General features: G+C 62.8%; 63 protein-coding genes, 1 tRNA gene and 1 pseudogene (2 of these 65 only partly in view). 7 read left to right on the plus strand and 58 right to left on the minus strand.

Features of this window, described 5'->3' with window-relative positions; genetic code table 11:
- The 6 genes from rplC to rpsL all read right to left on the minus strand — a co-directional run.
- On the minus strand, positions 1-99 hold the beginning of the coding sequence (gene rplC, locus NKH16_RS01970; protein ID WP_352748790.1) for a 50S ribosomal protein L3. The gene continues 630 nt to the left of window position 1, outside the view; the window shows 99 of its 729 coding nt (coding positions 1-99); it begins with the start codon at positions 97-99; its stop codon lies beyond the left edge, outside the window.
- Positions 100-195: 96 nt separating this feature from the next.
- Positions 196-504 (minus strand): 30S ribosomal protein S10, encoded by a 309-nt coding sequence (gene rpsJ / locus NKH16_RS01975; protein ID WP_006205468.1) that lies wholly within the window; start codon positions 502-504, stop codon positions 196-198.
- Positions 505-567: 63 nt separating this feature from the next.
- Positions 568-1,743, minus strand: a complete 1,176-nt coding sequence (gene tuf / locus NKH16_RS01980) for an elongation factor Tu (protein WP_254817137.1) — start codon at positions 1,741-1,743, stop codon at positions 568-570.
- A gap of 67 nt (positions 1,744-1,810) precedes the next feature.
- Entirely contained in the window at positions 1,811-3,901 is a 2,091-nt protein-coding gene (gene fusA, locus NKH16_RS01985) for an elongation factor G (RefSeq protein WP_023680448.1), read from the minus strand.
- A 30-nt stretch (positions 3,902-3,931) separates the two neighbouring features.
- A complete protein-coding gene (gene rpsG / locus NKH16_RS01990) occupies positions 3,932-4,402 on the minus strand; it encodes a 30S ribosomal protein S7 (protein ID WP_008875664.1) in 471 nt (156 codons plus the stop codon).
- A gap of 85 nt (positions 4,403-4,487) precedes the next feature.
- Positions 4,488-4,859, minus strand: a complete 372-nt coding sequence (gene rpsL / locus NKH16_RS01995) for a 30S ribosomal protein S12 (RefSeq protein ID WP_006333356.1) — start codon at positions 4,857-4,859, stop codon at positions 4,488-4,490.
- A 462-nt stretch (positions 4,860-5,321) separates the two neighbouring features.
- Between rpsL and NKH16_RS02000 the strand changes: the two genes are divergently transcribed.
- Positions 5,322-5,603: a transcriptional regulator gene (locus NKH16_RS02000; RefSeq protein WP_352898075.1), complete on the plus strand. Its 282-nt coding sequence runs from the start codon at positions 5,322-5,324 to the stop codon at positions 5,601-5,603.
- Positions 5,604-5,737: 134 nt separating this feature from the next.
- Positions 5,738-6,667: a Gfo/Idh/MocA family protein gene (locus NKH16_RS02005; RefSeq protein WP_352749284.1), complete on the plus strand. Its 930-nt coding sequence runs from the start codon at positions 5,738-5,740 to the stop codon at positions 6,665-6,667.
- A 49-nt stretch (positions 6,668-6,716) separates the two neighbouring features.
- On the opposite strand, the gene NKH16_RS02010 is transcribed toward NKH16_RS02005, so the two are convergent.
- The 17 genes and pseudogenes from NKH16_RS02010 to tuf (NKH16_RS02090) form a co-directional block, all read right to left on the minus strand.
- A complete protein-coding gene (locus tag NKH16_RS02010) occupies positions 6,717-7,382 on the minus strand; it encodes an O-methyltransferase (RefSeq protein ID WP_352474774.1) in 666 nt (221 codons plus the stop codon).
- Between the two features lie 84 nt (positions 7,383-7,466).
- Positions 7,467-11,663: a DNA-directed RNA polymerase subunit beta' gene (gene rpoC, locus NKH16_RS02015; protein WP_352898078.1), complete on the minus strand. Its 4,197-nt coding sequence runs from the start codon at positions 11,661-11,663 to the stop codon at positions 7,467-7,469.
- A gap of 131 nt (positions 11,664-11,794) precedes the next feature.
- Entirely contained in the window at positions 11,795-15,931 is a 4,137-nt protein-coding gene (rpoB, locus tag NKH16_RS02020) for a DNA-directed RNA polymerase subunit beta (RefSeq protein WP_352451053.1), read from the minus strand.
- A gap of 283 nt (positions 15,932-16,214) precedes the next feature.
- On the minus strand, positions 16,215-16,592 hold the full coding sequence (rplL, locus tag NKH16_RS02025) for a 50S ribosomal protein L7/L12 (RefSeq protein ID WP_023680442.1): 378 nt from the start codon (positions 16,590-16,592) through the stop codon (positions 16,215-16,217).
- Positions 16,593-16,646: 54 nt separating this feature from the next.
- Positions 16,647-17,165, minus strand: coding sequence for a 50S ribosomal protein L10 (gene rplJ, locus NKH16_RS02030; protein ID WP_008875657.1), 519 nt, complete (start codon positions 17,163-17,165; stop codon positions 16,647-16,649).
- Between the two features lie 394 nt (positions 17,166-17,559).
- Positions 17,560-18,258: a 50S ribosomal protein L1 gene (gene rplA / locus NKH16_RS02035; protein ID WP_023680441.1), complete on the minus strand. Its 699-nt coding sequence runs from the start codon at positions 18,256-18,258 to the stop codon at positions 17,560-17,562.
- 4 nt (positions 18,259-18,262) lie between these two features.
- Complete coding sequence (rplK, locus tag NKH16_RS02040; protein ID WP_023680440.1) at positions 18,263-18,691, minus strand: 50S ribosomal protein L11; 429 nt, start codon at positions 18,689-18,691, stop codon at positions 18,263-18,265.
- A gap of 160 nt (positions 18,692-18,851) precedes the next feature.
- Positions 18,852-19,379: a transcription termination/antitermination protein NusG gene (nusG, locus tag NKH16_RS02045; protein ID WP_006333333.1), complete on the minus strand. Its 528-nt coding sequence runs from the start codon at positions 19,377-19,379 to the stop codon at positions 18,852-18,854.
- A 27-nt stretch (positions 19,380-19,406) separates the two neighbouring features.
- A complete protein-coding gene (gene secE / locus NKH16_RS02050; protein WP_023680439.1) occupies positions 19,407-19,610 on the minus strand; it encodes a preprotein translocase subunit SecE in 204 nt (67 codons plus the stop codon).
- Between the two features lie 364 nt (positions 19,611-19,974).
- Positions 19,975-20,050 (minus strand) — tRNA-Trp (locus NKH16_RS02055).
- A 77-nt stretch (positions 20,051-20,127) separates the two neighbouring features.
- Positions 20,128-20,571: a hypothetical protein gene (locus NKH16_RS02060; RefSeq protein ID WP_352749286.1), complete on the minus strand. Its 444-nt coding sequence runs from the start codon at positions 20,569-20,571 to the stop codon at positions 20,128-20,130.
- A 66-nt stretch (positions 20,572-20,637) separates the two neighbouring features.
- A complete protein-coding gene (locus tag NKH16_RS02065; RefSeq protein WP_352749288.1) occupies positions 20,638-21,120 on the minus strand; it encodes a group II truncated hemoglobin in 483 nt (160 codons plus the stop codon).
- A 96-nt stretch (positions 21,121-21,216) separates the two neighbouring features.
- A complete protein-coding gene (locus tag NKH16_RS02070) occupies positions 21,217-21,426 on the minus strand; it encodes a hypothetical protein (protein WP_352749291.1) in 210 nt (69 codons plus the stop codon).
- Positions 21,427-21,447: 21 nt separating this feature from the next.
- Entirely contained in the window at positions 21,448-22,497 is a 1,050-nt protein-coding gene (locus tag NKH16_RS02075) for a COG3904 family protein (protein ID WP_352898082.1), read from the minus strand.
- A gap of 363 nt (positions 22,498-22,860) precedes the next feature.
- A pseudogene (locus NKH16_RS02080) lies at positions 22,861-22,959 on the minus strand (EF-Tu C-terminal domain-related protein); the annotation flags it as partial.
- Positions 22,960-22,980: 21 nt separating this feature from the next.
- On the minus strand, positions 22,981-24,666 hold the full coding sequence (locus tag NKH16_RS02085; protein ID WP_352749297.1) for a COG3904 family protein: 1,686 nt from the start codon (positions 24,664-24,666) through the stop codon (positions 22,981-22,983).
- 160 nt (positions 24,667-24,826) lie between these two features.
- Positions 24,827-26,002, minus strand: coding sequence for an elongation factor Tu (tuf, locus tag NKH16_RS02090; protein ID WP_254817137.1), 1,176 nt, complete (start codon positions 26,000-26,002; stop codon positions 24,827-24,829).
- A 272-nt stretch (positions 26,003-26,274) separates the two neighbouring features.
- Here tuf (NKH16_RS02090) and NKH16_RS02095 point away from each other — a divergent pair, with 272 nt between their 5' ends.
- The 3 genes from NKH16_RS02095 (at position 26,275) to NKH16_RS02105 (ending at position 28,411) form a co-directional block, all read left to right on the plus strand.
- Entirely contained in the window at positions 26,275-27,162 is an 888-nt protein-coding gene (locus NKH16_RS02095) for a DMT family transporter (protein WP_352746811.1), read from the plus strand.
- Positions 27,163-27,195: 33 nt separating this feature from the next.
- Complete coding sequence (locus tag NKH16_RS02100) at positions 27,196-27,645, plus strand: GFA family protein (protein WP_352746808.1); 450 nt, start codon at positions 27,196-27,198, stop codon at positions 27,643-27,645.
- A gap of 394 nt (positions 27,646-28,039) precedes the next feature.
- Positions 28,040-28,411 (plus strand): peptidoglycan recognition protein family protein, encoded by a 372-nt coding sequence (locus NKH16_RS02105; RefSeq protein WP_352746806.1) that lies wholly within the window; start codon positions 28,040-28,042, stop codon positions 28,409-28,411.
- Between the two features lie 45 nt (positions 28,412-28,456).
- On the opposite strand, the gene NKH16_RS02110 is transcribed toward NKH16_RS02105, so the two are convergent.
- The gene (locus NKH16_RS02110) at positions 28,457-28,714 is read right to left on the minus strand and encodes a GlsB/YeaQ/YmgE family stress response membrane protein (RefSeq protein WP_023717513.1); all 258 of its coding nucleotides are present in this window, start codon (positions 28,712-28,714) and stop codon (positions 28,457-28,459) included.
- Between the two features lie 159 nt (positions 28,715-28,873).
- Here NKH16_RS02110 and NKH16_RS02115 point away from each other — a divergent pair, with 159 nt between their 5' ends.
- On the plus strand, positions 28,874-29,341 hold the full coding sequence (locus NKH16_RS02115) for a YidB family protein (RefSeq protein ID WP_352746804.1): 468 nt from the start codon (positions 28,874-28,876) through the stop codon (positions 29,339-29,341).
- 459 nt (positions 29,342-29,800) lie between these two features.
- Here NKH16_RS02115 and NKH16_RS02120 read toward each other — a convergent pair whose 3' ends face one another.
- A complete protein-coding gene (locus NKH16_RS02120; RefSeq protein ID WP_352704866.1) occupies positions 29,801-30,052 on the minus strand; it encodes a hypothetical protein in 252 nt (83 codons plus the stop codon).
- Positions 30,053-30,166: 114 nt separating this feature from the next.
- Between NKH16_RS02120 and NKH16_RS02125 the strand changes: the two genes are divergently transcribed.
- Positions 30,167-30,418: a DNA -binding domain-containing protein gene (locus NKH16_RS02125; protein ID WP_352898086.1), complete on the plus strand. Its 252-nt coding sequence runs from the start codon at positions 30,167-30,169 to the stop codon at positions 30,416-30,418.
- A gap of 3 nt (positions 30,419-30,421) precedes the next feature.
- Here the strand turns inward: NKH16_RS02125 and NKH16_RS02130 are convergent, their stop codons facing one another.
- The 33 genes from NKH16_RS02130 to NKH16_RS02290 form a co-directional block, all read right to left on the minus strand.
- Positions 30,422-31,252, minus strand: a complete 831-nt coding sequence (locus NKH16_RS02130; RefSeq protein WP_352898089.1) for an ATP-dependent DNA ligase — start codon at positions 31,250-31,252, stop codon at positions 30,422-30,424.
- Positions 31,253-31,421: 169 nt separating this feature from the next.
- On the minus strand, positions 31,422-31,607 hold the full coding sequence (locus NKH16_RS02135; protein WP_352898092.1) for a hypothetical protein: 186 nt from the start codon (positions 31,605-31,607) through the stop codon (positions 31,422-31,424).
- A 58-nt stretch (positions 31,608-31,665) separates the two neighbouring features.
- Entirely contained in the window at positions 31,666-32,178 is a 513-nt protein-coding gene (locus NKH16_RS02140) for a hypothetical protein (RefSeq protein ID WP_352898095.1), read from the minus strand.
- Between the two features lie 13 nt (positions 32,179-32,191).
- Entirely contained in the window at positions 32,192-32,521 is a 330-nt protein-coding gene (locus NKH16_RS02145; protein ID WP_352898097.1) for a hypothetical protein, read from the minus strand.
- A gap of 19 nt (positions 32,522-32,540) precedes the next feature.
- On the minus strand, positions 32,541-32,708 hold the full coding sequence (locus tag NKH16_RS02150) for a hypothetical protein (RefSeq protein ID WP_352898099.1): 168 nt from the start codon (positions 32,706-32,708) through the stop codon (positions 32,541-32,543).
- Positions 32,695-32,988, minus strand: a complete 294-nt coding sequence (locus tag NKH16_RS02155) for a hypothetical protein (protein ID WP_352898101.1) — start codon at positions 32,986-32,988, stop codon at positions 32,695-32,697. The genes NKH16_RS02150 and NKH16_RS02155 overlap by 14 nt, the downstream gene beginning before the upstream one ends.
- Positions 32,988-33,401, minus strand: coding sequence for a hypothetical protein (locus tag NKH16_RS02160; RefSeq protein ID WP_352898103.1), 414 nt, complete (start codon positions 33,399-33,401; stop codon positions 32,988-32,990). Before NKH16_RS02160 ends, NKH16_RS02155 begins: the two co-directional genes overlap by 1 nt.
- A complete protein-coding gene (locus NKH16_RS02165) occupies positions 33,398-34,624 on the minus strand; it encodes a peptidoglycan-binding protein (RefSeq protein ID WP_352898106.1) in 1,227 nt (408 codons plus the stop codon). The genes NKH16_RS02160 and NKH16_RS02165 overlap by 4 nt, the downstream gene beginning before the upstream one ends.
- A 301-nt stretch (positions 34,625-34,925) precedes the next feature.
- Positions 34,926-35,531, minus strand: coding sequence for an SGNH/GDSL hydrolase family protein (locus NKH16_RS02170; protein ID WP_352898108.1), 606 nt, complete (start codon positions 35,529-35,531; stop codon positions 34,926-34,928).
- Positions 35,532-35,597: 66 nt separating this feature from the next.
- Complete coding sequence (locus tag NKH16_RS02175; protein ID WP_352898111.1) at positions 35,598-36,356, minus strand: LamG-like jellyroll fold domain-containing protein; 759 nt, start codon at positions 36,354-36,356, stop codon at positions 35,598-35,600.
- Between the two features lie 6 nt (positions 36,357-36,362).
- Positions 36,363-38,447: an SGNH/GDSL hydrolase family protein gene (locus NKH16_RS02180; protein ID WP_352898113.1), complete on the minus strand. Its 2,085-nt coding sequence runs from the start codon at positions 38,445-38,447 to the stop codon at positions 36,363-36,365.
- A complete protein-coding gene (locus NKH16_RS02185) occupies positions 38,437-38,799 on the minus strand; it encodes a hypothetical protein (protein WP_352898115.1) in 363 nt (120 codons plus the stop codon). Before NKH16_RS02185 ends, NKH16_RS02180 begins: the two co-directional genes overlap by 11 nt.
- Before the next feature lie 4 nt (positions 38,800-38,803).
- Positions 38,804-39,184, minus strand: coding sequence for a hypothetical protein (locus NKH16_RS02190; RefSeq protein WP_352898117.1), 381 nt, complete (start codon positions 39,182-39,184; stop codon positions 38,804-38,806).
- Positions 39,185-40,600: a hypothetical protein gene (locus NKH16_RS02195; protein ID WP_352898119.1), complete on the minus strand. Its 1,416-nt coding sequence runs from the start codon at positions 40,598-40,600 to the stop codon at positions 39,185-39,187. It abuts the gene before it with no gap.
- Positions 40,601-40,662: 62 nt separating this feature from the next.
- Entirely contained in the window at positions 40,663-41,430 is a 768-nt protein-coding gene (locus NKH16_RS02200) for a phage tail protein (protein WP_352898122.1), read from the minus strand.
- Between the two features lie 12 nt (positions 41,431-41,442).
- A complete protein-coding gene (locus tag NKH16_RS02205; protein WP_352828728.1) occupies positions 41,443-42,171 on the minus strand; it encodes a putative phage tail protein in 729 nt (242 codons plus the stop codon).
- Positions 42,164-43,240, minus strand: coding sequence for a baseplate J/gp47 family protein (locus NKH16_RS02210; protein ID WP_352898126.1), 1,077 nt, complete (start codon positions 43,238-43,240; stop codon positions 42,164-42,166). The genes NKH16_RS02205 and NKH16_RS02210 overlap by 8 nt, the downstream gene beginning before the upstream one ends.
- On the minus strand, positions 43,212-43,751 hold the full coding sequence (locus NKH16_RS02215) for a phage GP46 family protein (protein WP_352898129.1): 540 nt from the start codon (positions 43,749-43,751) through the stop codon (positions 43,212-43,214). The genes NKH16_RS02210 and NKH16_RS02215 overlap by 29 nt, the downstream gene beginning before the upstream one ends.
- The gene (locus tag NKH16_RS02220; RefSeq protein ID WP_352898132.1) at positions 43,751-44,200 is read right to left on the minus strand and encodes a phage baseplate assembly protein domain-containing protein; all 450 of its coding nucleotides are present in this window, start codon (positions 44,198-44,200) and stop codon (positions 43,751-43,753) included. The genes NKH16_RS02215 and NKH16_RS02220 overlap by 1 nt, the downstream gene beginning before the upstream one ends.
- The gene (locus tag NKH16_RS02225; RefSeq protein WP_352898135.1) at positions 44,197-45,258 is read right to left on the minus strand and encodes a phage baseplate assembly protein; all 1,062 of its coding nucleotides are present in this window, start codon (positions 45,256-45,258) and stop codon (positions 44,197-44,199) included. Before NKH16_RS02225 ends, NKH16_RS02220 begins: the two co-directional genes overlap by 4 nt.
- A gap of 47 nt (positions 45,259-45,305) precedes the next feature.
- Positions 45,306-46,442 (minus strand): DNA circularization N-terminal domain-containing protein, encoded by a 1,137-nt coding sequence (locus NKH16_RS02230; protein ID WP_352898138.1) that lies wholly within the window; start codon positions 46,440-46,442, stop codon positions 45,306-45,308.
- Positions 46,442-48,241, minus strand: coding sequence for a phage tail tape measure protein (locus NKH16_RS02235; RefSeq protein ID WP_352898141.1), 1,800 nt, complete (start codon positions 48,239-48,241; stop codon positions 46,442-46,444). Before NKH16_RS02235 ends, NKH16_RS02230 begins: the two co-directional genes overlap by 1 nt.
- 139 nt (positions 48,242-48,380) lie before the next feature.
- On the minus strand, positions 48,381-48,686 hold the full coding sequence (locus tag NKH16_RS02240) for a hypothetical protein (protein WP_352898144.1): 306 nt from the start codon (positions 48,684-48,686) through the stop codon (positions 48,381-48,383).
- Positions 48,687-48,688: 2 nt separating this feature from the next.
- Positions 48,689-49,054 (minus strand): phage tail tube protein, encoded by a 366-nt coding sequence (locus tag NKH16_RS02245; RefSeq protein ID WP_352898146.1) that lies wholly within the window; start codon positions 49,052-49,054, stop codon positions 48,689-48,691.
- Positions 49,055-49,218: 164 nt separating this feature from the next.
- Positions 49,219-50,733 carry a phage tail sheath subtilisin-like domain-containing protein gene (locus NKH16_RS02250; RefSeq protein ID WP_352898149.1) on the minus strand — a complete coding sequence of 505 codons (1,515 nt, stop codon included), beginning with the start codon at positions 50,731-50,733 and terminating at the stop codon, positions 49,219-49,221.
- Between the two features lie 4 nt (positions 50,734-50,737).
- On the minus strand, positions 50,738-50,947 hold the full coding sequence (locus tag NKH16_RS02255; protein ID WP_352828750.1) for a hypothetical protein: 210 nt from the start codon (positions 50,945-50,947) through the stop codon (positions 50,738-50,740).
- A gap of 3 nt (positions 50,948-50,950) precedes the next feature.
- Positions 50,951-51,706, minus strand: a complete 756-nt coding sequence (locus NKH16_RS02260; RefSeq protein WP_352898151.1) for a hypothetical protein — start codon at positions 51,704-51,706, stop codon at positions 50,951-50,953.
- Entirely contained in the window at positions 51,703-52,134 is a 432-nt protein-coding gene (locus tag NKH16_RS02265; protein ID WP_352898153.1) for a hypothetical protein, read from the minus strand. Before NKH16_RS02265 ends, NKH16_RS02260 begins: the two co-directional genes overlap by 4 nt.
- Positions 52,135-52,186: 52 nt before the next feature.
- Positions 52,187-53,215 (minus strand): major capsid protein, encoded by a 1,029-nt coding sequence (locus NKH16_RS02270; RefSeq protein WP_352898155.1) that lies wholly within the window; start codon positions 53,213-53,215, stop codon positions 52,187-52,189.
- A gap of 95 nt (positions 53,216-53,310) precedes the next feature.
- A complete protein-coding gene (locus NKH16_RS02275; protein WP_352704925.1) occupies positions 53,311-53,979 on the minus strand; it encodes a head decoration protein in 669 nt (222 codons plus the stop codon).
- A gap of 46 nt (positions 53,980-54,025) precedes the next feature.
- Entirely contained in the window at positions 54,026-54,433 is a 408-nt protein-coding gene (locus NKH16_RS02280; RefSeq protein ID WP_352898158.1) for a hypothetical protein, read from the minus strand.
- Positions 54,434-54,574: 141 nt separating this feature from the next.
- Positions 54,575-55,498, minus strand: a complete 924-nt coding sequence (locus tag NKH16_RS02285; protein WP_352898161.1) for a S49 family peptidase — start codon at positions 55,496-55,498, stop codon at positions 54,575-54,577.
- Positions 55,489-55,572, minus strand: the 3' end of a protein-coding gene (locus NKH16_RS02290; protein ID WP_352828768.1) for a hypothetical protein. Its footprint extends 204 nt past the window's final position; 84 of the gene's 288 nt are visible here — the last part of the coding sequence; its start codon lies off the right edge, out of view; its stop codon occupies positions 55,489-55,491. The genes NKH16_RS02285 and NKH16_RS02290 overlap by 10 nt, the downstream gene beginning before the upstream one ends.

Genomic DNA, 55,572 nt, shown 5'->3' on the forward strand with positions numbered 1-55,572 from the left:
GCAGTTCTCCATCTGGAGAACAGTGACGGGAACATGTTCCCCCGCATCGTTGTAGATGCGGGTCATTCCCACCTTCTTTGCAATCACACCTGAACGCATCGGTTCAATTCCTTTAGAGTTCCCTGTCGGGGCTGTCGCCCCTCCACGCCTCTTGTTCCTTCAGAGTTCCGGGTCGCCCCGCTGACCTCTGGTTCCTTAGAGCTTGATCTCGACGTCGACACCGGCGGCCAGGTCGAGCTTCATCAAAGCATCGACCGTCTGCGGGGTCGGGTCGACGATGTCGAGCAGACGCTTGTGCGTGCGCATCTCGAACTGCTCGCGGCTCTTCTTGTCGACGTGAGGCGACCGGTTGACCGTGAACTTTTCGATCCGCGTCGGCAGCGGAATGGGGCCGCGGACGTTGGCGCCGGTGCGCTTGGCGGTCGACACGATTTCCCGTGTCGAGGCGTCGAGCACCCGGTGATCAAACGCCTTCAGGCGGATGCGGATATTCTGTCCGTTCATGCGTCACTTCCTTGTTCTGGCGCGGCGCGGGCAGCGCCCGCGACAGATCGGTTTAAGTCCAAATTACTCTTTGATGGTGACGACGATGCCGGCACCGACGGTGCGGCCGCCTTCACGGATGGCGAAGCGCAGCTTCTCTTCCATGGCGATCGGCACGATCAGCTCGACATCGACGGTGATGTTGTCGCCCGGCATCACCATCTCGGTGCCTTCCGGCAGCGACACGATGCCGGTCACGTCCGTCGTGCGGAAATAGAACTGCGGACGGTAGTTGGTGAAGAACGGCGTGTGGCGGCCGCCCTCGTCCTTGGTCAGGATGTAGGCTTCGGCAACGAACTTCTTGTGCGGCTTGACGGTGCCGGGCTTGGCCAGGACCTGGCCGCGCTCGACGCCTTCACGGTCGACACCGCGCAACAGCGCGCCGATGTTGTCGCCGGCCTGGCCCTGGTCGAGCAGCTTGCGGAACATCTCGACGCCCGTGCAGGTCGTCTTGGTGGTCGGACGGATGCCGACGATCTCCAGCTCCTCGCCGACCTTGACGACGCCGCGCTCGACGCGGCCGGTCACAACCGTGCCGCGGCCCGAGATCGAGAACACGTCCTCGATCGGCATCAGGAACGGCTTGTCGAGCGGACGAACCGGCGTCGGGATGTAGGCATCGACCGCAGCCATCAGTTCGCGGATGGCGTCCTCGCCGATCTTCTTGTCGCTGTCTTCAAGTGCGGCAAGCGCCGAACCCTTGACGATCGGAATGTCGTCGCCGGGGAACTCGTTCTTGGTCAAAAGCTCACGCACCTCGAGCTCGACCAGCTCGAGCAGCTCGGCGTCGTCGACCTGGTCGACCTTGTTCAAGAACACCACGATCGAGGGCACGCCGACCTGGCGGGCGAGCAGGATGTGCTCGCGGGTCTGCGGCATCGGGCCGTCGGCGGCCGACACCACCAGGATCGCGCCGTCCATCTGCGCGGCACCGGTGATCATGTTCTTGACGTAGTCGGCGTGGCCGGGGCAGTCGACATGGGCATAGTGGCGGTTGGCGGTCTCGTATTCGACGTGCGCCGTCGAAATGGTGATGCCGCGCGCCTTCTCTTCGGGCGCCGCATCGATCTGGTCGTAGCGCTTGTATTCGCCAAAATACTTGGTGATCGCCGCCGTCAGCGACGTCTTGCCATGATCGACGTGACCAATCGTGCCGATGTTCACATGAGGCTTAGTGCGCTCGAATTTACCTTTTGCCATGTGATCTCTCCATTCCTGCCAGCCCGTGCGGGCCTTGAATTAAGTTACTGATGCAACTCGTTTCGAGTTACGCGTATTTCTTCTGGACTTCCTGGGCGACCGCGGTCGGGACCGGCTCGTAGTGGTCGAACTGCATCGTGTAGGCCGCGCGGCCCTGGCTCATCGAGCGAAGGTTGTCCACGTATTTGAACATGTTGGCGAGCGGCACCATCGCGTTGATGACCACAGCCACGCCACGGGCTTCCTGGCCCTGGATCTGGCCGCGACGGCCGTTCAAGTCGCCGATAACGCTGCCGACGTAATCTTCCGGCGTCACCACTTCGACCTTCATGATCGGCTCGAGCAACTGCACGCCAAGCTTGGGCGCTGCTTCACGGAAGCAGGCGCGGCCGGCGATTTCGAAGGCCAGAACCGACGAGTCCACGTCGTGGTAGGCGCCATCGATCAGCGTCGCCTTGACGCCGATCATCGGGAAGCCGGCGAACGGGCCCGAGGTCATGACGCTGTTGATGCCCTTTTCGACACCGGGGATGTATTCCTTCGGCACAGCGCCGCCGACGATCTTGGTTTCGAACTCGAATTCGCTGCTTTCCGGATTCGGCTCGAACAGGATCTTGACGCGGGCGAACTGGCCGGTACCGCCGGTCTGCTTCTTGTGCGTGTAGTCCTGCTCGTGCTTGCGGGTGATCGTCTCGCGGTAGGCCACCTGCGGCGCGCCGACATTGGCCTCGACCTTGAACTCGCGGCGCATACGGTCGACGATGATGTCGAGGTGAAGCTCGCCCATGCCGGAAATGATCGTCTGGCCCGATTCCTCGTCGGTCTTGACGCGGAAGGACGGATCCTCGGCGGCCAGGCGGTGAAGGGCGAGACCCATCTTTTCCTGGTCGTTCTTGGTCTTCGGCTCGATGGCGATCTGGATGACCGGATCGGGGAATTCCATGCGCTCGAGGATGACCGGATGCAGCGGATCACTGAGCGTGTCGCCGGTGGTGGTGTCCTTGAGACCAGCGAGGGCGACGATGTCGCCGGCAAACGCCTCTTCGACGTCGGCGCGCGAATTCGCATGCATCTGCAGCATGCGGCCGATGCGCTCTTTCTTGCCCTTCACGGTGTTGTCGACCGAGATGCCCTTGGTGAGCTTGCCCGAATAGATGCGGGCAAAGGTGAGCGAACCGACGAACGGGTCGTTCATGATCTTGAAGGCGAGCATCGACAGCGGCTCGTTGTCGTCGGCATGACGCTCGATCTCGGCGTCGGTCTTGGCGTCGACGCCCTTGATGGCCGGGACATCGGCCGGCGACGGCAGATATTCGACGACGGCGTCGAGCAGCGGCTGCACGCCCTTGTTCTTGAAGGCCGAGCCGCAGAACATCGGATAGAACTTCACCGCAATCGTGCCCTTGCGGATGAGCGCACGGATCTCGTCGTTGCTCGGCATCTTGCCTTCGAGGTAATTCTCGAGCGCCGTCTCGTCCATTTCGACGGCGGCCTCGATCATCTTCTCGCGGTATTCTTCGGCACGAGCCTTGAGGTCGGCAGGGATCTCGACGATGTCCCAGGCAGCGCCCAGCGTCTCGTCGCGCCAGACCAGCGCGTTCATCTCGACGAGGTCGACGACACCCTTGAACTCCGTCTCGGCGCCGATCGGCAGCTGCATGACGACGGCATGTGCACCGAGGCGCGAACCGATCATCTCGACCGAGCGGTAGAAGTCGGCGCCGATCTTGTCCATCTTGTTGCAGAAGATCATGCGCGGCACGCGGTACTTGTCGGCCTGGCGCCAGACGGTTTCCGTCTGCGGCTCGACACCGGCATTGGCATCGAGCAGCGCGATGGCGCCGTCAAGCACGCGCAGCGAGCGCTCGACTTCAATGGTGAAGTCGACGTGGCCGGGGGTGTCGATGATGTTGAAGCGGTGCATCTTGCCGTCGCGACCCTTCCAGAAGGTCGTGGTCGCGGCGGACGTGATGGTAATGCCGCGCTCCTGCTCCTGCTCCATCCAATCCATGGTGGCAGCGCCGTCGTGGACTTCGCCGATCTTGTGCGACTTGCCCGTGTAATAGAGGACGCGCTCGGTGGTCGTCGTCTTGCCGGCGTCGATGTGCGCCATGATACCGAAATTGCGGTAGTCTTCGATTTTATATTCGCGGGCCATGGGAGGTGCCTCTTCAGTCTCGTTCGCGCTTTACCAGCGGTAGTGCGCGAAAGCGCGGTTGGCTTCTGCCATCTTGTGGGTGTCTTCACGCTTCTTGACGGCGGTGCCGCGGTTGTTGGCCGCGTCCATCAGCTCGCCGGAGAGGCGGTCGACCATAGTGGTCTCGTTGCGGTTGCGGGCGGCGGCAATCAGCCAGCGGATGGCCAATGCCTGACGGCGCTCGGGGCGCACGTCGACCGGAACCTGGTAGGTGGCGCCGCCGACGCGGCGCGAACGCACTTCCACATGCGGCGCGACATTGTCGAGCGCCTGATGGAAGACGGTGACCGGCTCCTGCTTGGTCTTGGACTGAACCTGGTCGAGCGCGCCGTAGACGATGGTCTCGGCAACCGACTTCTTGCCGTCATACATGACGGCGTTCATGAACTTGGTGACGATCAGATCGCCGAACTTCGGGTCCGGATTGATCTCACGCTTTTCTGCACTGTGACGACGGGACATTTTTTCTCTGCCTCAATTCTACGCGGTGGCCTGGATCCCGGATCGTCGCTTGACGCCGCCCGGAACGACCTTGGCTACGCTTCGGTCACTTCGGACGCTTGGCGCCGTATTTCGAACGGCGCTGCTTGCGGTTCTTCACGCCTTGCGTGTCGAGCACGCCGCGGATGATGTGGTAACGGACGCCCGGAAGATCCTTGACGCGACCGCCGCGGATCATCACCACCGAGTGCTCCTGAAGGTTGTGGCCTTCGCCGGGGATGTAACCGATCACTTCAAAACCATTGGTCAGGCGGATCTTGGCCACCTTGCGCAGCGCCGAGTTCGGCTTCTTCGGCGTCGTGGTGTAGACGCGCGTGCAGACGCCCCGCTTCTGCGGGTTCTGCTGCATGGCCGGGACCTTGTTGCGCTTCACCGGCGCAATGCGCGGCTTGCGGATCAGCTGGTTGACGGTAGGCATTAAACCCTCTTGTCTCTCAATTCCGTATCTCGCCCGGTCAGGGCCGCTCAAAGCGTCATTTCCATACGCAAATTCGGGCCACAAACCGCGCCTCGCGGTCTTGCCCGAACAAATGGCAGAGGAAGCGGAAGCCGCTTCATGCACGCCGGAAATGTCTTTTCGCTCGTAAAACGAACCCTGTTTGAGGCAAACTCCAAAGCGTGTCGCTTCGGAAGCAAGAGCCTCACATCGGTTCTGACTGGGCGGCTTCTACTCGTATGGCCACTGTCCGTCAACCCCGGAGCGGCAAATATTGCGCTGAACCCGAGGCGTGGCAGCCATGCGAAAAGCGCATGTAATTTTCTTGCGCCGTTTTTCAAGAGGAAGGCAGAAAGTGACCGGCTTGCCGCTGTTTCCAGGCCGTGCTTCGTGCGAAAAGGCGGCATGAGCAGCCCAAACCCCCTCGCCCGGAGGTACGAACCCGTGAATGACAATGAGGAGCGCCCGGTCACCATTATTACCGGGCGGGTGTGGAAGCGCAAAGGCGGCAGGCCGGAAGGCGTGCATGTGATGTTGGTCGCGCCGGACGACGATTCGGCGGTGCGCCGCGCTCTCGAATCGCTTGCCGCCGAAGGTTATGCCGAGGCCGAGCTCGACCAGATCGGCGACATGGACGGCGTGCCCGACGAGGAGCCGCATCTGTCCGCCTATCAGGGCGCGCTCGAAGGCGAAGTGTCGATCGTGACGTTCGATGTACCGATTTGAAGAGATTTGAAGAGATCTGAATCGCGGTCGATCTCGCAGGCCGGCGACACAAGCCCGGCGACTTGCCCGGCACAAGTTCTCTGCTAAGAAGCGACCTCTGGCAAAACCAAGCATACTCAACCTGCGGAGCTCCCATGTCCTCTAATCCCATCAAGCTCGGCATCGTCGGCGTGGGGAAGATCGTCCGCGACCAGCATCTGCCGGCGCTGGCGAAGGACCAGGATTATCGCCTGGTCGCCGCAGCGAGCCGGCATGGCAAAGTCGAAGACATCCCGAATTTCCCGACGATCGAGGCGATGCTCGACTCGGTGCCGGAGCTCGAGGCGGTGTCGCTGTGCATGCCGCCGCAGTTTCGTTACGACGCCGCGCGCTTGGCGCTCACGGCGAAAAAACATGTCTTCCTGGAGAAGCCGCCAGGCGCCACGGTCAGCGAGGTCGAAGACCTGAAGGCGATGGCGACAGCGAACGGCGTCTGCCTGTTCGCCAGCTGGCACTCGCGCTATGCGCCGGCTGTCGAAGCAGCGCGCACATTCCTCAGCTCGACTACGATCAGGTCGGCCGCCATCAACTGGAAGGAAGACGTGCGCCGCTGGCATCCGAACCAGGAGTGGATCTGGGCTCCCGGCGGCTTTGGCGTCTTCGATCCCGGCATCAACGCGCTGTCGATCGCTACCCACATCCTGCCGCCGATGTTCATCAGCTCGGCAGAGCTCGATTTCCCCGAGAACCGCGCGGCCCCGATCGCCGCCCATATCGCCTTCCGCACTTCGAACGGTCTGCCGGTGACGATGGAACTCGATTGGCGTCAGACCGGCCCGCAAAGCTGGGACATCCTGGCCGATACCGAGGCCGGATCGATGGTGCTTTCTGGCGGCGGCTCAAAGCTCGCCATCGATGGCCGCGTCGTTCACGAGGAGCCGGAAGCCGAATATCCGATGCTCTACAAGCGCTTCGCCGAGATCGTGCGCGCCGGCACCTCCGACGTCGATCTCGCGCCCCTGCAGCACGTCGCCGACGCCTTCATGCTGGGCAAGCGCAATGTGGTGCAAGCTTTTTTCGATTGACGAGTGGGCGCCGGCCGGATCGCAGGTCTGGTCGGCGCACCGCACAAAATCAATTGACGATCGCTATTGCAAAGCCGTCATAGCCCTTGGCGCCAACAGTCTGGATCGCGGTGCCTTCCAGACGTTTGTCGCTGCCGATGAACGAGAACGCCGCGCGTGCCCCTTCGACATTGGCGTCGCGACCATCTTCATTCACCACCGCGCCGTCACGGATGACATTGTCGCAGACGATGACGGTCCCCGGCCTCGAAAGACGCATGGCCCAGGACAGATAGTGCGGGTTGTTCGGCTTGTCGGCGTCGATGAAGATGAAGTCGAACGGCCCGGCATTCTCGGCGCCTAAGGCCGCAAGCGATTGAAGCGCCGGTCCGACCCGCAGTTCCACACGGTCAGACACCCCTGCCCGTTCAAAGTTCGACCGCGCGACACTGGCGTGGTGCGGATCAAGCTCGAGCGTCACGACCTTGCCGTCCATCGGCAATGCTCGCGCCATCCAGATTGTCGAATAACCGCCCAACGTGCCGATTTCGAGTACCTTCCTCGCTCCCTGCATTCGCGCAAGAAGTGAGAGCAGCTTGCCTTGTGCCGGGGAAACGTCGATAGGCGGCAGGCCCTGATCATGGTTGGCCGCCAGAACGGCATCAAGAGCGGGATCCGCCTCGAAAAGAGCTTCGACAATGTAGTCGTCGACAGAAGCCCAAATCTTCCTGCTCATCGTTTCCTCTCCGATCCGATTGAGGAACCACAATGCAAAAAGGGGCCACTTAGGCCCCTTTTCTATCTTCTCTTGCTTGCGCGCTTACTGCGCCGCGTTAACCATGTCGGTCAGCATCGGCTCGGCGACCTCGACGCCGGACGCCTTGCGGCGCTCGTCGATGATCAACTCGTCGCGCGAGGTGGCGATGCGCCGGATCTGGCTCATCGTACCGCCGGTACCGGCCGGGATCAGCCGGCCGACGATGACGTTTTCCTTCAGCCCCTGCAGCATGTCGGTCTTGCCGGCAACCGCAGCTTCGGTCAGCACCCTCGTCGTCTCCTGGAAGGAGGCGGCGGAGATGAAGGACGGCGTCTGCAGCGAGGCCTTGGTGATGCCGAGCAGCACCGGTTGGCCTTCGGCCGGCTTCTTGCCTTCCTCGACCAGGCGCTCATTGACCTCTTCCAACTCGATCACGTCGACGTGGTCGCCCGGAATGTAGGTCGAATCGCCTTGCGTGGTGATCTCGACCTTCTGCAGCATCTGGCGAACGATCACCTCGATGTGCTTGTCGTTGATCGACACGCCCTGCAGTCGGTAGACCTCCTGGATTTCGTTGACGAGGTAGGAGGCAAGCGCCTCCACGCCCTTGATCGCCAGGATGTCGTGCGGCGCCGGATTACCGTCGAGGATGTAGTCGCCCTTCTCGATGACGTCGCCGTCCTGGAGATGGAACGGCTTGCCCTTCGGGATCAGGTATTCGACCGGCTCAAGCGTCGAGTCATGCGGCTCGATGATGATGCGGCGCTTGTTCTTGTAGTCGCGGCCGAAGCGGATCGTGCCATCGATCTCGGCGATGATGGCGTGATCCTTCGGACGGCGTGCCTCGAACAGTTCGGCAACACGCGGCAGACCACCGGTGATGTCCTTGGTCTTGGCGCTTTCCATCGGGATACGCGCCAGCACGTCGCCGGGGCGAACCTGTGCACCCGGCTCGACCGAAAGAATGGCCTCGACCGAGAGCAGGAAGCGGGCGTCGCCACCCTTCGACAGCTTGCCGACCTTGCCCTTGGCGTCCTGGACGACGATCGCCGGCTTGAGGTCGTTGCCGCGTGGCGTCGAACGCCAGTCGATGACCTCGCGCTTGGTGATGCCGGTCGATTCGTCGGCGGTTTCCTGAACGGAAATGCCATCGACCAAATCCTCGAACGCTACCCTGCCCTCGATTTCGGTGAGGACCGGGCGGGTATAGGGATCCCACTCGGCAATGCGCTGGCCGCGCTTCACCTTGTCGCCATCGTCGACGAAGATACGCGAACCGTAGGTGACGCGGTGCGTGGCGCGTTCCTTGCCGGCCTCGTCGAGGATCAGCACCGCCATGTTGCGGCCCATGACCATCAGCTGGCCGTCGGAGTTGCGCACCACGTTGCGGTTGCGGATCTCGACTTTGCCCTCATAGGAGGCTTCAAGGAACGAGGAATCCACTACCTGCGCCGTGCCGCCCATGTGGAAGGTACGCATGGTGAGCTGGGTGCCCGGCTCGCCGATCGACTGCGCCGCGATGACGCCGACAGCCTCGCCCTGGTTGACGGGCGTGCCGCGGGCCAGATCGCGTCCGTAGCAGACCGCGCAGACGCCGACCCTGACCTCGCAGGTCAGCGCCGAACGGATGCGGACCGACTGCACGCCGGCCTTTTCGATCAGTTCCACGTCACGCTCGTCCATCAGCGTTCCGGCCTTGACCAGAACCTCGCCGGTGACCGGGTGGGTGATGTCGTCGAGCGAGGTGCGGCCGAGAACGCGCTGGCCAACCGAGGCGACGACCTGACCGGCATCGACGATCGGCTGCATGGTAAGGCCCTTGTCGGTGCCGCAGTCGAGCGAGTTGACGATGCAGTCCTGCGCCACGTCGACAAGACGACGCGTCAGGTAACCCGAGTTCGCCGTCTTCAAGGCGGTGTCGGCCAGACCCTTGCGGGCGCCGTGGGTCGAGTTGAAGTACTCGAGCACGGTTAGGCCTTCCTTGAAGTTCGAGATGATCGGCGTCTCGATGATTTCACCGCTAGGCTTGGCCATCAGGCCGCGCATGCCGGCGAGCTGGCGCATCTGGGTGGGCGAGCCGCGCGCACCGGAGTGCGACATCATGTAGATCGAGTTCATCGGCTTCTGACGGCCGTTGTCCTCGAACTCGACCGCCTTGATGCGGGCCATCATTTCGTCGGCGACCTTTTCCGAGCACTTGGCCCAGGCGTCGACGACCTTGTTGTACTTCTCGCCCTGGGTGATCAGGCCGTCATTGTACTGCTGCTCGTACTCCTTGGCCAAAGCCTCGGTGTCGGACACCAGCTTGATCTTGGCGTCCGGGATCAGCATGTCGTCCTTGCCGAACGAAATGCCGGCGCGGCAGGCATGGCTGAAGCCGAGAGCCATGATGCGATCGCAGAAAATGACCGTCTCCTTCTGACCGCAATGGCGATAGACGGTGTCGATCATCTTGGAGATGTTCTTCTTGGTCATCTCCTGGTTGGCGGTCTCGTAGGGCACGTTGTGGTTCTTCGGCAGCAGCTCGCCGATGATCATGCGGCCAGGCGTGGTATCGTAGATCTTCGACACGACCTTGCCGTCGGCGTCGACCGTGCGGAAACGCCCCTTGATCTTGGCATGCAGCGTCACCGCCTTGGTCTCGAGCGCGTGCTGGAGTTCGCCCATGTCGGCAAACACCATGCCCTCTCCCGGCTCGTTCTGGTTGACGATCGAGAGATAGTAGAGACCGAGAACCATGTCCTGCGACGGCACGATGATCGGCGCGCCGGAAGCCGGGTGCAGGATGTTGTTGGTCGACATCATCAGCACGCGGGCTTCAAGCTGCGCTTCCAGCGACAGCGGCACGTGAACGGCCATCTGATCGCCGTCGAAGTCGGCGTTGAAGGCCGTGCAGACCAGCGGGTGAAGCTGGATCGCCTTGCCTTCGATCAGGATCGGCTCGAACGCCTGGATACCGAGGCGGTGCAGCGTCGGTGCGCGGTTCAGCAGCACCGGATGCTCGCGGATGACCTCGTCGAGGATATCCCAGACCTCCGGACGCTCCTTCTCGACCAGCTTCTTCGCCTGCTTGACGGTCGAGGAGTAGCCCTTGGCGTCGAGACGGGCGTAGATGAAGGGCTTGAACAGTTCGAGCGCCATCTTCTTCGGCAGGCCGCACTGGTGGAGCTTGAGCTCCGGACCGGTGACGATGACCGAGCGGCCGGAATAGTCGACGCGCTTGCCGAGCAGGTTCTGGCGGAACCGGCCCTGCTTGCCCTTCAGCATGTCGGACAGCGACTTCAGCGGACGCTTGTTGGCGCCGGTGATGACGCGGCCGCGGCGGCCGTTGTCGAACAGCGCATCGACGGCTTCCTGCAGCATGCGCTTTTCATTGCGCACGATGATGCCGGGCGCGCGCAGCTCGATCAGCCGCTTCAGGCGGTTGTTGCGGTTGATGACGCGGCGATAGAGATCGTTCAGATCCGACGTGGCGAAACGGCCGCCGTCCAGCGGGACAAGCGGGCGCAGATCCGGCGGGATCACCGGAACCACCTTCATGATCATCCATTCCGGACGGTTGCCGGATTCCATGAAGTTCTCGACGACCTTGAGCCGCTTCAGGTACTTCTTCTGCCGGAGCTCGGCGGTGGTCGAAGCAAGCTCAGAAAGCTGTTCGCCGTCGATCTTCTCGAGGTCCATGCCGGCCAGAAGGTCGTGGATCGCCTCGGCGCCGATCATGGCGGTGAACGAATCCTCGCCATACTCGTCGACGGCCATCATGTACTCTTCCTCGCTGAGCAGCTGGTGCTCCTTCAGCGCGGTGAGGCCGGGTTCGGTAACGATGTAGTTCTCGAAGTAGAGGACCCGCTCGATGTCCTTCAGCGTCATGTCGAGCAGCGTGCCGATGCGCGACGGCAGCGACTTCAGGAACCAGATGTGGGCGACCGGTGCCGCCAGCTCGATATGGCCCATGCGCTCGCGGCGGACGCGCGACAGCGTGACTTCGACGCCGCACTTCTCGCAGATGACGCCCTTGTATTTCATGCGCTTGTACTTGCCGCACAGGCATTCATAGTCCTTGATCGGGCCAAAAATGCGCGCGCAGAACAGGCCGTCACGCTCCGGCTTGAAGGTGCGATAGTTGATGGTCTCCGGCTTCTTGATCTCGCCGAACGACCAGGACAGAATCTTCTCAGGGCTGGCAAGCGAGATCCGGATGGAATCGAACACCTGCGCAGGCGCCTGGGGATTGAAGAGATTCATGACCTCTTGGTTCATGCCGTTCTCCTTTTCGGGGTCCTCGAAAACCCCTTGCATCTAGCGCGGCCCAAACGCCCGCCGACTTGATCGGCCATCGGCCGAGAATTTGGTGCGTCCGGTCGCGGGAAGACCGCGGCCGGACGTCTTGCTTACTCGGCCGCGTCGGGCAGCCGGATCGGGTTGTCGTCGAGCTTGGTGTTCTCCAGCTCGACATTGAGGCCGAGAGACCGCATTTCCTTGACGAGAACGTTGAAGCTCTCGGGAATGCCGGCCTCGAAGGTGTCGTCGCCTCTGACGATCGCCTCGTAGACCTTGGTGCGGCCGGCGACGTCGTCCGACTTCACCGTCAGCATCTCCTGCAGCGTGTAGGCGGCGCCGTACGCTTCGAGCGCCCAGACCTCCATCTCGCCGAAGCGCTGGCCACCGAACTGCGCCTTGCCGCCCAGCGGCTGCTGGGTAACGAGCGAGTACGGCCCGATCGAACGCGCGTGGATCTTGTCGTCCACAAGGTGGTGAAGCTTGAGCATATATATGTAGCCCATCGTCACTTTGCGATCGAACGGCTCGCCGGTGCGCCCGTCATAGAGCTGCGACTGACCGCTGGTGTGCAGGCCCGCCTGCTCCAGCATGATGTTGATGTCGGCCTCGTGCGCGCCGTCGAACACCGGTGTCGCGATGGAGACGCCGCGGCGCATCTGCTCGCTGAGGCGAACGATGCTCTCGTCGTCATATTCGCGGACCGGCTCGTTGCGGTCGTTGGAAGGCATGAAGCTCTCGAGCGTCTTGCGCAGCGGCTTGATGTCGCCCGCCGTCTTGTACGCGTCGATCAGATCGCCGATCTTCTTGCCCATTCCGGCGCAGGCCCAGCCCAGGTGCGTTTCCAGGATCTGGCCGACATTCATGCGCGACGGCACACCCAGCGGGTTGAGCACGATATCGGCATGCGTGCCGTCCTCGAGGAAAGGCATGTCCTCGACCGGAACGATCCGCGACACGACACCCTTGTTGCCGTGCCGGCCGGCCATCTTGTCGCCGGGCTGCATCTTGCGCTTCACGGCCACGAAGACCTTGACCATCTTCATAACGCCCGGAGGCATCTCGTCGCCGCGCTGCACCTTCTCGACCTTGTCCATGAAGCGCTGCTCGAGCGCCTTCTTGGAATCGTCGTACTGGCCACGCAGGGCTTCCAGTTCGCTCTGGAGCTTTTCGTTCTCCACGGCAAACTGCCACCACTGCGAACGCGGATACTCGTCGAGCGTGTCCTTCGACAGCTTCGAGCCCTTCTTGAAGCCCTTCGGCCCGGCAATCGCTTCCTTGCCGACGAGAACGTCGGAAAGACGCGAATAGACGTTGCGGTCGAGGATCGCCTGCTCGTCGTCGCGGTCCTTGGCGAGGCGTTCGATCTCCTCGCGCTCGATCGCCATGGCGCGCTCGTCCTTCTCGACGCCGTGGCGGTTGAAGACACGCACTTCAACGACGGTGCCGAAGGTTCCCGGAGGCATGCGCATCGAGGTGTCGCGCACGTCCGAGGCCTTTTCACCGAAGATGGCGCGCAGCAGCTTTTCTTCCGGCGTCATCGGGCTTTCGCCCTTCGGCGTGATCTTGCCGACCAGGATGTCGCCCGGCTGCACTTCCGCACCGATGTAGACGATGCCGGCCTCATCGAGGTTCTTCAGCGCTTCTTCCGAGACGTTGGGAATGTCGCGCGTGATCTCCTCCGGCCCCAGCTTGGTGTCGCGGGCCATGACTTCGAACTCCTCGATGTGGATCGAGGTGAAGACGTCGTCGGCGACGATGCGCTCGGACAGGAGGATGGAATCCTCGTAGTTGTAGCCGTTCCACGGCATGAACGCGACCAGCACGTTACGGCCGAGGGCCAGATCGCCGAGCTCGGTCGACGGGCCGTCGGCGATGATGTCGCCCTTGTTGACCCGGTCGCCCATGCGCACCAGCGGACGCTGGTTGATGCAGGTGTTCTGGTTCGAACGCTGGAACTTCATCAGCCGGTAGATGTCGACGCCGGACTTGCCGGGATCGAGATCTTCCGTGGCGCGGATGACGATACGCGTCGCGTCCACCTGGTCGACGATGCCGCCGCGGCGGGCGCCGATAGCGGCGCCCGAGTCACGGGCGACGATTGGCTCCATGCCGGTGCCGACGAACGGCGCTTCGGCGCGCACCAGCGGCACGGCCTGACGCTGCATGTTCGAGCCCATCAGCGCACGGTTGGCGTCGTCGTTCTCGAGGAACGGGATCAGGGCCGCGGCCACCGACACCATCTGCTTCGGCGACACGTCCATCAGATCGACGTTTTCGCGCGGCGCCATCATCACTTCGCCGGCGTTGCGGCAAATGACGAATTCGTCGACGAAATGACCATTCTTGTCGAGCTCGGCATTGGCCTGCGCGACGTGGTGCTTGGCCTCTTCCATAGCCGACAGGTAAACGACTTCATTGGTCAGCTTGCCGTTGACGATCTTGCGGTACGGGCTCTCGATGAAGCCGTATTTGTTGACGCGCGCGAAGGTCGCAAGCGAGTTGATCAGGCCGATATTCGGTCCTTCCGGCGTCTCGATCGGGCAGATGCGGCCGTAATGCGTCGGGTGCACGTCGCGCACCTCGAAACCGGCACGCTCGCGGGTCAGACCGCCCGGTCCAAGCGCCGAAAGACGGCGCTTGTGGGTGATCTCCGACAGCGGGTTGGTCTGATCCATGAACTGCGACAGCTGCGAGGAACCGAAGAACTCGCGCACGGCGGCAGCCGCCGGCTTGGCGTTGATCAGGTCCTGCGGCATCACCGTATCGATCTCGATCGAGGACATACGTTCCTTGATCGCGCGCTCCATGCGCAGCAGGCCGACGCGGTACTGGTTCTCCATCAGCTCGCCGACCGAGCGCACGCGGCGGTTGCCGAGATTGTCGATGTCGTCGATCTCGCCCTTGCCGTCGCGCAGTTCGACCAGCGTCTTGACCACGGCCAGGATGTCGTCCTTGCGCAGCACGCGCACGGTATCCTCGGCCTTGAGCTCGAGGCGCATGTTCATCTTGACGCGGCCAACGGCCGACAGATCATAGCGCTCGCTGTCGAAGAACAGCGAGTTGAACATGGCTTCAGCGGTTTCCAGCGTCGGCGGCTCGCCGGGGCGCATGACGCGGTAGATGTCGAACAGCGCGTCCTGGCGGCTCTCGTTCTTGTCGACGTTGAGCGTGTTGCGGATGTAGGCGCCGACGTTGACGTGGTCGATGTCGAGGACCTTGATCTCATCGTCACCGGTGCCAAGCAGCACTTTCAGCGTCTTTTCGTCGATCTCGTCACCGGCTTCGAGGAAGATCTCGCCGGTCGCGTAGTTGACAATATCCTCGGCAAGGTAGTTGCCGAGCAGATCCTCGTCGGTCGCCTTGATCGCCTTGAGACCCTTTTCGCCAAGTGCCCTGGCCTGGCGGGCGGTGATCTTCTTGCCGGCCTCGACGACGACTTCGCCGGTGTCGGCGTCGACTAGGTCACCAACGGCCTTGAGGCCGCGGAAACGCTCGACGTTGAACGGGATGCGCCAATGGTCGCCGGCGCGCTTGTAGGTGATCTTGTTGTAGAAGGTCGACAGGATCTCTTCGCCGTCCATGCCGAGCGCCATCAGCAGCGACGTCACCGGAATCTTGCGGCGGCGATCGATGCGGGCATGCACGACGTCCTTGCTATCGAACTCGATGTCGAGCCACGAACCGCGATAGGGAATGACGCGCGCGGCAAACAGAAGCTTGCCGGACGAGTGCGACTTGCCCTTGTCATGGTCGAAGAAGACGCCTGGCGAACGGTGCATCTGCGAGACGATGACGCGCTCGGTGCCGTTGACGATGAAGGTGCCGTTCAAGGTCATGAGCGGCATGTCGCCCATGTAGACGTCCTGCTCCTTGATGTCCTTGATCGACTTGGCGCCGGTATCCTCGTCGATATCGAACACGATGAGGCGCAGCGTCACCTTGAGCGGCGCCGCATAGGTCAGATCGCGCTGACGGCATTCGTCAACGTCGAATTTCGGTCCCTCGAACTCATACTTCACGAATTCCAGCATCGAGGAGCCGGAAAAATCGGAAATCGGGAAGACCGACTTGAAAACTGCCTGCAGTCCCTCGTCAGGACGCCCACCCTTGGGCTCCTCCACCATCAGGAACTGGTCATAGGATGCCTTCTGAACCTCGATCAGGTTCGGCATCTCCGCAACTTCCGGGATCTTTCCGAAAAACTTGCGTACGCGTCTGCGGCCATTGAAAGTCTGGGTTTGGGCCATCGTCGCTCCTTAGCTCAATTCTCGGGACGAGCCTCGCCGCGGCTCGCCTTGCATCTCGGGCCACCTTGGCGGCCCTGTCTTGTTGCCCGCCGCCTGTCGGCGGCTTCTTGTCTTTTCACCCGCCGCCAATTGGCGGCGGGCCAGAAACGGGAGAAAACCCGTTTCCTGAAGGCCGGTTTGCGGCCCTCAGGAAAGAGGTTTTCGCACTCTTCGCGTTACGCAGCCTCCCTTCGACGCGAAAGGAGTGGCGGACGGCGCGACGCCGTCCGCCGGTACTCAACGCTTACTTCAGTTCGACCTTGGCGCCGGCTGCTTCCAGCTGGGCCTTGAACTTGTCCGCGTCGGCCTTGGAAACGGCTTCCTTGACCGGCTTCGGAGCCGCCTCGACCAGGTCCTTGGCTTCCTTGAGGCCAAGACCGGTGATGGCGCGAACTTCCTTGATGACGTTGATCTTCTGAGCGCCTGCCTCGGTGAGGACGACGTCGAATTCCGTCTTTTCCTCGACCGGAGCAGCAGCGGCCGCAGCGCCGCCGGCAGCGGCAACCGCCACCGGAGCAGCGGCGGAAACGCCCCACTTTTCTTCAAGAAGCTTCGACAGCTCGGCCGCCTCGAGGACGGTCAGCTTCGAAAGGTCGTCTACGATCTTTGCCAGATCAGCCATTGCAATGTTCCTTCATAAGGTTCGAACGTGTGTTTGTGATAGCGAGGAACGGCCTCATGCCGCCTCGTCCTTCCGGGCGTAAGCGCCGATGACGCGCGCGACCGAAGCCGCAGGCGCATTGACGATCTGGGCGATCCGGGTTGCCGGCGTGGCGATCATGCCAACCAGCCTGGCGCGCAGCTCATCGAGCGACGGAAGTGTGGCGAGTGCCTTCACACCGTCGGCATTGAGCGAGGTGGTGCCCATTGCGCCGCCGAGAATGACGAGCTTGTCATTTCCCTTGGCGAAATCGGACGCGACCTTCGGCGCCGCAATCGGATCCTCCGAATAGGCGATCAGCGTCTGTCCCTTGAACAGCTCGATGATCGATGCGGAGTCCGTGCCCTGAAGAGCGATTTTGGCGAGACGGTTCTTCGCGACTTTGACGGTGCCACCGGCGGCGCGCATTTTCGACCGAAGGTCGTTCATTTGCGCGACGGTGATACCGGCGTAGTGGGCCACGACGACTGAACCAGCGCTTGAAAACGCATCATTCAGGCCCGTGACGAGTTCGCGTTTTTCCGCTCTGTCCACTGCCTATCTCCAGTTGACCCCTGCCCTCTACGAAGGACAGGCGTCGGGTTGCCTTTTTTGCCGGCCGGGCCATCCAGTAACGGATCTCCCGAACGACGCTCGAGGATCCTGCCCCCTTTCGCCACACCTGCCGGCAAGCCGGACGGTGCGCAGACAAAAGGCAAACACGGTTCGAACCTTTCATTGGAGCTTGTGGCTCCTTTGTCCGGTCTTCACCCGTCTCATGCAGGCCCGCATGAATTAAGGCCCACATCACCTAAGGCTTGGGGGCCGCCTGCAATCTCGGACAGGATGTCCGGAAGCCTTTCGACTTCCGGTACCGGGCCGCCGACAGGTCGGAGGCCCGGAATTCTTTCACGGATCAGCGTTTTAGCGGCCGATCCAATTGTTCGTATCAGGACGCTGCGAGCGTCGAGACGTCGAGCTTGAGGCCCGGGCCCATCGTCGAGGTGACCGACACCTTCTTGACGTAGTTGCCCTTGGCACCAGCCGGCTTTGCCCTGGTCACCGCGTCAGCGAAGGCGCGGACGTTTTCTTCCAGCGCCTTGACGTCGAACGAGACCTTGCCGACGCCGGCGTGAACGATGCCGGCCTTCTCGACGCGGAACTCGACGGCGCCGCCCTTCGATGCCTTGACGGCGGCGGTAACGTCGGTGGTGACGGTGCCGACCTTCGGGTTCGGCATCATGCCGCGCGGACCGAGCACCTTGCCGAGACGGCCGACCAGCGGCATCATGTCCGGCGTAGCGATGCAGCGGTCGAAGTCGATCGTGCCCTTCTGGACGATGTCGACCAGATCCTCGGCTCCGACGATGTCGGCGCCGGCGGCCTTGGCCTCCTCGGCCTTGTCGCCACGCGCGAAGACGGCGACGCGAACGCTGCGGCCGGTGCCGTTCGGCAGGTTGACCACGCCGCGGACCATCTGGTCGGCATGGCGGGGATCGACGCCGAGGTTCATCGCGACTTCGATCGTCTCGTCGAACTTCACCGAGGAGCGATCCTTGAGCAGCTTCAGCGCCTCACCCAAAGCATAAGCCTTGTTGGGATCGATGCCTTCGCGGGTCTTCGATACACGCTTTGCAATCTTTGCCATGATCTCAGCCCACCACTTCCAGACCCATCGAGCGGGCGGAGCCCTCGACCATGCGCATGGCCGCCTCGACGTCGTTTGCGTTCAGATCCTTCATCTTCTGCTCGGCGATGGCGCGCACCTTGTCGCGGCCGATCGTGCCGGCCTTGACCTTGCCCGGCTCCTTCGAGCCCGACTTCAGGTTGGCAGCCTTCTTCAGGAAGTAGCTCACCGGCGGCGTCTTCATGACGAAGGTGAACGACTTGTCCTGGTAGTAGGTGATGACGACCGGAACCGGCGAGCCCTTTTCCATTTCCTGGGTCTGCGCGTTGAACGCCTTGCAGAACTCCATGATGTTGATGCCACGCTGACCAAGCGCCGGGCCGATCGGGGGCGACGGCGTGGCCGATCCCGCGGAAACCTGGAGCTTGAGCTGGCCTGCAATTTTCTTAGCCATCTCTCTTCCTGCCTTTTCTCATGCCGGTCTTGCCGGCGGTTGCAGTCTGGTGGTGCGGTCCGCGCGGCCGGCTAAAGCCGCATTCGCCTCCCACCCGTTTTTGGCCGCGCGATCTCCGCGCCGCCTTCCCTGCCGCCGAAACCGGTGCAGGGATTTCGGATCAGCCCTTCTCGACCTGTCCGAATTCCAGATCGACCGGCACGGCGCGCCCGAAGATCGAAACTTCTACCTTGAGCCGCGCCCGCTCCTCGTCCACTTCCTGGACGAAACCGTTGAACGACGCGAATGGTCCATCCGAAACGCGGATCGCTTCGCCGATCTCGAACGTCACCGACGGCTTCGGCCGCTCGACGCCTTCCTGAACCTGGTTCAGGATACGCTGGGCCTCGGCTTCGGTGATCGGCACCGGCTTGGAGTCGCCCAGGAAACCGGTGACCTTCGGCGTGTTCTTGACGAGCGAGAACACGGCGTCGGTCAGATTGGCCTTCAGCAGCACATAGCCCGGAAAGAACTTGCGCTCGGCATCGACCTTGCGGCCGCGGCGGATCTCGACGACCTTCTCGGTCGGCACCACGATCTGCTCGATGTCGGCGGACAGGCCCTTCTGCTTGGCCTTGTTCTCGATGTCCTCGGCGACCTTCTTTTCAAAGTTCGAGTAGGCGTGGACGATGTACCACCGCGCGGTCATTTCAAGACTTCTCCGTAATCGCCGGACTTACTGTCCGAGGCCGAGGATTTTTTCGACCGCAAAGCCCATGGCCACGTCTGCGGTAAAGAAAAAGATCATCGCGATGACCGCGAACACAAGGACCATCACCGTCGAGATCATCGTTTCGCGCCGCGACGGCCAAGTGACCTTGGCGGTCTCCGCGCGAACCTGCTGGAGAAAGGTGAAGGGATTTGTGGTTTTCGAAGCCATATGCCGCTCTGTCTGCAAGACCCGTTGGCCGGGCCTCCTGGATGATCCCGCTGGCCGGGACGTGCCGCTTGAGCGTGCGTTCGCGCCGAATCAGCGCAATCATTTCGCCCATGCAAATCAGACGCGTAAAGCCGGCTTCCCAGCTCCACGCGTCGCGTGTCTGTCTCGTCTACATAAAACCGATTCTTGATCCACGCAAGTGGCAAGTGTCCGCTTTATGGCCAAACGCCGCCTCGGAACCATCCAGTCGTCCCGTCCCGGCTATGCGGCCCTTATGCCGCAACTTGTGCCATGTGGCAAGTCACAAGCCGATTTTCAAAGGCCGCACTGCAAAAGAATCGTTTTTAGGTATCCATTCAAAGAATGGCACGGGCAGCAGGGCTCGAACCTACGACCTGCGGTTTTGGAGACCGCCGCTCTACCAACTGAGCTATGCCCGTATGCGCATGTCGGCGCAGCAGGCGCTTCCTAAAAGCTTCCGCGCGCTCTGTAAAGAGCGACGTGCGCTACCCGGCCTTCATCTTCGAAAGTCCAGGCGTCCTCCCGGCCATTTCCCGTCGATCCGTTGATTGCTGACGATCAAGCCGACCCAGGGACGCACGATTTCCGGGTCGGTCAGATTGATGTATTTTCCCACCAGCCCTTTCGCACCCTGGCGCCGGGCATCGATGAGCCCCTTGCACACGCCATTATGCCAATCGAACAGCAGGTAAACTCTCTCTCCCGCCGTCTTCACCTCGCCCCGGCCGGACTTCCATTTATCCTTGGTATCGCCCGGGATCGTGGGATCGGCACCGCCGTTCCATCGGCTGGACCAGCTGCCTTCGATGGTGTCGTTGCGGTCGCGGTCGCTTTCGGTGCCCCAGGCCTCGGCATTTTCATCGCTTGGAGTTCCCTCCAGTTTCACGCCGGCGGAAGCCACGGCGGCCTCAAACCGTTCCAGCCTGGCGGACCGAACCATTCACCGCCACCCATTTCCCGCAAATCGGGTCCTGGCGGCAGGGTTTTCGACCGATTCGCGCCCCGGTCAGTCTCCCGAAGGCGCCTTGTAGGGGCCGCCCGGCACCCCCCAACCCCAGGCCGGCATTGGTTCGCTCTCGGGATCGCAGGTCGGGCCCTTGTTGGAGTTCATCTTGGCCAGCCGCGATCCCCATTCGACATAGGCCATGAAGGCCGAGCGGAATTCGGGATCGTCAGGCAACCCGATCTCGTCGGCGGCGTCGGCGAGAAGGTTGATCCAGCGCCGGCGCTGCTCCTCGGTCAGATGCTTGCCGAGATGGTGCATCACCATCTCGCGATGGCCGCCGTGCTTTTCGCTGTAGGTTTTCGGTCCACCAAAAACTTCGCCGATGAAAGCCGCGACGTGAGCGGGATGATCCGGCGACATATGTTTGAACACCGGCCCGACGATGGGGTCCCGAGAGACGTTGTCGTAGAAGGTTTGGGTCAGGCGGTTCAGCGCTTCGGTGCCGCCTGCCCATTCAAACAATGTCGGGACATCCTGGCTCATTCGCGATCCCTCCCATGCTGGTCTTCAACTGCGCTGGACGATAGCGGAAACATCGAGCGCCGCTCAACCTGCCTCGATGGCCAGTGCAAGGTTGCGCTAAAGCTTCGCCGGCGTCTCTGCCTCGGCGCTGGCGGACGGCAGAACGCGGCAGTTGTCGGGCTTCGGCGACGACTTGCAGATGGTGGCGCCCGTCAGCGCGTCAACCGATTGAGAACCCGTCATTAGCCCGAGCTGCAGCATCGCCTCGGCTTCGAGTTGGGCGGCCCCAGGATCGCCCTTTTCTGTCTCGATCTCCCGCTGGCGCAACCAGTCGCCTACCCCGGCTGATCATGGTTTCATGTCCGATGATGTGTACGGGCCACTCGCCACGCCCCAACGCCAAGCCGGCATTGGTTCCATCTCAGGATCACAGGTGGAGCTCGCCCCCGCTACCCGCGACCCCCCTCCGATGCAGGCTATGAGGGTTTGCGGGGGATTGCCGTACGACCCTTCGTCGCCGGCATTGGTCGCCTGCGTGGCCGGCTGAGAAATTTGGACTTGAACCGGTTGAGAAGGTCCGGCCTTCGCCTCGATCGCTGCCGCCTCGGGCGGCTTGGCATTCGCAGGGATCTCTCTGCAGTTCGCCGGCGCAGGACTCTGCCGGCATATGCCCGTCTGCGTAAGTATGTCGAGAGAGCCGGTGCTGGTGACCAGCTTCATCGTCAGCATGTCGGCGAGGGAGATCTGCCGGATGTCGCTGGCGGGCGTAGCCTTCATTCTGTCCAGTACGCCCTGGCCGACACCCATCTCCCTGAGATAGGCCGACAGCCTCCTCTCAAGCGCCTTGTTCATCTCATAAGTCTTGTAGCTGTCAGCCTCAGTACGGCTGATGACCTTGGTGCCGATAACCTTCTTCCGGCCGTTCACAATTCTGTATGTGGTGCGGTAATATACCTGTTCGCGCCGATATGTAGTGGTGACCTGATGGACGCCTAGATAGGCCCAACTGCCGACCACGCGTCCGACGCCTCCGGCAAACATCAGCGGACATGCGGAATTGCACATGGCACCGCCGTCGGACGCAATGCCGAAATATGCGGCGCCCTTGCCGTCATTGGCCCGGCAATCCTTCATCCCGGGCCAACAATCGGAAAACTTGGTCGTACCGACGGCGATATCGAGCTTATTCTTGCGGATTATTCGACCGAGCCGGAGCGCAGCGTCGACATTGCCGCCCGGGGAATTGACGATGATCGGCAATTTTCGGCGGCCGAGCGTCTTCAATATACGCTTGAGCTGCACTGGCGTGCTCGCCGAGATGGCGCCTTCTGCCGAAATCCATTCCGGACAATTAGGCTCGCAACCGGTCGCATTGCTGCGCACGACGACGAGTTGCATCTCCGAAAAACCATCGGACGAACTGCCCGGACGGTACCATGACTTCGGATCCCATGTCCTCGGATCGGACACATCCTCGGCATTCGCAGCGAAGCCAGCCATCGCCATGGCGACCACCAGCGCCAGACTAACTAGCCCGCGCCACCACCGTGCCATACTGTCTGAACGGCGTCCCGGAACCACGTTTGGCAAAAGCCCCCTCGATGCAACCTATACTAGTTGACATGGCGAGGCTTGCAACAGCTTTTGAAATGACGGCGTGCCCGCTTCAACGAGGCCGCCACGCAAGGCTCCAACGCAGAAAGGGCGGCCCGAGGACCGCCCTTCTTGCATTCGGAATCGGCCGGCGAATGCCGGCGCCAATTATTCTTTGATGGTGACGACGATGCTGGCACCGACGGTCCGGCTGCCTTCACGGATGGCGAAGCGCAGCTTCTCTTCCATGGCGATCGGCACGATCAGCTCGCGGCTATCATGCCCGCGTTACGATTTGATCGGCGTGCTGGCCTGAGCCTTGGCGCCCGAGGCTTCGCGGCAGTTTTCCGGCCGTGGCTCCGATCTGCAGATGCCGGGGCCTGTCAACTCGTCTGCCGATTGATGCCCGGTTGTCAGCCCGTATTTCAGCATCCTGTCGAGTTCGAGCTGCCGTTCGACTGAATACAGCTGAATTGCGGTAAACAGACCGGGGCCGATGGCCATGTCCTCGAGATAGGCCTTGACCTTTTGCTCCTGCCCTATCGAATGCACGCTCAACTGTGCACGCGGGCCGACCAGGCGTTTGACACCGCCGGCGAGCATGATCGGACAGGCCGAGCCGCAACCGCCGCCGGCATCGACCGTCAGCCCGTTGTAGACGCCGCCTTCGGCCGTGCAGTCGGCCTGCCGCGGCTCGCAGCCAATGAAATCCGTCCGCGCCACAGCGACGTCGAGCTTGCGTTCGCGGATCAGCCTTCCGGCCGCCAAAGCACCGAGCACATCACCACCCGGCGAGTTGATAACGATGGGCAGGCGCCGGTCGCCGACGCTGTCGAGCAGTTGGCGCAATTTTTCGGGCGTGTCAGCGGTAATCGCGCCTTCGGCCGAGATCCATTCCGGGCAGTTTGGATTGCAAAGCGGGTTGCTGCCGCGGACCAGGACGAAGCGCATGTCTGCGACCTCCTTCGGCCGCGGGGTTTCGAGCCCTGCGGGTGCAGGCTCGGCTTTCGCCACCACTTCGCCGGCCGGCTTCGTGATATTCGCCGGCGCCGGCACCTCCCTGCAACTCGCCGGCAACGGATCGGACGTGCATAGGATTGGCGCGGTCAGCAGGTCGACGGCATCCCGGCTGGTGACGAGATTCATTTGCAGCATGTCGTAGGGAGCCAATTGCTGGATACCGCTGGCCGGTGTGCTTTTCATGGTCTCGAGCACACCCAGGCCGACGCCCATCTCCTTCAGATAGGCCGCCAGCTTCCGCTCCAGCGGCTTGTTCATCTCATAGGTCTTGTAGCTGCCGGCGTTCTTCCGGCTGACGACCTTGGTGCTGAGAATCTTCTTCTTGCCCTTCACCATGCGGTAGGTGGTGCGGTACAGCAATTTCGTCCGGATATAGGTCGTGGTGATCTGATGGACGCCGAGAAAGGCCCATTCGCCTACCACGCGCCGGATGCCGCCGGAAAACAACAACGGACAGGCGGAATTGCAGATGGCGCCATCGGCATAAGCATTGCCAAAATAACGGGCGCTCTTGCCGTCGTTTTCCTTGCAGTTCTTCACATCTGGCAGACAGCCGACGAAGCGGGTTTTGCCGACGGCGATATCGAGCTTGTTCTTGCGGATCAGGCGACCAAGTGTCAGCGCCGCTTCGACATTGCCGCCGGGGGAATCGACGACGATCGGCAGCTTTCGGCCGCCAAGCGCTTTCAGCGCGCGTTTGAACAGGGCCGGCGTGCCGGCTTCTATCGAGCCTTCCGCCGATATCCATTCCGGACAGGTCGGCTCGCAGCCCGGCGCGCTGCTGCGCACGACGACGAACCGCATCGTCGGGCCGAAATCCGGCGCGGATTTTTCCGGCGTGGATTTCTTTGCATCCGCTGCGAAGGCAGCGTGGCCCATGGCAAGCAACGACACCAGGCAGATCAGCCCTAGCGACCACCATGCCTGACTATGCAAACGGCGCCATGGAACCATTCGGGCAGCCCCCCCTCGATGCAACCTATACTAGTTATGGCAGAGGCGCTTGCAACAGGATTTGAAGCAATGCGGTTAATCCATTGCCAGAATATCAGAATCAAAAGGGCGGCCCGAAGACCGCCCCTTTGCATCCGATCTCAACCGGCAGCGCCGGCGACTACTCTTTGATGGTGACGACGATGCCGGCACCGACGGTGCGGCCGCCTTCACGGATGGCGAAGCGCAGCTTCTCTTCCATGGCGATCGGCACGATCAGCTCGACATCGACGGTGATGTTGTCGCCCGGCATCACCATCTCGGTGCCTTCCGGCAGCGACACGATGCCGGTCACGTCCGTCGTGCGGAAATAGAACTGCGGACGGTAGTTGGTGAAGAACGGCGTGTGGCGGCCGCCCTCGTCCTTGGTCAGGATGTAGGCTTCGGCAACGAATTTCTTGTGCGGCTTGACGGTGCCGGGCTTGGCCAGGACCTGGCCGCGCTCGACGCCTTCACGGTCGACACCGCGCAGCAGCGCGCCGATGTTGTCGCCGGCCTGGCCCTGGTCGAGCAGCTTGCGGAACATCTCGACGCCCGTGCAGGTCGTCTTGGTGGTCGGACGGATGCCGACGATCTCCAGCTCCTCGCCGACCTTGACGACGCCGCGCTCGACGCGGCCGGTCACCACCGTGCCACGGCCCGAGATCGAGAACACGTCCTCGATCGGCATCAGGAACGGCTTGTCGAGCGGACGAACCGGCGTCGGAATGTAGGCATCGACCGCCGCCATCAGTTCGCGGATGGCATCCTCGCCGATCTTCTTGTCGCTGTCTTCAAGTGCGGCAAGCGCCGAACCCTTGACGATCGGAATGTCGTCGCCGGGGAACTCGTTCTTGGTCAAAAGCTCACGCACCTCGAGCTCGACCAGCTCGAGCAGCTCGGCGTCGTCGACCTGGTCGACCTTGTTCAAGAACACCACGATCGAGGGCACGCCGACCTGGCGGGCGAGCAGGATGTGCTCGCGCGTCTGCGGCATCGGGCCGTCGGCGGCCGACACCACCAGGATCGCACCGTCCATCTGCGCAGCACCGGTGATCATGTTCTTCACATAGTCGGCGTGGCCGGGGCAGTCGACATGGGCATAGTGGCGGTTGGCGGTCTCGTATTCGACGTGCGCCGTCGAAATGGTGATGCCGCGCGCCTTCTCTTCCGGCGCCGCATCGATCTGGTCGTAGCGCTTGTATTCGCCAAAATACTTGGTGATCGCCGCCGTCAGCGACGTCTTGCCATGATCGACGTGACCAATCGTGCCGATGTTCACATGAGGCTTAGTGCGCTCGAATTTACCTTTTGCCATAGTCTCTTTCCTTGGACGGCCTGGGGACGGCCTGGACCTTCAGTTCAGTCGAATGCGGGGCGATTAGCGACTAAGGCCGAAAAACACAAGTGCCTTGTCGCCGAGCGCGCTCGCCCGGCCCGAACGCGTGATCCGGTTTCGGAGAATGTGGCGCGGATATAGGAACGAACAAGGGCAAATGGAATGATTGCGGCTGCGGCTGACGGCTTTGACGGATTTACAGCCGGATCTGGCCCATTGCCGCCCTGGCGCCGGTCTGATTTCGTGGGCCGATGCATTTCATCCCGACTGCCATACGAGGCCCGCTGTTCATGGTCGTTTCGACCGGGTCCTACATCGTCAACGACACGATGATGAAGCTAGCAACCGCGGGACTGCCGCCCTATGAGGTGCTGTTCCTGCGCGGCGCTGCGGCAACATTGTGGGGCATTCCGCTGCTGTTCATGCTGGGCTATGGCAAGCAGATCCCGCTGATCCTCGACGCCAAGGTTTTGCGCAGGAACATGCTCGAACTGGGTGCGATCCTTTGCTACGTGGTGGCGCTCGCCAACATGCAGATCGCCGATTCGACCGCGCTCGGGCAGATCACGCCCTTGCTGATGCTGGTCGGCTCCTCGATGCTGTTTGGCGAACGGATCGGTGGGCTGCGCCTGGCGCTGATCGGGCTCGGCTTTATCGGCGCAGTGATGGTGGCACAACCGACGATGCAGGGGATTTCGGTCTACGCCCTGCTGGCGCTAGGCAATGCCGCCCTGTCCGCGGCGCGCGATCTGGCCGGACGCAAGGTCGCCGCCGACGTGCCGGGAATGGTCGTAGCTATTTCCGCGGTGATTGTCGTGCTCGCGGGCGCCGGCGTTGCGCATCTGGTTTCCGAGCAGTGGGTGGTGCCTGAAATCCGTCACCTGCTGCTGATGGGCGGCGCCGGACTGTTCCTGATCTTCGGCCACTTCTTCATCTTCATGGCCTATCGCGTCGGGCCGACCAGCGTGGTAGCGCCGTTCTACTATTGCTTTACCGTCTGGGCGGTGATTTCAGGCCTGGTGGTTTTCCGGCAGCTCCCGAATGCGCTGGCCATCTGCGGCATCCTGTTGGTGGTGGCCAGCGGGTTGACCATCGTCTCGCTCGACGAGCGCAAGCGCCGGTTGACCGTCGTCGCTTGAAACTGAAATCGGCCTGCACAATAGGAGGAGCGCGTGGCAAGCCCGGATGACAACCAGAATTCACGCAACCGCAGGCTTATCGGAAAGTGCCTGTGCGGCGCCGTTCAGTACGCTGTGGCGGACGCGTTCGTCTATGCCGCGAACTGCCACTGCTCGAACTGCCGGCGCACCACCGGCTCGGCCTTCAAGCCATTCGCCGGCATCGAGCGCGACAGGCTGAGCCTGACCAAGGGCGAGGACAATCTCATGATCTTCGGCGACGACACCGGCCATGACGCGCACTGCAACACTTGCGGCTCGTTGCTCTATTCGGTGGTCCGCGACGGTGCCTTCGTGCATGTCGCCATGGGAAGCCTCGTCGACGAGCCGACCATCCGCCCGACGCAGCACATCTTCGTCGGCTCCAAGGCGAAGTGGTTCATGATCACCGACGATCTGCCGCAATACAGAGAACACGCGGCCGCCGGAGATGCCGGCGAATAGCTGACCGTTAGAAAACGCTCAACCAAATTATCGTTTCGTTTTCGCGTCCGCCGCCAAGGAAACTATACTGTGCTCCGTCACTGAACCTATGTCGCGGGGGATTTCTGTGGCATTGCCGCCCGACTGGTTGCCCAATGTTGCGATGAAGCGCGTCATTTGCCACTGGACGGCCGGCTCGCATTCGGCCGGCGATACCGACAGGGATGCGTATCACATACTGGTCGAGGGAATGGCCGCCTGGTCAGGGGCCGGCCTTCGATCGCGCTCAATTCAGGCCGGGTAAAACCGGGATATGCCGCGCACACGCTCAACTGCAACGGCGGCTCGATCGGGGTTTCGCTCTGCTGCATGGCCGGGGCGGAGCAAAGGCCGTTTCGATGCCGGCCGCTATCCGATGACCAGGGCGCAGTGGGACGCGATGGCCGCCGTCGTCGCCGAACTCTGCAAATACTACCGCATCAAGGTCACGCCCAAAACGGTGCTGTCGCATGCCGAAGTCGAGAGTAATCTCGGCATCGAGCAGCGCGGAAAATGGGATTTCACCCGGCTGCCCTTCGATCCGACGATCAGCGGCGCAAGCGCCTGTGGCGAGCGGCTGCGCCGCGACGTGACGGTGGCAATGGGCGCGATGCCAAATCTACCGGTGAGGATTGGGCGCGATGCGGTATGGCAGCGATTGCTCGAGGAATTATGGCCGATCATGGTGAGAGGGCTGGAAGCCGGCCACAACACGCTGATCCGCGAAATCCTCAAAAGGATCAGATAGGCGGTCGGCATTCACCCGAATGCCGACGCAATTGCCGAGCGGCTTCTACAGAGCCCTCTTGCCGCTGAACTGGTGATAGGCCCACAGGACCACCACCGCACCGACCACGGCGACTATCAGGCTATAGATGTTGAGCCCGGTAACGCCCGACGCTCCAAAGGCGCTAAAGATGAGCCCGCCGACGATGGCGCCGACGATCCCAAGCACGATATCGAGCACAAGGCCTTGCCCGCTTTTATTGACGATCTTGCTGCCTATGAAGCCGGCGATGACGCCGAGAATAATCCAGCTTAATATTGACATTTTTCCTCTCCGTTCCCCGCGCTCGATTACTTCCACATTATTAAGCAAAGCTCAAGCCAACTTGAAAATCATGATTACGGAAAGCTCAAACCGGCTTGAAATTCGCCATGAATGCGTCATTGTCGGAGACGGACGGGCAATTTGACATGGAGATCCACAATGGGACTGTTTGACAATGCCGTTCCCGGCGGCAACGTCGCCAAGCCGCTGATGATCGCGCTCGGCGCACTTTTGGTGGGAAAAATGCTGAGCGGTGGAAGTTCCGCCCAGACGGAGGCAGCGCAAAGCCCTGCCCCCATCCCGCCCGATACAACCACATCCGCCGATGGCGGCCTGCTCGGCGGTCTGGGCGGCCTGCTCGACAAACTGAAGGACGCCGGCCACGGCAACGTTGCCAATTCGTGGGTCGGTACCGGTCAGAACCAGCCGATCAACCCCAGCGATCTGGGCAGTGCTCTCGGGCCACAAATCATCCAGGAGATCGCGCAAAGGACGGGCCTGAACCAGCAGGACCTGCTCAAGCAGCTATCCGCAGCCTTGCCAGGGCTTGTCGACCAGTTGACGCCGAACGGGCAAGTGCCGCAGCAGAACCAGCTCGCGTCCATATTCAGCAAATTCGCGAGCTGACGCCTGTCGCCCAACGCCGCCTGCGGTTCGGGACAACGATAACACAGATTAAGATGCGCGTCCGTCTGGACGCGCAACGAATACTTTGAACTATCGGCAAAGCGCTTCGCTTGGGGCTGCCTTCGGCATCGTGCGCGAGGTGCGCCGCGGCTGCGGGAAATCTGGAGCGGGTAGCGGGAATCGAACCCGCATATTCAGCTTGGAAGGCTCCTAGAAATACAATGAAATCAATGCGCCGTGTCATTGCTGCCTTTGGCCGTGTCAAATTATGCCGTCGGGATCAGGAGGCGTGTCACTCGTGGATAGTGCCGCCCTGCCGACTTCCGACATGTTCGGTGTAAACGAGCGTTAAAACCGCAGGAATGGCGGATTTCCGGGCTTTTTCGTGCCGTTTGTGCCCAGCTATTCCCCCCGAAACTGAGCGCTTCGCGGTCGTATCTGGGCGCTTTCTGGGCGCAGTCAGCGCCCTTCCCTCGCCTTTCGATAAGCGCTCACGTCCACGCGTTTCATCTCGTCGTCGGCGGGAGTGTAGGTCAGGCCGACCTGCTTACCGCCGCACCTGGCGCATTTCAGCTTTGGAATGAGGTCATCCGACATCGCCGGCGCGTCAGGGCCGAGCTTCGCCTTGATCCCCTCCAGGTCGAGCGCCTGATTGTGGTGGCATTTTGGATTGTGGCAAAACGCGATGAGCCGCATCTTGCCATCGATCAATGATTGTAGTGTCCAGCCTTTCGCCATCCGGTCGATATAGGGCTGGCCCTTGACGAATGCCAAGCCCGCGGCATCATCCCGGTGACATGGCAATCTGAAAAGGGCATGTTCGTCATGAAACCTGGACTCCTTGAAGAAGTTCCGTGGTCGGATTCCATCACGGTTTACGACAAAGACAATTTCACCATCTACATGCGGATCCTGGACGCCTGCGCTGACAATGCCAGCGAAGAGGAGATGGCCAAGCTCATTCTCGGCATCGACCCCCTGCTTGAACCGGTCCGCGCTCGCAAGGCTGTTCGCAGCCATATCGACCGGGCGAACTGGATGGTGACGACCGGCTACAAGGAACTGTTCGCCGATTGACTGCTATTCCTCATCGCCGAAACCCAGCAGCGAGGCATGGCGTATGTGGCTGTGATCGCCACGGAGATGCTTCACGCGCAGCTTTACGCCAGCCTTGACCCACTGCGTCGCCGGCCGCTTCTTCATGGCCTCTGGCGGCGGGCCGGCGTGCTCCCGGACGCGCTTCAACAGCCTATCTTTCATGTCGCGGCCCAAGGTGATGAAGGCGGTACCGAGATATTTGCCGGTGCCGGGATCAGCCAGCAACGCGAATGCCGCCTTGCCCGGCTCGCGCTCGACGCCGAGCAGTTCGAATTCGTCGATGGTCCAGCTCTTTGTCTTCAGCCAGTTCGATGTGGGGCCGCTGCGATATTTGCTGTCGGCGCGCTTCGAGACGATCCCCTCGAGCTCAGCTTGGTCGACAAGGTAGAAGATCGCCTTGGCGTCGCCGGGCATGGCCTCGCTGAACTGGATCCTGCTATTCGGCTTCATGATGCCATAGAGCATTTCGCGGCGCGCCTTGCAGCCGATGTCGCGCAGGTCGTGGCCGTCGAGGTGCAGAATGTCGAAGGCGCCGAGAATCATCGCGTAGGGATCGCTGTGGACGGCTTTCTGGAGTGCTGCGAAATCCGGCAGCCCGGCCTCGTTGGTGACGACAGCCTCGCCGTCGATGATGGCGTTCTCGACCTCGAGCTCCCGCGCTGCTTCGACAAGCCCGGTATATTTGCTCGTCCAGTCCGCACCGGTTCTGGTGAAGACGCGAATATCCTCGGGGCTGTTGATAACGATCTGGGAGCGGTAGCCGTCGAGCTTGACCTCGTGAATCCAGTCGTCGCCTCCGGGCGGCTTGGCCACCAGCTTGGGCTCCATCGGAGGAATAAACGCCAACCTCGCCCCGCTCATACAAACCCCAACGCAACGCACCCTATTCAATAAACTTTGAACGTTTCGGTTCCCGAACGCAAAAAGCCCGCCGTGCCTTTCGGCACGGCGGGCGATCATGTTGCTAACGTCAGGAGAATGATCAGGCGGATTTCGTCTCGCCGAGATATTCCTCGGTGATTTCGAACGTGTTGGCCTTGCCGTGCTGGAAGTAGACCGGCTTTTCTTCGTTAGGGCCGATCTGAACGCTGTCTTCGGTACCATCGACGGTGCGCTTGATTGTGGCACGGTAGTTGCCGCCCACATGGATTTTGACGGTGACTGTCATAGCCGTTCCTTTCGAGTTGCTCTTTGGGAGATTGCCCGGAACCGCCGGGCGCGGATTGCTAAGGCGCTTCCGGGGTCAGCGGCGTCAGCGTTGCCGGTGCCGGCACGATGTCGAAAGTGACGGTCGGCGCCGTCACCTCGATCGGGAAGGCCAGCTTCTGCAGGACGTTGCAGGTGTAGGTGAAGCGCGCCTCGTAATGCGCCCGGCCGAGCGCGGTCGCCAGCGGGATGGTGATCGAGCGCTGATAGGTCTCGCGGCCTTCCGGCGGATAGCCGTCGATCAGCGGCCGGCGGCCGACGGTGTAGGTCGACGGCACGTGCACGATGCCATCCGAATCGGTGACATAGCGCTCGACTGTCGCCGCGCAGATGCGGTTCTGGATAACCGTATACTGGACGTCGAGCACGCCGCCCTGCGGCACCTGCGGCGTCAGCACGCTCGCCGCCTCGAAGACGATCGGCGGCTCGCGGTCGATCAGGATGGTCACCATCCATGCCAGCAGCACGGCAAAGGGCGAAGCGACCAGCGCCGAGCGCCAGTCGAAGGCGCGCGTTCTTTCCAGAACCGTCATTTGGCCAGCACCGTCATTTGAGCGACCTCAGATAGGGTGCCAGCAGCGCCCAGAGCTGGTTCAGCGCCACCAGCACGGCGGCAAGCCCAAGCACGAATTTTGGCGCCGAGCGCAGCGTCTTGTTGAACAGCACCGAGCGGGTGACGATCCTGAAGCCTGCCTCCCATTTGTCATCCGGCAACTTCAGGAATTCATCGAGGCGGTCCATCTGCTTCTTGGTCAGATGGCTCACCTGGATCATTCGTTCGCGCTCTTCCTCGTTCCAGCGGTAGACCATCTCGATCGTGCGCTTGTCGAGATCGCGCCATCGATCCGGCAGCTGGCTAGGATCTCTTGCCGCCATCGTTTCCCCGCCCGCCCTTTCATGATTTCAGTTCGGCGCGGCGTGCCGCGCTGGCCTTGGTGTGGCGGTCGCATTCGGCGGGCTTGTAGAGGCCAATGGCGCAGCCAGGCGCCATCGTCCGGTCGATCCGGTTCTGATCCTCGACCGTCTTGCCCTCAGCTCCCGCCAGGCTGCTACCGAGCGCCAAGCGAAGTGCTGGAACACCGCTGACGCCGGAAGTCCCACACCCCGCCAGCAGCAACACAATCGTCAAGAGACCGGCTCGCCTCAACGCCTTTGCGGATCGCATCCTGATTTTCCTTTTCGATCTGGTCGCGCACTTCCTGCGCTCCCCAATGCTTGATGAGCTCGTAGCCGCCAAAGACAGTGCCCGAGATGGCGATTAGCATGACGGCCCACGTCAGGATGCCGGCGAGCGGGCGAGGAACGCCAACTAAGCCGGCGACGATCCCAATGAGCGCCGACATCAGCAATCCCTCAGGACGCCGTGATGCAGGAAGCCGTGAAAGCCTGTTATGGCGATCGAGCCGGCGCCGGCGGCACAGGTGTTGCCGTCCTTGTCCACGTGAATGGTTTCACAGATGGTGCCGTGCCGGACCCAGCACCGATGAGCGGTATCGTCCTTCATCGTGCAGTTGGATGCCCGGCCGTCGATGAACCAGGTGTGATGGCCATGCAAACGGCAGCAGATCGCGAGCCCATCGGCACCTTTCGGATAGCCGTCGCCTTCCGCAACCCACAGTGCGCCAATCGGCAGATCACGGCCGATGACCTCATCCCCGGTTTCCAAGTTGCGCATGATCGGAGAGGCAACGCCTTCCTTGAACTCGGAATGACGGCCGGTGTATTCCCACCAGGCGCAGCGATACTCGCTCATCATCGCCGCGCTCCGCTCTGGAACGCCTCGACGCCCTTCTTCTCGCCATGGCGCGCCACGAGGAACAGACCTCCGGCAACGCCGGCGATCGCCAGCATCCACACCCAGCCCGGCACGTCGCCGGCGGCGTCCTTCACCGGCTGCATGACGCCGGAAGCCTGGTCGAGATTGCCGAGAATGCCGTCGAAGAAGCTGCCGATCAGCGCGGCGATGCTGGCGAAGAACGCGCCGACCTTGGTCAGCCAGTTGGTACGCACCTCCGGCACCTTCTCGCGCACGACGTCCGGAGCAGCATCCGTACGCGCTGGCGCCAGCACGCGCGGCTTGGCTTTCTGCAACGCCAGCAGCAGCGCATCGTCGATGCCGTCTCCTTCCGGCAGGCCAACCTCGGCACGGAAGGCGCGGATCGCGGTCGCCGTCATCGTGCCGATCTTGCCGTCGATGCCGCCGACCTCGGTGTAGCCGAGTTCCTTCAGCTGCTGCTGCACGCGCTCGATCGTTTCCTTCTCGACGGCCGGCGGTGCCTGCTCGATCGGGGCGGCCGGTGCCGGGGCAGGCTTCGCCACTGGCGGGCTCGGAGCCGCGGGTGAAGCTGGAAACACGATCTGCGAACCGTCCGGCCAGACCTTGGCAGCCTTGGCCAGCCATGCTTTTTGATCGGCCAGGCCGGTCGTCCCGCCGTTCACCGCCTTGCAGACACCGGTCGTATTGTTCTTGTCGGCCATCGCATTGATTTTGCGCTTGCTCCAATAGATGGTCGCGGCCTGCAGCGCGCCGGGGAAGCTGCGCAAAACGTCGGGATTGGCGACAACCGGCAGCCCGGTCGCTGTCTCGACTTCGGCGAAGTTCTCCCGGCCTGTGTTCTGCAGTAGACCGGAACCGCGGAACCTCCACCCGTCGCCGGCGGAAGAGTTGCCGAGCCGCCCGCCATAGACCTTTTCCGCCAGCTTCTGCGGGTTGTGTTCAAAGGGCTTGGCCGCGGCCACTGTCTTGAACCGCGTCGGCCAGACTTGGCGCATCCGCTCTGCCGAGTAGTTCAGGTCCTCCTCGAGGGCGCGCAGGCCTCCGGTCTCGACACAGACGCGCGCAAAGAAGTGTCGCACCCGGATCGGCGTGTTGATGCCGGCGGCGTCGAGCAGATGCGCGTTATCAACGATGCCGGCGATGATCTTCTTCGACGCCGTCGGGCATAGCTTTGCGAGCTGGCTCGCGAAGGTGCGGTCCATAGAAGTTCCTTTCCGCCCTCACGGGCAGTTGATTGAAAGGTGGGTTGTTTTGAATTTGACTTGCAGGTCGGCTAAGCGCTTAGGTTGCGCTGCACAATCTGGCGGTAATCAAAAATGGCGTTGCGGATCAGGCTCCCAAGAGGCACTCTGAAGGTGAAAACCTATCGAGAGTTGAGAACGAGCGAGCGGGACCGTCGCGTGCCGGTCATGAAGATCGGTGCTGTCTATCTGACTTGGTGGTCGAGCAAACGAAACAGCCGCTAATTGTTCCTTGCGGTTCCCGCGAGGAATTTTCTTCCGCTCAGGTTGCTAGCCCTAAAAGCCTTAGTCGAGAGTATACGATCCTCGCCACCAGCCAGTTACCCCTGTAGTTAAAATGTATCTTGTCTTTACGGATGTTCTTCGGCAGTATGTCGTGTGGGTTGAGACCACCAACGCGTGCAATCAATTCTGCTCGGATATCCAGAAAGTGGTCATCGAACCTGCCGGCCTGCCGCGCATTATAGTCGACTATCTTTTGATATCCGGCTTCGCCGAAGCGGCGCCCCGGATAGTCGCCGTTGACGAGGCCAATCACGAGAAGTTTTGCGGAGTCGCCATGGAGTGCCGCAATAGCATCCACGTCCGCCTCAACCCTTTCGGGGTCATCGAAATTATTGTTTCCTGCCCAAGCTAGTAATATGCCGCCTTTTGCAGGGCTTTCGCAGTAGCGCTCTAGAATATGATCTGAAGTCTTCCCGCCAAAGCCGAGACGATTTACCTCTGTACCCAAGAAATAAGAGAGGAAGTGTGGATACACGCCAGAGGTTAGGCTATCACCAAGACATGTCACTTTAAAAGGCGTGCGGGTACGCTGCGCCGTCCGCATCACACGCAGTAAACCGCGCGCCGTATCTCGCCTGTTCATTGTATTCCCCCAAGCCCAAGGGAATTGTTATCTCACAATTTGCGGTCGAGCAAGTCGCGCCAGAGATCAGAACGCCGCGACGATATTCGCCACTTCGGCGGCCGTCACATAGCGACCGGAGAGCAGCAGAACCTTGCGAATATCACAGCCAGTCCAGCCACCTGTAGGAGCCACAAGGCCGCTCTTAGCTGCCCCAATCGCCGGCCCTACCGTTGTGGCACACACCCCGGACAACGGCGCTGAGCCGATCAGAACGTTGTCCCTGTAGAGGTACATGTTGGTGTTATCATGCGTCATGGTGACGACGAATGTCGTTGACCGGACGTCAACGTTGCCTAGCACGGCGCTTGTGCCCCCGTTGCCATAGAGGCCCCAAAGATACCCGGAGGCACTCAACGTCAGTTGAAAGCGGTTAGACGACTGGAAGCCGAAAAATGACCTGCCCGCCGATGCGGCGTTTGGAGTGATCTTCATTGCGCATGTGTTGCCGCCCGATGCCGCGAATAGGAAATTGGCCGTGTCCAGCCAATCGTTACTACCGTCTCCACGCCACACCCCACCGCCAGCAGACTGGTAAGTGCCCAGCTGGCCAGCCGTTCCCTGAAAGGCGTAGCCTGTTCCGTAGGGACTGGATGCCTTCCCGATTAGATCACCAGAAGCCGTGACGAGATTTGTCCCCGCGCTTTCCTTCCACATGCGTGTGAGGTCGGCGAAGTCGAGATAGAGCGATGCTGGCGAGTCGGCGATGATAGACGGAATGAAGCCCAATGCCTGCGGCACGCCTGCCGGATTGCTGATAGCTTCACCAAGCTTTGCGATGAACATTTTGATCTACCATCCGTTCGGGGTGAAGAAACGACTGACCACTTGTGTCGCAACAAGATCGTAGCCAGTCGGTGTAAGGTGCAGACCATCGGCCAGCAGCGAGGACGGAACCACATCGTTGGCAATATTGGTCAAGTCCGTTGCTGTCGGTGTAATCGCCGCGTCGGTCAGTCCCTTATCGATGAGGTAGCGGCGGACATCGAAGAAATTATCCGGGAAGGCCGCAGCTAGTTCGGCATTCGCCTTGTTAAGGTCGGCATAGTAGATTCCGCCAACCCACTCGTCCGGGTAGTTTGTCCCGTTGTGGATACCGAGTATGACAAATCTTTTGGCTGCTGCCCTAAGTCTAGCCACCATCAGGCGCACATTGGCAACAACAGACCAGTTGTTGATACCTCGATCATTGCGCCCAACCCATATCACCTGTGTCAACGCCGCATCGGCCTGAGATTGTACTACCAACGCCGTATCGGGCGGGCATGTGACCGGCACGGTTTGCCCGCCATCCGGCGTAAACGTGTATGTTTCCGAGGTCGAGGGCGGACCGCCAGCGCCGTTCCGAGTGACGGTGCCGATCACGCCGGCAATCTCGGCTTTGATGGTGACAGTGGCGTTTGTGTCCCGCCTGGAAAGCAGTTGCGTGACATTTCCCGATGTGCTGTCGGTGATCGCGACACCATTCAAATGGGTTATCGTGTTCGCGCCCGAAACGATTTGATTGCCACTCATGCGAACAGTGGTGCCCAATCCGCCTTGCCTCATGGCGATTTGCGCTGACGTTTGCGATCCATAGCCACGGTTGGCGACGGTCCGCCCCGTCAAGTGAGTGGACAAGGCAGAGGCAAACCCGTTTTGCGTCAAGCTGTCCCCGTAGCAAGCAACGTCGGCGGAGGATACGACCAGTTTGCTGCGAAGAACCGCAAGCGATGGAGCCGCAATCATCGCCTCAGTGATGACCAGATTTGCCGAATCGAAGATCAGCTTGGGAGCATAAACCCTACCGTCGCGTAGGATCGCCAAAGGATATCGACCGGTGTCGTCCCTGAACCCACCGATCACCCGATTTCCAAGGTAATATTCAGGAACCCCGCCAGCACCATCCAGTTGCAAATCTTGGGAGTTGAAGACCAGCCTTCCGATCCTGACCTCGCCGTCCTCCATGACGGCCAAGGGAAAGAGATTGTTGCTATCTGCGAAGCCACCCAGCACACGCTTGGTGCCAAAGTAAAGAGGTGTTTCAGGGCCGATTTTCGCCAGCACTGCGTTAATCGATACCAACGCTGCATCAAGCGCGGCTTTGCTCGGATAGCTGGCAATCAGCGTCCCCACAGTCGCGACGTTCTTATACATCAGGGCATAGGTGTTTGTGCCGTCGCCCTTGACGATAAAGAACTGCCCATTGACCGTAGCCGCAATACCTGCGGCCGTTGTGTCGTAAATCACACCGCCTATCGCCGCGTTGGCAAGACCAACATCAGCATGGGTCAGCACAACATCAGCATGAGTTAAAACAACGTCCGCTGCCGTAGTGGTGCGATCTAAAGCGGTCTGGCCGGCGTCAGCGCCGGTCGCCGCGCGATCCAGCGTCGTTTGCGCGCGATCGGCGGTGGTGGCGATGCGATCGGCCGCAGTCTGGGCGGCATCGACGCCGGTCGCCGCGCGATCGAGGCCGGTTTGCGTGCGGTCGAGGCCGGTCTGCGTGCGGTCGAGCCCGGTCTGCGCACGATCCGCTGCCGTCTGGCCGGCATCCTGCGCCGCCGAGGCGGCGGCCTCCTGCGCCAGCGTGATGCCGGTCTCGAGGTCGCCGAACTGTTCAGCGATCGTTTCGGCCTGCGCGGCCGAGGTGGCGGCCTGCTGGACCTGGGCGGCACCCTGCTCCAGCAGCGTGCCCCAAAAATTTTCGCCGGTCGCAGCCCATGCGCCGGCCGTCTTCAGCCACTCGTCGCCATTGCTGCGGATGATGGCGCGGTCGCCGTCGCGGCCGAAATCGGCGGTCAGCTGCGCGGCATCGTCGACCGGCAGGAAGGATTGCCCGGCCGGGCCGGAGACGACGACGACATTGGGGATTTCGAGGATCGCGTTATACGACATCGCGGGTCACCGTCTCCAGAACTGGCCAGATCACTTTGTCGAGCACGATGCTTCTGTCGTCGCCGTCCAAGCGGGCGATATCGAACACGACGATGGTCGAGGCGATGAAAGGCTTGGTCGCATCATCCGACAGGAAGAAGGCCAGCGTGCGCGGCGCCTCGCGCTGGATCGTCAGATCAAGCGTGTCGGCTTCGAACAGCACCGGGCCGGGCACGGCGGCGCGGAACTGCGCCACCAGCCGGCCGGTCGCCATCTCTTGCGCATCCCACAGATCCTGCGGGAACTGCAGGCGCATCTGGAAATCGTAGCCAGGCCGGATCGGCTCGACATCGGGAAAAACATATTTTGCCATGATTTCAGAGAACCGATGCCGCTGTGAAGAAGGCATCAACCTGCGCGCCCGAAAAGCCGAGCGCGGCAAAGCCGGCCTGCATCGTCGGATCGGTGCGGACGAAGCTGCCGCTGTTTTCGTAGGCGATCTGGACGGCTGGGCCTTGCGTTGCAATCCAGGCTTCGACATCGGTGAGCAGGCCGGCGGCCAGCAGCTGCAGCTTGAACTGTCGCGCGGATACCCGGTCCGGAATGACCGGCACCGGTACGGGCGCGGTGAACACTTCGCCATCGAACAGGAAGCCGGGGCATACCGCATCATCGGCTTCGATAAAGCCTTCCGGCGCGGCGCCCGTTCGGTCGGACTGAACGACGATTCCGTTTTCGACGAGGACGAAAATGCTCATCTAGTCTCCCCAATATTTCAGGCGGGCGTAGTGCTCGATAGAGCCGACGCCGAAGGCGAGGCCGAGGCCATCAGCCTGGGTGGCTGTGGTCCGATATTCGAGGCGGTAGGCATGACCGCCGATGACCAGCGCTCCGCCGACCGCCATGGTGCCGGTGTTCGGCGAGTTGTTGCCCACACCGCCGATGCCAGTCGCGACCTCTGCGCCGGCCGTCACATCGTAGAGACGAACATTGATCGGGATGGCATAGGCGGAGACCTGCCATTCGACCCAGCCATCGGCCGCCGGCGTGAAGATGTTGCTGGCCAACGCCATCAGATTGTAGGGATCGCGTACCTTGGTGTTGAGCGCGTGGATGGCCCATGCGCCATTGCCGGGCGCCGATGTGCCGCCGCCGACGCCGGAGGCTTTCTGGTCCTCCAGCACGGCATCGGGCAGGCCGTTGCCGCCGCCATATTCCGGTGCGGTCGCCGCGGCATTCATGCGCAGCGTGCGCCGCGCCGCGCCCTTGGGCACGCGCGCCAGAACCTTCGGCCCCGTCGCATAAAGCAGGTCGCCCGCCACCAGGCCGGCCGGCGCCGGCAGGAACAGCTTCTGGCCAGCGCTGTCGCCGACGACCAATACATTGTCGTCCGTGTCCCACTGGACATCGCCTTCGGCGGTCGGCAGCGGGTTGGCGCTCTGCTTGAGAATGATGGTGCTGCTGACCGAAGCCCCGTCGACGCGCGTGAAGCGCAGCAGCCGCCAGTTGCCGGAGCCGAGCGATTGCACCGACGCGGTGTCGCCGGCCGCGGTGACGATGTTGGAACCGCCGGGCAGGATCAGGCTGGTGGCGTTATGGGTCAGCGTCAGCGCCGCGGCAAAAGTCAGGCGGCGGATGGCGCCGGCCGGCGCCGAGCCGAAGGACGAGATCGCGTCCGTGCCGGTGATGCGGACATTGATGCCCGTGGCATCGCCGAGATCGGTGGTCGCCGCGCTGGCGATGTCGGTCGACATGGCCGACAGATTATCGGCGGCATCGATCAGGCTCGACGCGCCGGTGCCGCCGTGGTCGATATCGATCAGCCCGTCATTGTTGGCGTCATAGATGGCCTTGGCCATCATGCCGTAGCCGCCGACATCGACGCCGGACAGGATGTCGGTGACCGCCGCACCCAGATAGAGCTCCAGCACGGTCTTCAGCAGCGCCGGGTCGGCCGGGTCGAGGGTTGAAAGATTAACCCCCGAGGCGATCAGCACAACGCGCAGATTGGCGATGATGCGGTTCCAGTCGTCCGCGGTCAGCTTGGTCGAATCGCCGTAGGACAGGCCGTTGCGCGCCCAGGAGAAGCCGTCGACATGGGCGGTGCCCATGCCCGCCGGCGGCGTCAGTTTCTTGACGACATCGAGAATGCCGAACAGATCGGGTGCGGCCATGGGTCAATCCAGTTGCGGGAAAGAGGTCTGAGGCCGAAACGGCCGGTGCGCGTCGCTAGGCGTCAAGTTTTAATTATATACAGCACGGCTCGGTTGCGCGGCCGCGTTTCTGCGTCGCCGGTCACGACGTTGACGATGTCGACATAAGGGTTGCCGCCACCGCCCGGATCCCAGCCATCATTGACGATACGTTCGCCGAGCTTCGATGCGCGGACAAAGCCGACCTGCGACGGATTGGTCGCGGGCGATGGATTGCCGGCCTGCTTAAGCGTGACGGGATCGCCGGTTAACGGATCGACGCGCTGGACGGTGTCGTTCTTCGGCCGAGCCGTCGCATAATCCTGCCAGGTACCGAAGGCGCGTCCCGTGTCGATGCCGCGGCCGTCGTCAAAGCCGCGCAGGAATTCGCCGCGGAAGTCGGGCAGGTTGAAGGTGGAGACCGCATCGCCGGCGCCCCAGCTGGTGCCAATCGCCGCGAACAGATCGGCATAGGTCGCGCGGTTGACCGCCTGGCCATTGCATTTCAGCCAGCCGGTCGGCGCCGTCGCGGCAGCAAACATCGAGACCGAGCCGGGCGGCACCTCGATCGACGGCGTGCTGCCCGCAACGATGTCGGCGATCAGCGCCTGCAGAGCCTGCCAGAGCTGCGTCTTGTCCGCGGGATCGGGGGTGAGGCCGGCTTCGACGATCACCTTTAGGATCTCGTCCTGCGGATCGTTGAAGACATCGGCCGGCGGGATGGCACCGGTCAGACCAGCCGCGCGGTTCTCGTTCCAGTATGGGATGCGCTCGCTCGATAGGGGCGCATTGCGCGGATTGACGAACTTCATGGCGGCCTCTTTTCAGACGGAAAAAACGATGGTGGTCCAGGCTGGCTTCAGCGCGTTGAACAGGCAGATCAGATCGTCAGGCAGGCCGAGCCGGCCGAGCGGCGTCTCGCCGGCACGGCCGTCGCCGGCGCGAAAGAATTCGACCGAAACGCCAGGCACGCTGACGATCCAGACATATTCGACGACCTCGCCGCCGGCGATTGCCTCAGGTCCGCCGCAAGTCGATGCACCGGCCCGGAACGGCGTTGGCTCCTCGATCGAGATGGCATAGCCGGCATCGGCCGCAAGCTTGATGAAATCGGCCGGCGTAATGGTGCCGCCGGAGCGGATTTTCAGCAGCAGCGAGCGCATGCGCGAGTCGATCGTCTGGTCCGGCCCGAGGCAGGGATCGGGCAGCCCGTATTCGATTTCCCAGTCGTCCAGCGAAGTGACCAGCGTCACCGCCGTCGATTCGAGCGCTACGCCAAACAGCGCCCGATAGGCATCGGCAAAGGCCGAGCCGACCGCGCGCCAGAAGCGCGACAGCACGGACAGCGGATCGAGTGCCTGGTTGTCGGGCGTGCCCCATGCCGCACCCTTCGGCAGCAGCGCCGTCAAAAAACCTTCCCCGGCTTCATCCGAGGGATCGGACAGGACATCGCCCTGCGGCGGCGCGCCGATGAACGGATCGTCCGGGGCGAAGTGGAAGAAGGCAAGCTCGTCCTCGCCCGGATAGCGCGGCCAGCGCACGGCATCAGACATAGTTGACCGTGCCCAGCACCGGCATCTCGCCGCCGACATAGATGATGTCGCCGGACGGGTTGATCAGGAAGTGCCGGTCCTCGCCGACGGCAAGGCTGATCGCCTCCGAGATCCACGAGCGCGACAGGGTGAACGGCGCCGAAGCGACGCCCGGCCGCGCGCGCCTGACCAGCATGGCGGCGATCGAGGCGGCAATCGCCGCGCGCGTCTGCACCGTGTCGACGGCAAGATTGGCAATGGTGATGTCGAGCGGCGACGGGATCGGTGCCGAAACCGACAGGCCGGCACGGATCAGGCGGCGCGCATCCAGCGCATCCTCCACCAGGGCGATGTCACCGGCCTGCGGAATGCCATTCTCGCGGCCTTCGAACAGAAACCAGACGCCGACCGTGCCGGGCGCATCCGCAAACGGAAAGGCCCAGGCCTGGGTGACACCGGGGACGGCGCGCGCGAACTGCTCGTAGTCCGAATAGGCGCCGCCCTGCGGTGGCCGCCGTTTCCGATCGAGGATGCGGGCGCGCAGGCTGGCATCCGTCTCGGTGTCGGCGCCGCCGCCAATGCCCCCGCTGGCCACAGTCGCTTCCAGATCGAGGTTCGGAAACTGCGTCGGGTCGGCGCGCTCCAGCGTCTCGCCGGCGGCGATGTTGGTGGCGACACCATAATCGTCGGACAGGATGGTCAGCGCAAGCTGCCCGGCCAGGTCGGAGCGCGCATCGGAAACCGAGCGATAGAGCCGGTTGCCGGCAATAAAGGCGATGCCGGCCGGATAGATGGTGTCGGCATAGCCATTGAGCGTTACCACGCCCTCGGCGCGCGCCATCGGCCGGCGATAGATGCCGAGTTCGGCACCGTGGCGCTCCAGATGCTGGACGCTCGCCGTGGTGGCGAAGATCTGCTCGTACAGCCAGGCGGCGCGCAGATGCATGTCATGCATGCCGGCGGCCACGGTCTTGACGATTGCGGTCAAATTGTTCGGCCAGACCAGCGCATCGGTCCCCGGCAAATAGCGCCGCAAGGTGCCGCGCAGCCGGGTCGAAATCTCAGTTGGCGAGAGGACGGTCCAGGCCACGCAATTGCTCCCACAGGACGCCGAAGCGGCGATCGAAGACGACCGCGCCATCGCGGTCCTTCAAGGTGATTTTCAGGTCGATACGGCGCTGCGCTGGGTCGGCCGTGCCGATCACCTCGGCAGAGGAGACCGCGCCCTGGTCGATCAGCGTCTGCAGGGCGGCACGGGCATAGTCTTCGGCGCGCAGCGCCGTCGCATCGTTTGCCATCGAGCGGCGCAGCAGCCAGAGTTTCGAGCCGATCACCGTCTCGCCGAGGTCGGTGCGCAGGTCGAAACTGTCGCCCGGCCAGCCGCGGTTCTGCTCTTCGGGCGGCAGCTCGTCCGGCTCCACGCGGGCGTCGGTCATCAGGCAGAGCAATACGGCGGTGGCAAGTTCCGCCTTGGCGCGCAGGCCGCCGGCATTGGCCTTGCCGTCGCCTTCTATGGCCCAGTCGCCCGACGTGCCGTCCCATAGCGTATCGGGCGACAGCAGCGGTTCGCCGTCGCCAGTGAGTGGAACGATCCTTATCATCAGTGCGTATGGTGCGGAGTGTTGCCGCCGGCATCGATAATCGAGCCGGTCGCGGTGATGTTGCCGTCGACGTTGAGATCGCCCTGCAAATTCCAGGTGCCGCCGGTCAGCGTGATTGTCCGCGAGCCGAAATCCATGGTCACGCCTCCGGCGAACAGTTTGATGATGTTTCCAGACGCATCGTAAAGTGCCGCGGCGCCGTCCGGCAGGTCGGGCCGGTGCTGCGCGTGCTCGATGCCCATGAGCATCGCCTGGGTGCGGCGGCCAGGCATCACCATCGCGACGCCGATCGAACCTTTGGGCGGCCGGCTGGCGGCGCCGTGCGGCTGCACGTAGAGCAGATCCTTGAACGTCTCGCCGGCAAGACCGCGACCGGAGATCAGCAGCTGGCCATTGTCGAAGCGCGAAGAATCAATCTCGAAACGCGTCAGGTGCGCTGAGGATTTCATTGCGCCGAATACTCCGCCTTTGGCTCCGGCGCAGACCAGCCCTTGCCCGATTTAGACCCGGATGAAGAGCCGCCGAGCGCGCGCGGATCGGTCAAGGTCAAGGTCGCCCGCGTGCCGTCACCATCGGCTTGCGTGTCCTGCGTCAGTTCCACCGATTTGATGACCATCATCTGGTCGAGATAGATGCGCGGATGGCGGACGTAGACCAGAAAGTTCGGCGTCCAGATCCTGCCGCCGGCATCGCGCCAGCCAGACACGGTGATGGTTGCGTTGACCGCGAGGCCGGCAGCCGCGCGGGCCTCCCATTCGACTGCGTTCTTCATATGCTTCGTCGTCGCCTCGCCATCGAGAACGACGATCTTGGGGCGGCTGCGGCCGACCGAGGGATCAGATGCCTTGGCCTCCGGCCGCATGGCCTGCGGTGTCGTGCCGCGCGATTGCTGGCCGCGAACTATAACCGGGTTGAACCTGCCCTCGCCCGAAAATTCCGCTGCGGCGGAGATGATGTTGACGCCAGCCGCCAGGCCGCCGCTATGCGACCCCTCCGGCTTCTGGACGATGCGCAATTTGCCTTGCGGCGTGTCGTGGATGATCGCCGCCTCGGCGCGCGCCAGCGGCTCCAGCGTCGAATACAGCGATTCGCCAGGTTCGATCTGGTGTTTGGCGATTGTTTCGAACGACCCCTTCGCCTCGATGCCGATGCCGCAATTGTCGAAGGCCTCGCCGATGCCCTTGATGTCCCTGTTCTCGACCAGGCCGGTCTTGTGCAGGATCGAGGTCTCGACCGCGTCGACCGTCCGCGAGACCAGCGAGATCGTGGCCTTCCAGTCGTCCGATCCCTGGTCGGGCCTGAGGTCGCGAACATAGCCGGTCAACAGCAGCGTGCCGTTCGCCGTCAGGCTGGCCTTGTCATCGGGCCAAGGCGGCGAGGCACCTGGCGGTATATGCCCGGTGACGACGGCGCTGCGCACAGCCTCTTCGGCCGAGATCGAGATCGAGACATCCTGCCACGGCAGGAACAGCCCGCCAGCCTGGATGACTATGGTCTCAAGCGGCAAGGCACGATCCTCTCAGGCCGCCCTGTGAGGCAGCGTGTACCCGTAAGCTAAGGGGCAATGGCCTCGAAGCTGATCGGCATGGCCGCCGGTGTGGCGACGCTGTTGCGTTGGACCAGCTCGCCGGCCCGGCCGGCATCGCCATAAAGCGCGTAGGCCAGCGCCGTCGCCGGCAGCGATATTTCGGTCTGAACGCTGACCAGCGGCGCCCGATTGGCGGCAACGGCACTGAGGTCGGATGCCGCGGTCGCAGCGATATCCGACAGCCATTCGCTGACCGCAACGTCGAGGCCTGTCGACAGGGCCTCAAGGACGGGATCGACGACCGGCGCAATGCGGTCACGGGCACGGCGCGCATCTTGGCGCGAAATATAATCGCCGGCAGCAAGCGCCTGGCAAAACCCGGCGGCGAAGGCGGCGACCGACACCAGGGCGAAGACATCGGTGCCGGAAGGTGCGGCCGCAACCGCAAAAGCTTCAGTGGCTTCGGTCGGGCTCGCCGCATCGGCGATGGCGCCGACCGTCGAGACGATCGCCGCAGCAATCGGCCCGGCCTGGATGACCGGCTCCGACGACAGGCGCGTGATCGTCGCAATCTGATCGGCAATGACGGGCCGCGTTTCGGCCGGCATCTCCGCCGCATCGGCGACCGAGGCCATCGCCACCGCGGCGGATGCGGCAGCGAGTGCCGAGGGTGCCGCCTGACCGGGCGCGACATCGCGCATGCGGAAAGCGGCGGCAGACGCGATCACGTCAATGCCGGCAGCGATCTTGCTGGCAATCGCAAAGGCGCCGGGCACTGCGGCGAAAGGCAGCGAGGTGAGCCCCGCCAAAACGAACTCGATCTCGAAACCGACATAGCCGGCACGGCCGCGCTCCCGCGACAGCGACCAGCGCGGCACGCGGACGAGGACTGGACCGCCCATCGGCAGCACCAGCGTCGCAGCGCCCGGCGCGTTGAGCGCAGCGGTGAAGTTGCGGGCGGCGGCATCGGCAACATCACCCGCGACATAGGCCGACAGGCTGAAGCGCCTGACATCGCCGCCCATGTCTTCGGTAACATGCAGATTGGAATAGGCGATCGGCGAGATGGCGACACGCCGGCCGCCTTCGGCTTCCTCGGCCTCGACGAAGAACGGCACGCCGCGGAACGAGGCGGGCCGGAAGGCCTTCAGCCAGTCACGCATCAGCGCGGTCCCATCAAATGGCCAGCGTTGGACTTGCCGGTGTCGGCGCGAACCGCCTTAAGCGAGCCGATGGGCCGCGACAGGTCGGCGGCAGCACTGCGGGCGGCGCCGGCAAGCGCATTGGCGCCGGCGACGATTGCCGCTTCCAGCTTGCCCGCGACCGATGCCAGAGTGTCGGCACCAGACTTGATGCTGTCACCGGCCTGCTTGCCGCCGTCGGCAACGGATGACGCCGTCTCGACGCCGGCGCCCTTCAGGTCGGCCGCTGCGGCGTCCGTGGCCCGTTCCATCGCGCTGAAATCGATTTCGTTGCCGAAGTAGCCGGACGGCTTCTCGACCTGAACACTGTTGCGCACCGCGGCAGCGTGGCCGCGACCGTAGAGCCGGTATTGCTCGGCCACGCTCGGCGCAACCGGACGCGGTGTCGGGATCGGCGTGCGGCCCGGCTGGTCCTGACGCCGCGACGGCAATTCCGGGCTGGCGCTCATCGGCCCCTTGGCGGCGACCAGGCCTTCGGGCGACCGCCATCCGCCCTTGAATGCGGTCAGTCCCTGGTCCTGATTGTCGAAGCCATTGCGCAGCCACCACATGCGCTTTTCCCAGAAGCCCATGCCCTGCTTGTCGAGCTCGGCATTGATGAACTGCGCCTTGTCCATGTTGGAGCTGACGAAGTCCATGGCGCCGGTGGCGGCGGGTGCAATACCCGAGCCGATCGCGCGCACCATACGCTCCCAGGATGCGCCCATGCGGTCGATCTTCGACTGGTTGTCATCGAGGACGCGGCCGAGATCGCGCATCGTCGCGCCATCGACATTTTCGAGCGACTTCTGGAAACCCTCCATGGCGTCGCGGCCCTGCAAAAGGGCGCGCATGCCTTGCTGGAATTGGGCATCGGTGAACAGTTGCGGGATCTTCGACAGATCGCCTTTGAGCGCCCGTTCGGTCAGTTCGATGAACACATCGATAAGGTCACGGCCTTCCTTGCGCGCCTTGGCCATTTCCTTGCGCAGATCGACGCCGAACTTCTTAAAGCTCTTCGCCGTCTCGTTCGATTCCATCTTCTGCAAGACGTTCTGCAAATTGGTAGCGGCAGAACTCGCATCACCAGTCTGCAGGCGCACCGTCTGCAGCATCGACGCCAGCTTGCCCAAGCCCTTCTCACCCTCGTATCCGAGCGAAGCCATGGCTGGCGCAAGCGAAGGCAGGTACTGGGCCATGTCCTTCAGTTCGAACTTGCCCTGCTTGCCCGACGTTACCAGAATGTCGAAGGCGCGCTGCATGTTGTTGCCGGCGAAATGGAAAGAGTTGCCGATCGCGTCGGCCGTGGTGGCGATATCGGCAATCTCGGCGCCGGCAGCTTGCGCGGTTGCGGCGACGGAAGGCAGGAACGAAAGCGCATCGTCGAGGCTGCGTCCGGAAGCGACAAGCGATTCGAGACCGTCCGTGATGCTGTCCTGCGTCATCGAATAGTCGAGCGCAGCACGATCGACCGTGCGGAACATCTCGCCCAGCTTGTCCTTGCCGGCATCGGCATTGATGGCGATACGGTTCAGTCGCCGTTCGGCGCCGGCGAAGTTTGTCACCATTTGCCCGGCCCCGCGCACCAGACCATAGGCGACGAGGCCGCGGACGGCGTTTGCCGCCAACATGCTGTTGCGCGCCATCAGTCCTTGCGTGCGGTTGAACGCTAGAGCTTTCTGATTGACCTGGTTGAGCTTGCTGGACAACTGGCCGAAGGCGCCCATCGGGCCGAGCTTCGCCGACAGGCGCAATATGGCCTCGATCGTGCGGTTGCTCATGTCTTCGGCCTACGCTTCAGGAATTCAATGCCACGCCTGTGCAGCATGGCGATTTCAGAAAACGGCATCGGCAGCACCGTGCCTGGCTGCCAGTTGAAGAAGAACATCAGATCATCGGCTTGAACGCCGATGACGTCGCCTACTCGGTGACCGCCGGCGCGGTACGCATAAAAAAACCGATCACCGCGTCGCGCACCAGCCTGGCATCGGCCAGCTCAAGCACGCCCAGCTTCTCGATCCCGGGCGCCACGACACAGCGGCGGACATAGGCAGCGACGGTGTCGACGTTCTCGATGACGACATTGTTGCCGCCGGCACGCTGGATTTCGTAGGGCTCGCCCAGCGCCAGCAGATCCTCGAAGCGCGGCTCGCGCAGCGTGACGCTTTCGAAGGCTTCGGCGTGGGCCTCATAGCGCTTCGACAGCGGAACGACCGTTTCCGCCATCGTCAGATCTTACGGTAGACGCGGGCGATCAGCGCCACGCCCGTGACTTCACCGCTCGCCCGGTTGATGGTCGGCGTGCCGGTAAAGGCGGCTTCGGTCCACAGATGCTGGACACCAGTGAAGCTTTCGTTGAGCGTCACGTTGAAGCCGGAAGCCCGCATCAGCCGGTTCCAGTCGTCGGTCGGCAAATCCTCGAAGGTGAGGTTCGCCTTGAAGCCGGTCGGCTCGACCGTGCGATAGGGCGAGCCGTCCTGGTTGGCGGCGCCGGTGATCTCGACATTGGACGGCATGATCTCCGCCGCGCCGCGCACCACGATCCGCTCGCCGGTCGAAAGACCGAACGTCATCTCTCCGCCGAAATTCTGCATCGGTCATCCCTTTCGTGTGAAGTGCCCATTCGGGCGAATTGTCGGGCTTGTGGCCGCCTGTTGGCGAACCGTGCCCGCCGGTTTCTCGTTTCGCCGTCCACGCACCGGGTAACCGGAAACGGACGTGGTCGCGGCCGGGGAGTGTACCGGCGCTCTGCTGAACCCTATGCGGCGCGATACTGGCTGTAGAGCATCGCGTTGGCGGCAATCACGTCGAGCGGGTTCACGCGGTCGATCGGCGCCATGATGTCGACGCGGTTGGCGCTCTGGCTGTTGCGCTGGACGATCAGCCGATCGGCGAAGCCGCGCGCGTTTTCGAGCACGCCGCGATTTTCCAGCGTGTCGGCGGCATGCACCAGCGTCGCCTTGATCGACTTCGGCGTCGAGATCGCGCCGAGGCCGCCGGGGTTTTCGTCGGCAAGCGCCTTCTGGCCATGCTCATAGGACAGCTGCGCGCGGAAATAGCGCAGGATGGCGACGAGCTGGCCCATTGCCTGGATGTCGCGGAAGGTCTCGTCCGGCTGCGAATTGGCGTCCTTCTGGTAGGTGGTGACGATCTTGTCGATCGCCACGCCGCCATCGGTGTTGACGATGACGCTGGAAATGCCGGAGCGCAGCATGGTGTTGCGGCCGGCATAGGTCGGCACTAGTGATCGATCGCGCGGCGGCCGCTCGCCTTGCACGACAAGGCCTTTCTGGTTGCGCGAGACATTGCCCGTGGCGTCGTCGGACAGCCACGGCACGATGCGCGCCGTGCGGGCAGCTGCGGCCAGCCAGGCCGGCGTCGGGTTGCCGGCGGCGACCGGCAGACGCGGGTGGATGGTCAGATGACGGTCGTTGAGTGCCAGGCCGATCGTGGTCAGCGCCGACAGCGTGCCGGCCGCGGTGGTGAAGACATGGCCATAGACCTGGCGATTGTACGCCCAGCGGCCGGACACATCGTTCATCGCCGCCGTGTAGCGGGCGATGTTGGTGGCGTCCGAAAAGGGCGAGACGATCCAGTCGAAGGGATCGTCGCCGAGGGCGGCCAGGGCAGCCGATAGGTCCGGGCTGCCGGTCGGCACCACGGTGTTGGTGATGGTGACGGCAGCGCCGGCAAAGGCGTTGCCGGCAACGACGGTCGGCACATAGAAGTCATAGTCGACATAGATCAGGCCGAGATGGCGGGCGGTCACCGTCACCGTGTCCGTGGCGACCGTCGCGGCGACCGACAGCGCTGCACCGGTCAGCGCGTTGAAATAGGCGTTGATCGCAGCAGCAAGGGCGGCGGCCACGGTATTGACGCTGTCGCCCGCAGCGATCTGCACCTGCACCGGCTCGCCTGCGATTTCGATGGTGGCGACACCGCCGCCGGCCGGAACCGAATTGACCTTGATGGTGTCGACGCGCGCCGTTCCGGTCGCTGGCGCCGCCAAGATCCAGGTTTCCTGCGTCGGCGCGTTCAAGAACGCGACACGCGCCATTTCGGCCAGCATCGAGCCGACGCCGCAAAGTGCTACGGCTTCCTGCGCCGAGCCCACCGGCGTCGGGGTATTGTCTGCAATGAGCGCGCCGGTGTTCTTATGGCCGATCAGCAGCAGGCGCGAGGCCGACTGGTAGCTGCCGCCGGAGGTCACCTCGAAGGCAAACAGCGGCGCGACCAGGCCTGCGCCCGGAATGTTGTTGAACAGGATGCCCATGGCTCTATTTCTCCTTGCGCTTGCCTGCGGCCGGGGCGGCAGGCGCTTCGATTGGCTGTTCGGCGATCAGCGAGCCGTCATTGATGAGCTGCAGCCATGCCGGGTCTTCGCGGTCGACGGTCAGCCCTTCTGCCGGAAAATCGACAGTCGGATTGAACGGGTGCGGCATGCGGTGGTCGGCATCGGCGAGCTTGACGTGAACAAGATTGGCCATGGTCTAATCCTCGATGTCCGGAAACGGCGGCGCGATCGACGCTGCAGGCCCCATCTCGCCGGAAATGCCGGCCTGCTTCACTTCGAAGGCGATCGTGTCGATGATCGGCAATGGTGCGGCGGCCGCGAATTGCGCGGCCATGTTGGCCAGCGTCGCCTTGGCGTAGGAATTGTCGGGCAGAAGTGCTGCGATGCGCGCGGCCGGTTGCGGCAGCCCTGCCCCGCCGGAGAAATCGTCGTCGGGTATCTGGCAGTCGAACAGCATGGTGGTGCGCTGCCAGCGCAGGCCAAGCTCGGGAACGGCGAAGCCTTCCTCGTCGATGCTTTCGATGGCCATGACGATCTGGCGAAAGAGCGTGCCTGTCGGCCCTTGCGTCAGCACGAAACGCACCTGCGCGCAGAGCGCCGACAGCACGATGCGCGCCGTCGGGTCGGAGCCGACCATGGCGTCGGTATAGGGCGAGCCGTCCTCGTCCTGCGCCGAGACGCAGAGCTCCGCCACCACCTCGAGCATGGTGCGGCCGTTCCTCGCTACACTCCCTTGGCCCTGGCCACGGCGCGGCGATTCCGACTTGCGGGTGAACAGCGACAGGACCGGCGTGTATTCCTCGCCGGCGTCAAGTTCATCGGTCGAAGGCCGGCGGCTGTCGAAGACGCGGTGGCGCGCCAAGGTCGGCAGCGCGGTGCCGGCAAGCATCGCGACGGTCGGGCACAGGCTTTCGACAGCGGCCAGCCGGGTGATTTCTGCGGCAATGGTCATGGCCGGCCCTTGGTGCGGTTGACGAAGAGCGCCAGGCGCTTGCCGCCGTCGACCGGATTGGCCGCGACAAGAAAGCGGCCCCTCTCAACGCCGGTCTCCGGGTCAAGCCAGACGATCTGGTCCTCGACCTTGACCGGCTCGGGCCAGTCGGTCGACAGCGCGGTTACGACGGCCTCATGCGCCGGCATTTCGCGCGCTCGGTCGCGATCCGAAGACAGCATGGACGGATGCGAGAAGCCGGGCGCGAGAGCGGCCGGGCCGAAATGTATCGATCCGAGGAATGAGAAGCCGACACGGCCTGGATCGGCCATGCGGGTATCGTTCACGCCGACGCGCCGCGCCGTCGGCACGACGCGGAAGGTCTCGCGGTCGAAGACTTCGGCGACGGTCGTTTCGAGCGCCGCCGAAGCCTCGTTCCAGTCGATCATAACCAAGCGCCTCGGTACAGGATATTGGCGGCGCCGAGCGCCGCCGGGTCGATCAGGTGTTGCGCGCGCCCATCAGCGTGCCGGGACGGGTGCAGAGCTGCAGCTCATTCATCTGCAACTCGCCATTGATGCCCTTGTCATTCGGCATCGGCCACTGCTTGGCATAAAGACGCTCGCCAAGCGTGTTGACGGTCTCCATATAGTCGGCCGGCGAGATGTAGGTCTTGAACAGGTTCGGCACACCGACTGGGAAGAAGCGCGCCTTGGTCGCGGCGATGCCGACGCCCTCGCCGTCGATCTCGCCGTAATTCTCCCAGACGATGCCGCCGAATTCGAACGTCGGGTTCGAGGAGCGGTTCTTGCCGACGAAAGAGTCGCGCAGGATCTGGGCTTCAGACCAGCCCTTGTAGGTGTCGCGAACCTCCTTATGGGTCAGCAACTGGTCGAAGAAGGTGTCGCCGACAAAGGAGTGCACGGAGGCGAACGGCACGGCGCCGAGCGCCTTTTTCTCTGCTCGGATGACCTTGGTGCAGGCGAGGCGCAGAGCCCCATCGGCCGGGTTGGCATTGTCGAGGTCGAAATCGACTTCCGCAACCTGGCTGATGCCGAATTCGGTGAACAGATTAAGGGTGGAGCCGTCGGCATAGGTGATGATGCCGGTGACAGCCCCAAGCCGGGCATGTTCCTCGGTCAGGTCGAAGTCCGAGGTATTGGCCGCAATGACGGCACCGACTATCTGTTGCACCGTCGCCAACTGGTCAGACGTCCCTTTTGCGCGAACGTTCTGCACCTGGTCGGCGAGCACGCCCCAGTCGCGCTGGAAGTGCGGCACCTTGAAGTCAGTCATCTTGCGCTTGGGCATGTCGCGGGTCTCGCCGGGACCACCTCGCGGGCTCGGCTTGACCAGCTGCAGGATGTCGCCAACGCGCTCCATGGCGATGGTTGTGGTCGTGACAGGATGCGAAGAAAAAAGGCCCATCTCGCCGATGCGACCGGGCCGGTATTTCAGGTCATTGACGAAATCGGTCAGCGACGTGCAGCTGAACGCGTCATTCTTGAAGATGTCGAGGATGTTGTCCATTTTGGGTTTCCCTTGGAAATCCTGACTGGCAGGAATGGTTCGGCGCGGCGGGCCGCGGGCTCAATCGGAATGGCCGGCGGTCACCCGCCGCACCGTCAGTTGCGGATGATAATGCCGCGCGCCTCGAGCGCCTGGACCGCGTCGGCCTTGTCGGCTGCGGCGATGCCGGCCGGCCATTCGAGCTGGTGGCCGTTGACTTCCGCCGAGCGGGCGATGATGGCGATGGCCGCCGTCGCGTCGGCAGGCGTGACGACGGGATAGAGCGCGATTGCCGCCGCGACCTCGGAACCGTCCGTGCCGGCCGGATTGTAGGCGACATACTGGAAATCATCCGCGTCGGCCGCGACCGTGACGGTGAAGCGGTCGCCGGCGACGAAGTCGGTGGCGTCGGCGATAGTGAACTTGATTTCCTTGTTGAAGGCGACGCCGACCGTCGCCTTGCCGATCGACTTGCCCGTCGGATCGGTCACCTCGAACGTGCCGCCATTGGTCGCCGGCTCGGTACAAATGATGTTGTAGACGCCGTCCTTGACCCTGGACGAGACGGCCGGATTGGCGAGCGTCAGCGCGCCGGAGCCGGCAGTGTTGCCGGCATCGGCGGCCGCGGTGGCGACAACGCCGGCAACGACCGCGATGCGGCCGAGCACGGTGCCGGCAAGAAGCGTCTGCAAAAAGGCGACGGTGGCGTTATCGCGCGAGCGGTGGAAATTCGCCTCGCTGAGCAGAAATTCGCCGGCATGCCGGCCTTCGGTAACAGTCGTCATGGCTTCAGCCTTTCACGATTTTGAGGATGGTGCGCGAAAGGCTCGATCAGCCGTTGCGCTTGTTGATGCTGTCCGCCGCCTTCTTCCAGCCGGCCGAAGCATCGGCGGGTTTCGGAGCATTGCCGGGCTGCGCCAGGCTGGCGGCGGCCAAGCGCTGTTGCTCATAGGCGGCGGCATCAGCACCACCTGTCGGCTTGGTTGCCGCCACATTGGTGACGACGAAGGCGGCGACATCCTCGCCGGACATGGCCGGAGACTTGGCTGCGAGGTCGAGCGCCGCCGCCATGCGGCCGCCATCGCCCTTAACGCCTTCGGCACCCATCGCCGTTGTGAGGCGCTTGCTTTCAGCGGACACGCCGGCGGCGTGGCCTTTGGTTTCAGCCGCAGCAACGGCTGCGTCATGGTCGGCCTGCGAGATAGTGCCCGCCGCGGCGGGCGCCTGATTTCCGGACATTCCGGTCTCCTTTGCCCGCGGGGGGCGGTTGGTTTCAGTTGACGCCTGGGCGCCGGTTTCTTCCCCATCATCAGGGGAAAGCTCATCCGCGGCCGCGAGCGTTGCTGCGCGGACCGCGGCCAACATGCTGTTCGCCATGGTTCAGGCCTTTCCGTTGATTTCCTTGACGAAGGCCGCGAACGCCTCCTGGCTGTCGCCGACGGCATCGGCCAGGCCGAGTTCGACGGCTTCGCTCGCCGAATAAGCCCCCGCCTCAGTCTTCAGCGCCGCCGCTTTCGACAGGCGCCTGCCGCGGCCCTGCGCGACGACGGCGGCAAACCGGTCGCGCATCTGCTCGACCTCGGTCTGCCATTTCTCCTGAACACCGGCCGCCAGGGGCTGATAGGGATTGCCGTCGACCTTATGCTTGCCGGCATGGATGAAAGTGACCTTGATGCCTTCCTGCTCCAGATTGCCGCTGAAGTCGGCATGCATCATGACGACGCCGATCGAGCCGGCGCCGCCGAACTCCGGCATGATGATCTGTCGCGCCTGGCTGGCCAGGAGATAGCCGGCCGAATAAGCAAAATCGGTCAGGATGGCGATGGTCGGCTTGGCCTTGGACAGCGACCGAAGTGCTGCAGCGGCCTCGAACGCGCCATTGACCTGCCCGCCGAAACTGTCGATCTCAACCACGGCCCCCTTGACGGCAGTGCTGCGCTCGGCCCGGGCGAATTGCGTGATCAGCCCCTGGTAGGATGTTTCGCCAGATGATGATCCAATCCATGCGCCCTTCTGGACCAACGTGCCTTCGACCGGAATGACAGCGACGTTCCCGATCATCTCAAATGGGACGATGCCGCGCTGGTCTAGGCGGCGGCCCATGCTATCGCCCAGCACACCCGCTGACGGGCGGCCACTGGCAAAGGCGACATGGTCGACCGCGCCGGGAGCGTTGACGATGGTGATGTTCTGGCCCGTCAGGCGCGGACCGAGCATCTTCAGCAAGGTTTCCGCCTTGCCCGGATGATAGAGATGCGGCCGGTCAAACAGAACGCCGCAGACGCGTTCGAAGGCTAGAGACATGAGCCGCCCCCGACGAAGCGTATCGACTTGGCATAACGCGAGCGCTTGCCCTGCTTCGCCGAACAGGCGGCGGC

The organism is Mesorhizobium sp. M1307 (assembly GCF_040318155.1).
In the GTDB taxonomy this organism is placed as follows: domain Bacteria; phylum Pseudomonadota; class Alphaproteobacteria; order Rhizobiales; family Rhizobiaceae; genus Mesorhizobium.

Coding starts and splice junctions, on each gene's coding strand:
- rplK (WP_023680440.1), bottom strand. CDS start 18,691: ATGGCTAAGAAAATTGCAGGCCAGCTCAAGCTCCAGGTTTCCGCGGGA.
- NKH16_RS02190 (WP_352898117.1), bottom strand. CDS start 39,184: ATGAGCATTTTCGTCCTCGTCGAAAACGGAATCGTCGTTCAGTCCGAC.
- NKH16_RS02165 (WP_352898106.1), bottom strand. CDS start 34,624: ATGGACCGCACCTTCGCGAGCCAGCTCGCAAAGCTATGCCCGACGGCG.
- NKH16_RS02125 (WP_352898086.1), top strand. CDS start 30,167: ATGAAACCTGGACTCCTTGAAGAAGTTCCGTGGTCGGATTCCATCACG.
- NKH16_RS02085 (WP_352749297.1), bottom strand. CDS start 24,666: ATGGTTCCATGGCGCCGTTTGCATAGTCAGGCATGGTGGTCGCTAGGG.
- NKH16_RS02160 (WP_352898103.1), bottom strand. CDS start 33,401: ATGATGAGCGAGTATCGCTGCGCCTGGTGGGAATACACCGGCCGTCAT.
- NKH16_RS02170 (WP_352898108.1), bottom strand. CDS start 35,531: ATGAACAGGCGAGATACGGCGCGCGGTTTACTGCGTGTGATGCGGACG.
- NKH16_RS02180 (WP_352898113.1), bottom strand. CDS start 38,447: ATGTCGTATAACGCGATCCTCGAAATCCCCAATGTCGTCGTCGTCTCC.
- NKH16_RS02280 (WP_352898158.1), bottom strand. CDS start 54,433: ATGTCCGGAAATCAGGCGCCCGCCGCGGCGGGCACTATCTCGCAGGCC.
- NKH16_RS02205 (WP_352828728.1), bottom strand. CDS start 42,171: ATGTCTGATGCCGTGCGCTGGCCGCGCTATCCGGGCGAGGACGAGCTT.
- NKH16_RS02230 (WP_352898138.1), bottom strand. CDS start 46,442: ATGCGTGACTGGCTGAAGGCCTTCCGGCCCGCCTCGTTCCGCGGCGTG.
- NKH16_RS02110 (WP_023717513.1), bottom strand. CDS start 28,714: ATGTCAATATTAAGCTGGATTATTCTCGGCGTCATCGCCGGCTTCATA.
- NKH16_RS02250 (WP_352898149.1), bottom strand. CDS start 50,733: ATGGGCATCCTGTTCAACAACATTCCGGGCGCAGGCCTGGTCGCGCCG.
- NKH16_RS02255 (WP_352828750.1), bottom strand. CDS start 50,947: ATGGCCAATCTTGTTCACGTCAAGCTCGCCGATGCCGACCACCGCATG.
- NKH16_RS02200 (WP_352898122.1), bottom strand. CDS start 41,430: ATGAAGTTCGTCAATCCGCGCAATGCGCCCCTATCGAGCGAGCGCATC.
- NKH16_RS02285 (WP_352898161.1), bottom strand. CDS start 55,498: ATGTCTCTAGCCTTCGAACGCGTCTGCGGCGTTCTGTTTGACCGGCCG.
- rplA (WP_023680441.1), bottom strand. CDS start 18,258: ATGGCAAAGATTGCAAAGCGTGTATCGAAGACCCGCGAAGGCATCGAT.
- rpsJ (WP_006205468.1), bottom strand. CDS start 504: ATGAACGGACAGAATATCCGCATCCGCCTGAAGGCGTTTGATCACCGG.
- secE (WP_023680439.1), bottom strand. CDS start 19,610: ATGGCTTCGAAAACCACAAATCCCTTCACCTTTCTCCAGCAGGTTCGC.
- rpoB (WP_352451053.1), bottom strand. CDS start 15,931: ATGGCCCAAACCCAGACTTTCAATGGCCGCAGACGCGTACGCAAGTTT.
- rplL (WP_023680442.1), bottom strand. CDS start 16,592: ATGGCTGATCTGGCAAAGATCGTAGACGACCTTTCGAAGCTGACCGTC.
- NKH16_RS02075 (WP_352898082.1), bottom strand. CDS start 22,497: ATGCAACTCGTCGTCGTGCGCAGCAATGCGACCGGTTGCGAGCCTAAT.
- NKH16_RS02095 (WP_352746811.1), top strand. CDS start 26,275: ATGCATTTCATCCCGACTGCCATACGAGGCCCGCTGTTCATGGTCGTT.
- NKH16_RS02005 (WP_352749284.1), top strand. CDS start 5,738: ATGTCCTCTAATCCCATCAAGCTCGGCATCGTCGGCGTGGGGAAGATC.
- NKH16_RS02010 (WP_352474774.1), bottom strand. CDS start 7,382: ATGAGCAGGAAGATTTGGGCTTCTGTCGACGACTACATTGTCGAAGCT.
- NKH16_RS02235 (WP_352898141.1), bottom strand. CDS start 48,241: ATGAGCAACCGCACGATCGAGGCCATATTGCGCCTGTCGGCGAAGCTC.
- NKH16_RS02215 (WP_352898129.1), bottom strand. CDS start 43,751: ATGATAAGGATCGTTCCACTCACTGGCGACGGCGAACCGCTGCTGTCG.
- NKH16_RS02245 (WP_352898146.1), bottom strand. CDS start 49,054: ATGCAGAATTTCGGCGGAGAGATGACGTTCGGTCTTTCGACCGGCGAG.
- NKH16_RS02195 (WP_352898119.1), bottom strand. CDS start 40,600: ATGGCCGCACCCGATCTGTTCGGCATTCTCGATGTCGTCAAGAAACTG.
- NKH16_RS02185 (WP_352898115.1), bottom strand. CDS start 38,799: ATGGCAAAATATGTTTTTCCCGATGTCGAGCCGATCCGGCCTGGCTAC.
- nusG (WP_006333333.1), bottom strand. CDS start 19,379: ATGACCGCGCGGTGGTACATCGTCCACGCCTACTCGAACTTTGAAAAG.
- tuf (WP_254817137.1), bottom strand. CDS start 1,743: ATGGCAAAAGGTAAATTCGAGCGCACTAAGCCTCATGTGAACATCGGC.
- NKH16_RS02105 (WP_352746806.1), top strand. CDS start 28,040: ATGACCAGGGCGCAGTGGGACGCGATGGCCGCCGTCGTCGCCGAACTC.
- NKH16_RS02175 (WP_352898111.1), bottom strand. CDS start 36,356: ATGTTCATCGCAAAGCTTGGTGAAGCTATCAGCAATCCGGCAGGCGTG.
- NKH16_RS02220 (WP_352898132.1), bottom strand. CDS start 44,200: ATGAAATCCTCAGCGCACCTGACGCGTTTCGAGATTGATTCTTCGCGC.
- fusA (WP_023680448.1), bottom strand. CDS start 3,901: ATGGCCCGCGAATATAAAATCGAAGACTACCGCAATTTCGGTATCATG.
- NKH16_RS02240 (WP_352898144.1), bottom strand. CDS start 48,686: ATGGCGGAAACGGTCGTTCCGCTGTCGAAGCGCTATGAGGCCCACGCC.
- tuf (WP_254817137.1), bottom strand. CDS start 26,002: ATGGCAAAAGGTAAATTCGAGCGCACTAAGCCTCATGTGAACATCGGC.
- NKH16_RS02140 (WP_352898095.1), bottom strand. CDS start 32,178: ATGACGGTTCTGGAAAGAACGCGCGCCTTCGACTGGCGCTCGGCGCTG.
- NKH16_RS02145 (WP_352898097.1), bottom strand. CDS start 32,521: ATGGCGGCAAGAGATCCTAGCCAGCTGCCGGATCGATGGCGCGATCTC.
- NKH16_RS02115 (WP_352746804.1), top strand. CDS start 28,874: ATGGGACTGTTTGACAATGCCGTTCCCGGCGGCAACGTCGCCAAGCCG.
- NKH16_RS02275 (WP_352704925.1), bottom strand. CDS start 53,979: ATGACGACTGTTACCGAAGGCCGGCATGCCGGCGAATTTCTGCTCAGC.
- NKH16_RS02260 (WP_352898151.1), bottom strand. CDS start 51,706: ATGACCATTGCCGCAGAAATCACCCGGCTGGCCGCTGTCGAAAGCCTG.
- NKH16_RS02155 (WP_352898101.1), bottom strand. CDS start 32,988: ATGTCGGCGCTCATTGGGATCGTCGCCGGCTTAGTTGGCGTTCCTCGC.
- rpsL (WP_006333356.1), bottom strand. CDS start 4,859: ATGCCTACCGTCAACCAGCTGATCCGCAAGCCGCGCATTGCGCCGGTG.
- NKH16_RS02060 (WP_352749286.1), bottom strand. CDS start 20,571: ATGGTTCGGTCCGCCAGGCTGGAACGGTTTGAGGCCGCCGTGGCTTCC.
- NKH16_RS02135 (WP_352898092.1), bottom strand. CDS start 31,607: ATGACAGTCACCGTCAAAATCCATGTGGGCGGCAACTACCGTGCCACA.
- NKH16_RS02065 (WP_352749288.1), bottom strand. CDS start 21,120: ATGAGCCAGGATGTCCCGACATTGTTTGAATGGGCAGGCGGCACCGAA.
- rpoC (WP_352898078.1), bottom strand. CDS start 11,663: ATGAACCAAGAGGTCATGAATCTCTTCAATCCCCAGGCGCCTGCGCAG.
- NKH16_RS02265 (WP_352898153.1), bottom strand. CDS start 52,134: ATGATCGACTGGAACGAGGCTTCGGCGGCGCTCGAAACGACCGTCGCC.
- rpsG (WP_008875664.1), bottom strand. CDS start 4,402: ATGTCCCGTCGTCACAGTGCAGAAAAGCGTGAGATCAATCCGGACCCG.
- NKH16_RS02270 (WP_352898155.1), bottom strand. CDS start 53,215: ATGGACAACATCCTCGACATCTTCAAGAATGACGCGTTCAGCTGCACG.